This window comes from Nesterenkonia alkaliphila (assembly GCF_009758175.1).
In the GTDB taxonomy this organism is placed as follows: domain Bacteria; phylum Actinomycetota; class Actinomycetes; order Actinomycetales; family Micrococcaceae; genus Nesterenkonia; species Nesterenkonia alkaliphila.
The window spans coordinates 55,909-96,743 of the sequence record NZ_WRPM01000095.1 but is presented as its reverse complement, the minus strand read 5'-3'; the positions used below and the strand labels follow the sequence as shown (position 1 = coordinate 96,743).

At 65.3% G+C, this 40,835-nt stretch carries 38 protein-coding genes, 3 tRNA genes and 2 pseudogenes (1 of these 43 running past the window's edge); 34 read left to right on the top strand and 9 right to left on the bottom strand.

Annotated elements, in window-relative coordinates; translation table 11 throughout:
• From GNZ21_RS13145 to GNZ21_RS13135, 3 genes are all read left to right on the top strand, one after another.
• The coding region (locus GNZ21_RS13145; protein WP_157325062.1) for a Na/Pi cotransporter family protein at window positions 1-835 on the top strand (835 nt) is incomplete at its 5' end.
• 44 nt (window positions 836-879) lie between these two features.
• Window positions 880-1,290 (top strand): hypothetical protein, encoded by a 411-nt coding sequence (locus tag GNZ21_RS13140; RefSeq protein WP_157325060.1) that lies wholly within the window; start codon window positions 880-882, stop codon window positions 1,288-1,290.
• On the top strand, window positions 1,283-2,281 hold the full coding sequence (locus tag GNZ21_RS13135; protein ID WP_157325058.1) for a PstS family phosphate ABC transporter substrate-binding protein: 999 nt from the start codon (window positions 1,283-1,285) through the stop codon (window positions 2,279-2,281). Before GNZ21_RS13140 ends, GNZ21_RS13135 begins: the two co-directional genes overlap by 8 nt.
• 2 nt (window positions 2,282-2,283) lie before the next feature.
• Here the strand turns inward: GNZ21_RS13135 and GNZ21_RS13130 are convergent, their stop codons facing one another.
• A complete protein-coding gene (locus tag GNZ21_RS13130) occupies window positions 2,284-3,519 on the bottom strand; it encodes a cobalamin-independent methionine synthase II family protein (protein WP_157325056.1) in 1,236 nt (411 codons plus the stop codon).
• A gap of 288 nt (window positions 3,520-3,807) precedes the next feature.
• On the opposite strand from GNZ21_RS13130, the gene GNZ21_RS13125 reads away from it, so the two are divergent.
• Window positions 3,808-4,296 carry a YajQ family cyclic di-GMP-binding protein gene (locus GNZ21_RS13125; RefSeq protein ID WP_157325054.1) on the top strand — a complete coding sequence of 163 codons (489 nt, stop codon included), beginning with the start codon at window positions 3,808-3,810 and terminating at the stop codon, window positions 4,294-4,296.
• A gap of 277 nt (window positions 4,297-4,573) precedes the next feature.
• Window positions 4,574-5,254: a GNAT family N-acetyltransferase gene (locus GNZ21_RS13120; RefSeq protein WP_198346029.1), complete on the top strand. Its 681-nt coding sequence runs from the start codon at window positions 4,574-4,576 to the stop codon at window positions 5,252-5,254.
• 22 nt (window positions 5,255-5,276) lie between these two features.
• On the opposite strand, the gene GNZ21_RS13115 is transcribed toward GNZ21_RS13120, so the two are convergent.
• Window positions 5,277-6,497, bottom strand: coding sequence for an ROK family transcriptional regulator (locus tag GNZ21_RS13115; RefSeq protein WP_157325050.1), 1,221 nt, complete (start codon window positions 6,495-6,497; stop codon window positions 5,277-5,279).
• 107 nt (window positions 6,498-6,604) lie between these two features.
• Here GNZ21_RS13115 and GNZ21_RS13110 point away from each other — a divergent pair, with 107 nt between their 5' ends.
• The 5 genes from GNZ21_RS13110 to GNZ21_RS13090 are packed head-to-tail and all read left to right on the top strand — an operon-like array spanning window position 6,605 to window position 12,533.
• A complete protein-coding gene (locus GNZ21_RS13110; RefSeq protein ID WP_157325048.1) occupies window positions 6,605-8,125 on the top strand; it encodes a sugar ABC transporter ATP-binding protein in 1,521 nt (506 codons plus the stop codon).
• Window positions 8,122-9,186: an ABC transporter permease gene (locus GNZ21_RS13105; RefSeq protein ID WP_157325044.1), complete on the top strand. Its 1,065-nt coding sequence runs from the start codon at window positions 8,122-8,124 to the stop codon at window positions 9,184-9,186. The genes GNZ21_RS13110 and GNZ21_RS13105 overlap by 4 nt, the downstream gene beginning before the upstream one ends.
• Window positions 9,187-9,240: 54 nt before the next feature.
• Complete coding sequence (locus tag GNZ21_RS13100; RefSeq protein ID WP_157325042.1) at window positions 9,241-10,305, top strand: substrate-binding domain-containing protein; 1,065 nt, start codon at window positions 9,241-9,243, stop codon at window positions 10,303-10,305.
• A gap of 20 nt (window positions 10,306-10,325) precedes the next feature.
• A complete protein-coding gene (locus tag GNZ21_RS13095; protein WP_157325040.1) occupies window positions 10,326-11,522 on the top strand; it encodes a Gfo/Idh/MocA family protein in 1,197 nt (398 codons plus the stop codon).
• Between the two features lie 6 nt (window positions 11,523-11,528).
• A complete protein-coding gene (locus GNZ21_RS13090) occupies window positions 11,529-12,533 on the top strand; it encodes a sugar phosphate isomerase/epimerase family protein (protein WP_157325038.1) in 1,005 nt (334 codons plus the stop codon).
• Between the two features lie 61 nt (window positions 12,534-12,594).
• Here GNZ21_RS13090 and GNZ21_RS13085 read toward each other — a convergent pair whose 3' ends face one another.
• The 3 genes from GNZ21_RS13085 to GNZ21_RS13075 form a co-directional block, all read right to left on the bottom strand.
• Window positions 12,595-12,726, bottom strand: coding sequence for a putative transporter small subunit (locus tag GNZ21_RS13085; RefSeq protein ID WP_229659350.1), 132 nt, complete (start codon window positions 12,724-12,726; stop codon window positions 12,595-12,597).
• Window positions 12,727-12,728: 2 nt separating this feature from the next.
• On the bottom strand, window positions 12,729-14,438 hold the full coding sequence (locus tag GNZ21_RS13080; protein WP_157325035.1) for a sodium:solute symporter family protein: 1,710 nt from the start codon (window positions 14,436-14,438) through the stop codon (window positions 12,729-12,731).
• A 274-nt stretch (window positions 14,439-14,712) separates the two neighbouring features.
• A complete protein-coding gene (locus GNZ21_RS13075) occupies window positions 14,713-15,579 on the bottom strand; it encodes an LLM class flavin-dependent oxidoreductase (RefSeq protein ID WP_157325034.1) in 867 nt (288 codons plus the stop codon).
• Window positions 15,580-15,701: 122 nt separating this feature from the next.
• Between GNZ21_RS13075 and GNZ21_RS13070 the strand changes: the two genes are divergently transcribed.
• Window positions 15,702-15,783 (top strand) — tRNA-Tyr (locus GNZ21_RS13070).
• Window positions 15,784-15,914: 131 nt separating this feature from the next.
• Window positions 15,915-16,289: a thioredoxin family protein gene (locus GNZ21_RS13065; protein ID WP_157325033.1), complete on the top strand. Its 375-nt coding sequence runs from the start codon at window positions 15,915-15,917 to the stop codon at window positions 16,287-16,289.
• Between the two features lie 81 nt (window positions 16,290-16,370).
• On the opposite strand, the gene GNZ21_RS13060 is transcribed toward GNZ21_RS13065, so the two are convergent.
• Window positions 16,371-17,363: a DNA-3-methyladenine glycosylase family protein gene (locus GNZ21_RS13060; protein WP_188503404.1), complete on the bottom strand. Its 993-nt coding sequence runs from the start codon at window positions 17,361-17,363 to the stop codon at window positions 16,371-16,373.
• Between the two features lie 83 nt (window positions 17,364-17,446).
• On the opposite strand from GNZ21_RS13060, the gene GNZ21_RS13055 reads away from it, so the two are divergent.
• From GNZ21_RS13055 to GNZ21_RS12995, 13 genes are all read left to right on the top strand, one after another.
• Window positions 17,447-18,991 (top strand): cystathionine beta-synthase, encoded by a 1,545-nt coding sequence (locus tag GNZ21_RS13055; protein ID WP_157325032.1) that lies wholly within the window; start codon window positions 17,447-17,449, stop codon window positions 18,989-18,991.
• A complete protein-coding gene (locus GNZ21_RS13050) occupies window positions 18,984-20,177 on the top strand; it encodes a cystathionine gamma-synthase (protein ID WP_157325031.1) in 1,194 nt (397 codons plus the stop codon). Before GNZ21_RS13055 ends, GNZ21_RS13050 begins: the two co-directional genes overlap by 8 nt.
• Window positions 20,178-20,188: 11 nt before the next feature.
• A complete protein-coding gene (locus tag GNZ21_RS13045) occupies window positions 20,189-20,806 on the top strand; it encodes an NTP transferase domain-containing protein (protein ID WP_157325029.1) in 618 nt (205 codons plus the stop codon).
• Between the two features lie 21 nt (window positions 20,807-20,827).
• Window positions 20,828-21,178, top strand: a complete 351-nt coding sequence (locus GNZ21_RS13040; protein ID WP_188503405.1) for a DUF6457 domain-containing protein — start codon at window positions 20,828-20,830, stop codon at window positions 21,176-21,178.
• Window positions 21,171-22,427: a molybdopterin molybdotransferase MoeA gene (locus tag GNZ21_RS13035; protein WP_188503406.1), complete on the top strand. Its 1,257-nt coding sequence runs from the start codon at window positions 21,171-21,173 to the stop codon at window positions 22,425-22,427. The genes GNZ21_RS13040 and GNZ21_RS13035 overlap by 8 nt, the downstream gene beginning before the upstream one ends.
• Window positions 22,415-23,251, top strand: a complete 837-nt coding sequence (gene fdhD, locus GNZ21_RS13030; RefSeq protein ID WP_157325026.1) for a formate dehydrogenase accessory sulfurtransferase FdhD — start codon at window positions 22,415-22,417, stop codon at window positions 23,249-23,251. The genes GNZ21_RS13035 and fdhD overlap by 13 nt, the downstream gene beginning before the upstream one ends.
• Window positions 23,252-23,364: 113 nt before the next feature.
• Complete coding sequence (locus GNZ21_RS13025) at window positions 23,365-25,698, top strand: FdhF/YdeP family oxidoreductase (RefSeq protein ID WP_157325024.1); 2,334 nt, start codon at window positions 23,365-23,367, stop codon at window positions 25,696-25,698.
• Window positions 25,699-25,721: 23 nt separating this feature from the next.
• Entirely contained in the window at window positions 25,722-26,819 is a 1,098-nt protein-coding gene (locus GNZ21_RS13020; RefSeq protein WP_157325022.1) for an S-(hydroxymethyl)mycothiol dehydrogenase, read from the top strand.
• Between the two features lie 47 nt (window positions 26,820-26,866).
• Window positions 26,867-27,487: an MBL fold metallo-hydrolase gene (locus tag GNZ21_RS13015; protein ID WP_157325020.1), complete on the top strand. Its 621-nt coding sequence runs from the start codon at window positions 26,867-26,869 to the stop codon at window positions 27,485-27,487.
• A gap of 208 nt (window positions 27,488-27,695) precedes the next feature.
• Window positions 27,696-29,621 carry a hypothetical protein gene (locus GNZ21_RS13010; protein WP_157325016.1) on the top strand — a complete coding sequence of 642 codons (1,926 nt, stop codon included), beginning with the start codon at window positions 27,696-27,698 and terminating at the stop codon, window positions 29,619-29,621.
• A 419-nt stretch (window positions 29,622-30,040) separates the two neighbouring features.
• Window positions 30,041-31,897 (top strand): DEAD/DEAH box helicase, encoded by a 1,857-nt coding sequence (locus tag GNZ21_RS13005; protein ID WP_229659338.1) that lies wholly within the window; start codon window positions 30,041-30,043, stop codon window positions 31,895-31,897.
• 117 nt (window positions 31,898-32,014) lie between these two features.
• Window positions 32,015-32,086, top strand: a tRNA-Thr gene (locus GNZ21_RS13000).
• Between the two features lie 96 nt (window positions 32,087-32,182).
• A tRNA-Met gene (locus GNZ21_RS12995) sits at window positions 32,183-32,256 on the top strand.
• A 71-nt stretch (window positions 32,257-32,327) separates the two neighbouring features.
• On the opposite strand, the gene GNZ21_RS12990 is transcribed toward GNZ21_RS12995, so the two are convergent.
• Window positions 32,328-33,659 (bottom strand): RNA-guided endonuclease InsQ/TnpB family protein, encoded by a 1,332-nt coding sequence (locus GNZ21_RS12990; protein ID WP_157325015.1) that lies wholly within the window; start codon window positions 33,657-33,659, stop codon window positions 32,328-32,330.
• 444 nt (window positions 33,660-34,103) lie between these two features.
• On the opposite strand from GNZ21_RS12990, the pseudogene GNZ21_RS16380 reads away from it, so the two are divergent.
• The 4 genes and pseudogenes from GNZ21_RS16380 to GNZ21_RS12970 all read left to right on the top strand — a co-directional run.
• Window positions 34,104-34,403: pseudogene (locus GNZ21_RS16380) on the top strand (PIN domain-containing protein); the annotation flags it as partial.
• A gap of 91 nt (window positions 34,404-34,494) precedes the next feature.
• A complete protein-coding gene (locus GNZ21_RS12980) occupies window positions 34,495-34,776 on the top strand; it encodes a TetR-like C-terminal domain-containing protein (RefSeq protein ID WP_157325013.1) in 282 nt (93 codons plus the stop codon).
• 262 nt (window positions 34,777-35,038) lie between these two features.
• Window positions 35,039-36,295: an ATP-binding protein gene (locus tag GNZ21_RS12975; protein ID WP_229659352.1), complete on the top strand. Its 1,257-nt coding sequence runs from the start codon at window positions 35,039-35,041 to the stop codon at window positions 36,293-36,295.
• 137 nt (window positions 36,296-36,432) lie between these two features.
• A complete protein-coding gene (locus GNZ21_RS12970) occupies window positions 36,433-37,554 on the top strand; it encodes a GNAT family N-acetyltransferase (RefSeq protein ID WP_157325011.1) in 1,122 nt (373 codons plus the stop codon).
• Window positions 37,555-37,791: 237 nt separating this feature from the next.
• On the opposite strand, the gene GNZ21_RS16375 is transcribed toward GNZ21_RS12970, so the two are convergent.
• Complete coding sequence (locus GNZ21_RS16375; protein ID WP_373868358.1) at window positions 37,792-37,926, bottom strand: hypothetical protein; 135 nt, start codon at window positions 37,924-37,926, stop codon at window positions 37,792-37,794.
• A 120-nt stretch (window positions 37,927-38,046) separates the two neighbouring features.
• Between GNZ21_RS16375 and GNZ21_RS16370 the strand changes: the two are divergent.
• Window positions 38,047-38,409 (top strand): annotated as a pseudogene (locus tag GNZ21_RS16370) (diacylglycerol/lipid kinase family protein); the annotation flags it as partial.
• 48 nt (window positions 38,410-38,457) lie between these two features.
• On the top strand, window positions 38,458-39,066 hold the full coding sequence (locus GNZ21_RS16010; protein ID WP_229659340.1) for a diacylglycerol/lipid kinase family protein: 609 nt from the start codon (window positions 38,458-38,460) through the stop codon (window positions 39,064-39,066).
• 30 nt (window positions 39,067-39,096) lie between these two features.
• Here the strand turns inward: GNZ21_RS16010 and GNZ21_RS12960 are convergent, their stop codons facing one another.
• Window positions 39,097-39,888: a YwaF family protein gene (locus tag GNZ21_RS12960; protein ID WP_157325007.1), complete on the bottom strand. Its 792-nt coding sequence runs from the start codon at window positions 39,886-39,888 to the stop codon at window positions 39,097-39,099.
• A 66-nt stretch (window positions 39,889-39,954) separates the two neighbouring features.
• On the opposite strand from GNZ21_RS12960, the gene GNZ21_RS12955 reads away from it, so the two are divergent.
• The 3 genes in view from GNZ21_RS12955 to GNZ21_RS12945 are tightly spaced (at most 5 nt apart) and all read left to right on the top strand, a layout consistent with a single transcriptional unit that may run on beyond the window.
• Window positions 39,955-40,254 (top strand): hypothetical protein, encoded by a 300-nt coding sequence (locus GNZ21_RS12955; protein WP_157325005.1) that lies wholly within the window; start codon window positions 39,955-39,957, stop codon window positions 40,252-40,254.
• A 5-nt stretch (window positions 40,255-40,259) separates the two neighbouring features.
• Window positions 40,260-40,715: an FAS1-like dehydratase domain-containing protein gene (locus GNZ21_RS12950; RefSeq protein ID WP_188503407.1), complete on the top strand. Its 456-nt coding sequence runs from the start codon at window positions 40,260-40,262 to the stop codon at window positions 40,713-40,715.
• A protein-coding gene (locus GNZ21_RS12945; RefSeq protein WP_157325003.1) for a MaoC/PaaZ C-terminal domain-containing protein crosses the window boundary here: on the top strand, window positions 40,715-40,835 show its 5' end (the start). The gene runs 332 nt beyond the window's last position; the window shows 121 of its 453 coding nt (coding positions 1-121); the start codon lies at window positions 40,715-40,717; its stop codon lies beyond the right edge, outside the window. Before GNZ21_RS12950 ends, GNZ21_RS12945 begins: the two co-directional genes overlap by 1 nt.

Genomic DNA, 40,835 nt, shown 5'->3' with positions numbered 1-40,835 from the left:
CACCCTGGTCAGCCTGGGCATGGTGCGCGATAAGGAGCAGTTCCGCCGCGGCTTCGCCGCCGCTACGGTGCATGATTTCTTCAATCTGTTGGCAGTGTTGATCTTCCTGCCCCTGGAGATGATGTTCGGGCTCATCGGGCGTGCCGCCACCACAGTGGCAGACGCCACCGCAGGCGCAGAAGCCGGGCTGCTCAACGCGATATTCGGCGGTATCGGCACCGTGGTCAAAGGCGCCACCAGCCCGCTGTCCAATCTCATTCAGGACGCACTGAGCTTCCTGCCCGGGGTCTGGCACGGGATCATCATGATCGTGGTGGCCATCGCGCTGATCCTGTTGGTGATCAACTTCATCGGCAAGCAGCTGAAGATCCTCATGGTCGGCAAGGCCAAAGCCGTGCTGCATACCGCCATCGGCCGGGGCCCGCTCTCTGGAATCACCTCCGGGGCAGTGATCACTGTGATGGTCCAGTCCTCCTCGACCACCACCGCTCTGGTGGTCCCGCTGGCAGGCTCCGGAGCATTCGGGCTCAAGCAGATCTATCCCTTCACTCTGGGTGCGAACATCGGCACCACCATCACCGCTCTGGTTGCCGCCTTCGCCTTCGACGGGGTGGAGGCCACGGCCGCACTGACCGCAGCCCTGGCTCATATGTTCTTCAACGTCTTCGCCACCGTGGTGATCTTCGGCCTTCCGGTGATCCGCAATCTTCCGCCGCGCGGAGCTACCTGGCTGGCCAACCTGGCGGCCGAGCGCAAGATCTGGGCGGCGGTCTGGGCACTCGGTGTCTTCGTGGTGCTGCCGCTGATCCTTATCTTCGTCACCACCGCCTTCTGACCCGGACCCGCAGACACCGCACCTTCAGAGACAAAGGACACCTGATGAGCCCGAACACAGAGCCCACAGAGAACGACGACGCCCGAGGGAGCCGAGAGGGGACAGCAGCCGGCTCCGCCTCTGCCCAGGCGGGGGAGAGCGGTGAGCGCAGCGAGGCCCCACGCACCGAGTCTGAAAACCAGCCCAATGTGGCAGAGGAGCTGGAGCGGGTGCTTCGCGAGACTGAGGCATCCATCACCGAACTGCGCGAGGAGCTGGACCGGATCAATGAGGAGCGCCTCCAGCATGCCCAGGTGGACCGGCTCGAGGAGCATATGGCCAACTCCACAGTGCGCTGGAAGGTGATCAAGGAGTTCCTCAGGGTGATGCTCGGCGAACTGCGCGGAGGCCGGGAGGAAGAGCAGGATGTGGCTGCCGCAGTGACCCAGGACCAAGAGGAGTCGAACAATGACTGAACCGCGTGACCGTAACGCCCAGCTGCTCGGCCTGCTTGGCGCCGGGGCCCTGGCGCTGACCGCCTGCTCCGGTGCTGATGCCAGCGAAGGCGAGACCATCCAGATCTCTGGCTCCTCCACGGTGGCCCCGATCACCGAGCTGGTGGCAGCCGACGGCGGATTCGACGTCGAGGTCGCGGCAGAGGGCACTACCAGCGGCTTTGAGCGCTTCTGCGCTGGTCAGACCCAGATCAACAATGCCTCGGAGGCCATCCCAGGGGAGGGCCAGCCGGTGGACTTCGTGGCCATCTGCGAGGAGAACGGCGTGGAGTTCATCGAACTGCCCATCGGCCTGGACTCCCTGGCCCTGGTACGGCACCAGTCCAATGACTTCGCCACTGAGCTGACCCTGGAGGAGCTGCGCGCCATCTGGGAGCCGGAGTCCACGGTCACCAGCTGGTCCGATGTTCGGCCGGAGTGGCCAGATGAGCAGATTGAACTGGTGGGCCGCCCTGCAGGTTCTGGCACCTTTGATGTCTTCACCCATCAGGTGGTGGGTGAGACCGGCCAGATCCGGGAGGACTACCGGATGACCGATGATCTGGACCAGCTGGCCACCTGGATCTCCGAGGATGAGAACGCCCTGGGATTCATGGGCATCGGCAACTACTACACCGCTGCCGATGACGAGGTCCGCGAACAGATCTCCACTGTGGAGATCGACGGCGTGGCCCCCACCCTGGAGAACGCCCAGAACGGCAGCTATACCCCGCTGACCCGCCCGCTGTTCATCTATGTCTCAACCGATGCCCTGGAGACCAACGCCGCAGTGGAGGAGTTCGTCACCTACTACGTGGACAACGCCTACGAGATCATGCCGCGCACGTTCTTCTACCGGCTCGCCGAGGCTGACTACGGGGACGTCCGGGATCGCCTGAACTCGGGCACCACCGGCTCCTTGTACGAGGGTGACCCCTTCCGCGAGGAGTCGGTCACCGAGCTGCTGCAGTAGGCCTACCAGAGCTGTTCGGTGGCGAGCTTGGCGCCTTCGCCCAGAGCCTCCAGCTTGGCGTTGGCGATCTGGGGGTGGATGCGCCCGCCCAGACCGCAGTCGGTGGCTGCGATGACGTTCTCCCTACCGACTCGCTCAGCGAACCGCGTGATCCGCTGGGCTACCAGCTCGGGGTGCTCCACCACATTGGTGGCATGGGAGACGATCCCGGGGACGATCACTTTGCCCTCGGGCAGCTTCACGTCCTCCCAGACGGTGTACTCATGCTCGTGGCGCACATTAGCGGCCTCGAAGGAGTAGTACTTGGCGTTGACCTGCAGCATCAGATCCACAATGTGCTTGAACTCGATGTCCGTGGTGTGCGGGCCGTGCCAGGAGCCCCAGCAGAGGTGGAAGCGGATCTGCTCCTCGGGCAGGTCGCGCAGGGCGTAGTTGGCAGCCTCGATGCGCAGCTGGGTGAACTTCCGGTAGTCCGCCACAGACGGCTCGGGGCTGATCTGGTCCCAGTTCTCCGCAATGGAGGGATCATCTAGCTGGACGATGAGCCCGGCGTCGATGATCGCCTTGTACTCCTCACGAAGCACGTCTGCCCAGGCGTAGATCCGCTCCTCCTCGCTGGAGTAGTAGTCATCGGCGATACGTCCGGCGCAGCCCGGTGCCAGGGAGGTGATGAACCCGGTCTCATAACCGGCGGCATCCAGCGCCGCCCGGAAGTTCTGGACATCCTGCTGAATCTGTTCCTGACCCTTGTACTTCAGCGGGCCGGTGATCGCCGGGAAGTCCGTGGCGGTCTTTCCGGTGGCGATCCCGGAGGCGGGGTCGGCATAGGCGTCGGCGAACTTCACCCAGTCGCGGCGGTTGAGCATATTGGTCAGCTTGATATCGCCGGGGGAGGACTCATAGTGCGGCCAGGTGAAGAGGTCCTCACCGGTGAGCTCCAGGCCCTCAACCCGCTGGAAGATATAGGACCACCATGCGCCGTAGTCCACTGCTGAACTCATCGCCTTGCCGAACTCGCCGTCACCGGGAACGGTGATTCCCTGCTCCTTCTGGCGGGCCACCAATCCCTTGACCGCTTCAGCGAGCAGGCGCTCGAATTCGGGGGTGCGTTTGAGGGTGAAGCCATCCTCCTCGAATTCGCGGGCAGCGTTGGCCTCGATCAGCTCCGGGGTGCGGGGCAGGGACCCGGCGTGCGAGGTGAGGATCTGCTGGTTGGGGTCTTGGGAGACTGCAGGCATGCGGCTGCGTCCTTTCTTCAGGTATCGCCGTGCCGCCGAGCCTGCCTCCGCCGGAGGGGAGAGGCTGCGAACCCTTGGGCACAGCACACGGTGCGCGTTCTAGGTTCGCAGCGGTGCCGGCCGGGCCGGAGTCTCCGGGGGCCTGGCGCGAGGCTTCGCATACGCGCTGCTTCTGAAGATAATACACAACTATCGACGGTCTGCCACTTATGTTCAAAAAGTTTCTGGTGGGAGGGCGGCGTCGTAGTCTGTATTCCATACCTGATCCCCAACCGAAGGAGCTGCGCCATGGCCAAGGAGTCGACGTTCGACATTGTGTCCAAAGTGGACCCGCAGGAAGTGTCCAACGCACTGAACCAGGCATCCAAGGAGATCTCTCAGCGCTATGACTTCCGGGGCACCGAGGCCTCGGTGGAGCAGAACGGGGAGATCATCGTGATCTCTGCCAATGCTGAGGAACGGGCCAAGGCCGTCAATGATGTGGTGGAGTCCAAGCTGATCAAGCGCGGCATCTCCCTGAAGTCCTATGAGGCCTCCGAGCCCAAGCAGTTCGGCAAGACCTACCGGATTGAGGGGCGGATCAAGGAGGGGATCGACCAGGCCACTGCAAAGAAGATCTCCAAGCAGATCCGGGATGAGGGCCCCAAATCGGTCAAGGCGCAGATTCAAGGGGATGAGCTGCGTGTCTCCTCGAAATCCCGTGACGATCTGCAGGAGGTCATCGCCATGCTCAAGGACTTTGAGGATGCCGATCTGCAGTTCGTCAATATGCGCTGAGCAGCTGGCGGGAGCCGGCTACTTGGCGAGTCAGTCAGTCTGCTGTTAACTCGAGATCATGACGCTTCGGCTAACGACCCCCGGCCCTGAGAATCTTCCTCGTGTTGCCGAGGAGTTGAGCCGATGGCAATGCGACAGTGGTCCCCTGCACCTGCATCCGGGCGATCTGGGCTGGCACTCTTTGGTCGGGGCGGAGCGTACTGCTGCTGACCTGCGTGTGTGGTCGCGCGATGGCGTGGCCGTCGCTATGGGCCTGAGGGACGCAGATGTGCTCCGCATGGCGATGGATCCGACGGCACGTGACGACGAGGCAGTTGGCCGTGAGATTCTCCGTGACTTCAGCGACCCCGAAGCCGGGGTGTTCGGTCCGGGCGAAGCCACCGTTGAGGCCACCGGAGCCCAGGCTCTCCGGCACCTTCTGCTGCAGGAGGGATGGGTTGAGGATGAGGCATGGATTCCATACCGATACGGCCTGAGGGGCCGGAGTGAGGACCCGTGGTCGGCTGGCGCCCGGGTGCGCATCGAATCGGTGGGACCCGAGTCAGGGAAACAGTGGGTCAGGGTGCACTGGTCAGCGTTCAAAGGAGGGCGGCTCGATCCGGAGGTCGAGAAGCGCTTCACCGACCGGTGGGCGACTATGGCCCGTGGTCCCTTCGCGGGCCTGGCCCGGCACTTGATTGCTTTCGATGACCAGCAGAATCCGGTGGCGGTGACCACCGTATGGAGCGCCGGAGTAGGGCGCCCGGGACTCATCGAGCCCATGGGAGTCCATAGGGACCATCGTGGGCGCGGATTCGGCGCCGCCATCACCCGTGCGGGGGTGACTGCGTTGAAGAGAATGGGCGCATCGAGCGCGACCGTGAATACGGAAAGCTCCAACGCCGCAGCCAACTCCACATATGCTGCAGCAGGGTTTATAAGCGGGGCGGCCAACTATGATCTGAAGCGCCCAGCCTGAGGTCGCAACTCACCTGGGCCAGTTATGCAGCAAGCAGTGCGTTGATGCTCTCGGGGGAGAGGGTGTGGCTGGTGACCAGGGCGGATGCGCCAAGCACCCCGGCTCGGCCTGAGGTACGGGTGGCCACGATTCGCAGATGCTGAGTGGCCAGCGGTAGGGACCGCGAATAGACCGTCTCGCGGATCCCGGCCAGAAAGTGCTCCCCCGCGGTGACCACCAGTCCACCGATGACGATCAGTTCCGGATTCAACAAATTCACGCAGCTTGCCAGAACGGCACCCACCTTGCGGCCAGCCTCGCGGACGGCACGGATAGCCTCCAGGTCCCCGGCGCGCACCAGATCGATCAGGGTGGCATGGCTGGGCACCTCAAGTCCGCTCGCCCGCAGCCGGGCGGCGATCGCCGGACCGGAGGCCACGGCCTCCAGGCAGCCGAGGTTTCCGCAGGCGCAGGGGGTCTGCTCGTCATCAGGGGAGGCGATGTGCCCCAGGTCCCCGGCGGCCCCCTGTGCGCCGTGCTGCAGGCGCCCGTCGCTGATGATGCCGGAGCCGATGCCGGTGGCGATCTTTACGAACATCATGTGAGACACCTCGGGGTAGACCATGTCATGTTCTCCCAGGGCCATGATGTTGACGTCATTGTCCACCAGGATGGGTACATCGAAGGTGCCGCGTAGGTGACCTGGGACGTCATAGCCGTCCCAGCCGGGCATGATCGGTGGACTGGTGGGGCGCCCGGTGGCGAACTCCACCGGCCCGGGCAGGCCCACCCCGATCCCGATCAGCTCCTGGGCAGTTTTGCCCGCCTGGCTCAGCAAGCGGCTGCCGGTCTGCAGCACCGCGTCCAATACCGCAGCCGGGCCCAGCGAGATGGCCAGTTCCTGCTCCTCCTCGGCCAGGACGGTTGCGGCGAGATCCGTGACGGCGATGCGCGCATGGGTGCCACCGAGGTCCACTGCGAGCACGCAGCGGGCCGCCGGGTTGAAGGCGAAGGTGGTCGGCGGGCGGCCGCCGGTAGAGGTGTTCTCCCCGGCATAGCTGATCAGCCCTGAGCTCAGCAGTTCCTCCACGCGGGCTGAGACGGTGGAGCGTGCCAGCCCGGTCTGGGTGGCCAGATCAGCCCGAGTCCGGGGCGCGCCGTCGCGCAGCAGCTGGAACAGACTGCCTGCGCTGGAGGGCAGTGCAGTCTTCAATGCGCCGAGTTCGGTGCCGGCCTGGCTGTCAGGGATGACCACAGATGACATGCCACACAGTAAATCACCTGAACTTCTGAATGGCCTAGTACACAGACGAGATGATCAACTCGCGACTTTTGCTTGACTCACGTCATAAGTACCCCTAGTGTGTGAGTATGGTCACAGCGGATAAGGATGCCCAGCTACTGCAGATGAGCGGCATCGTCAAGCACTTTCCCGGCGCCAAGGCGCTGGACGGCGTGGACCTCGACATCCGCGCCGGAGAAGTGCACTGCCTGCTCGGTCAGAACGGCGCCGGAAAATCCACCCTCATCAAAGTGCTGGCCGGAGTGCACCAGCCCAATGAGGGTCAGATCTCCTGGCGCGGAGAACCGACCGCCATCAGCTCCACCATGGACGCGCTGCGGCTGGGGATCGCCACCATGTACCAGGAGCTCGATGTAGTCGACGGGCTCACCGTGGCGGAGAACATCTTCTTAGGCCACGAGCTGGCCACGGGCGGAGTGCTGCACCGCCGGGAGACACAGACCAAGGCACAGGAGCTGCTCAACAGACTCGGGCACCCCGAGATTCCGCCACACCGGCCGGTGGGCCAGCTGCCGGCTGCTGGCAAACAGGTGGTCTCCATGGCCCGGGCGCTCTCCTATGACGCCCAGCTGATCATCATGGACGAACCCTCCGCCGTACTGGACCCCGAGGAGGTGGACAACCTCTTCCGGGTGGTCGACTCGCTCACCGCCCAGGGCGTGGCCGTGGTCTACATCTCCCACCGGCTGGAGGAGATCCGCCGGATCGGGGACCGGATCACCGTGCTCAAGGACGGGCGCACCGTAGCCACCGGGCTCAGCGCAGCTGAGACCCCCACCAGCGAGCTGATCTCCCTGATGACCGGCCGCGAGGTGGTCACCGACTTTGGCGGCACCTCCAACGGCCCGGTCTCCGAGGAGCCGGTGCTCCAAGTGGAGGACCTCGCCGTGGCCGGGGTGTTCGAGCTGGTCAGCTTCAGCCTCCGCCCCGGGGAGATCCTGGGACTGGCCGGGCTGGTGGGCGCCGGCCGCTCAGAGATCCTCGAGGCCGTCTACGGAGCCCGCCGCCGCACCTCAGGCACGGTGCGGCTCAACGGCAGGGCACTGCGTGCCGGCTCAGTCACCCACGCGGTCAACAGCGGGATCGGCCTGGCCCCCGAGGAGCGCAAGAGCCAAGGCCTGCTGCTGGACCAGCCCATCTACCGGAACATCACCCTGTCTGCCTTCGCCCGGTTCGCCCGCGGCCTCCTGCTCAACGAGGGCGCGGAGCGCAGTGCTGCCCGGCAGAAGGCCCAGGCGCTGAACCTCTCCCCGCCCCATGTGGACCGGCAGATCCGCACCCTCTCTGGGGGCAACCAGCAGAAGGCCATGCTGGCCCGCTGGCTGGTGCACGGCTGCCAGGTGCTGCTGCTGGACGAACCCACCCGCGGCGTCGACGTTGGGGCGCGGGCAGACATCTATCGCCTGATCCGCGAACTGGCCCGGCAGGGCACCGCAGTCCTACTGGTCTCCAGCGAGATCGAGGAGGTCCTCGGCCTGGCCGACCGGGTGCTGGTGGTGGCAGACGGCGCAGTAGTCCACCAAGGCCCAGCCGCAGAGATCGACGAGCACCGAGTCCTTGACCTGGTCATGGAAGGAACCACTGCATGAGCACCGAAGAGACACAGCACCAGGACACCGCCCCGGGTCCGGCTGCCGAGGCGTCCGTGGACCGCGACCTCAGCCCGGAAAGCACCAGCACTGCGCCCACCGCTGCTAAGACACGGCTCAGCCTGGGCCACAGCCTCGGCCTGGTGCTGGCCCTGGTGGCGCTGATCGTGATCGGCATCATCACCGGCGGGGACCGGTTCATGAGCGTGGACAACCTCATGGTCATCCTCCGCCAGGCGGCCGTGGTCGGTGTGCTCAGCATCGGGGCGACCTTCGTGATCACCTCCGGAGGCATCGACCTCTCCGTGGGCTCAGTGATGGGCCTGGCCACCGTTTGGGCCTCCACCCTGGGCACCCAGGCCCTGGCCAATGACGTGCACTGGACGGTCATGGTGCTCACCGCACTGGCCGTGGGAGCAGGCTGCGGCATCATCAATGGGATCATCATCGCCTACGGCAGGGTCGCGGCCTTCATCGCCACCCTGGCCATGCTGGTGGCCGCCCGCGGATTTGCCGAGATCATCTCCGGCCGGCAGACCCAGATCGTCAACGTCCCCGACTTTCTCAGCACCTTCCGCGGCGAGGTACTGGGCATCCCGAACATCGTCTGGATCTTCATCTTCGTGGCCGCGGCCGGCTGGTTCCTGCTTAACCGCACCACCTTCGGCCGGCGCACCATCGCCATCGGCGGCAACCCCGAGGCGGCCCGGCTGGCCGGTATCAAGGTGCAGCGCTACCGGGTCAAAGTCTTCGCCCTGGCCGGACTCTGCGCCGGTATCGGAGCCGTCATGATGCTCTCGCGCACCACCGCCGGCTCATCCAACCACGGCTACCTCATCGAGCTGGACGTCATCGCTGCGGTAGTCATCGGCGGGACCCTGCTGGCCGGCGGGCGCGGCACCATCGTGGGCACCGTGATCGGGGTGCTGATCTTCGCGGTGCTGACCAATATCTTCGTCCAGAACAACCTCGACCAGTCCGTCCAGGCACTGGCCACCGGCGCAATCATCGTGGTCGCAGTGCTGCTGCAGCAGCGCTTCGCCCGGGACGGCCGCACCTAGCGCCCCCACCCACTCACACCCATTCACCCACCCTTTCCGACCCAAGGAGGAACCATGTCACACACTCGCACCCCCACATGGTGGTTGAGCGCCACTGCAGTGCTCTCCGCCGGACTGCTGATCACCGGCTGCCTGAGCAACGATCCCGAAGCCGTGGCCGATGACGATGACAACGGCAGCGGCGCTGCCGACACCGCCCCAGCCGGCGACAACGCCGAACCCGGTGAGGATGTGGTGATCGGGTTCTCCGGCCCCAACGCCGGCCACGGCTGGATGGGCGCCATCACGGCTGCCGCCCAGGAGCAGGGCGAACAGTTCGAGGATGTGGAGCTGCGCGTCTCCGAGGGCACAGATGACGTCAACCTCCAGATCAGCCAGATCGAACAGTTCATCAACGATGAGGTCGACGCCATCGTGGTGCTGCCCTTTGACGGTGCGGCACTGACCGAGGTGGCCATCGACGCCATGGACGCCGGGATCCCGGTGGTCAACGTGGACCGCGAGTTCGCCAGCCCCTTCGCCGCCCGCACTACCATCCTGGGCGACAACTACGGCATGGGCGTCTCCGCAGGCACCTACATCTGTGAACGTCTGGGCGACCAGGACGGTGCTGTGGTGGCCGAGATCGCCGGCATCGACTCCCTGCCGCTGACCCAGGACCGCAGCGCCGGCTTCGAGGACGCCCTGTCCGACTGCGGACTGGAGGTCAGCAACCGGGTGGCCGCTGACTTCAGCGTGGCAGGCGGCGAGGAGGCCGCCTCCAACCTGCTGCAGGCCGCCCCTGAGATCGACGCCATCTGGAACCACGACGACGACCAGGGGGTCGGGGTGCTCGCCGCCATCGAGAACGCCGGCCGCGAAGAGTTCTTCATGGTCGGCGGTGCAGGATCGGCCAATATGATGCGCGAGATCCAGGACGCCGATTCCGTAGTCGAGGCCACTGTCATCTACCCCTCCACCCAGGCCGCTGACGGCATCCGCCTGGCCCGGCTGCTGGCCCAGGGCCGCGCCATGGGTGATCTGGTCCAGGTCGAAGTCCCCCGGGAGATCCAGCTCTACGCCCCGGTGGTCACCGAGGAGAACGTTGAGGACTACCTGGACTACGCCTTCGAGTCCTGAGCCGCAAGGAGACCGAGATCATGAGTGAGCAGGCAGGAAAGCCACGGCTGGGCGTGGCGATGATCGGGTACGCCTTCATGGGGCGCGCCCACTCCCAGGCCTGGCGGACGGCGCCGAAGTTCTTCGACCTGCCGCTAGCCCCCGAGATGACCGTACTGGTCGGCCGCAACAAACAGGCAGCCCAGGCTGCGGCCGACCAGCTCGGCTGGTCCGATGTGGAGACAGACTGGCGCGCCGTCCTGGAGCGTGACGATGTAGACCTGGTGGACATCTGCACCCCCGGCAATACTCACGCTGAGATTGCCGAGGCGGCCCTGGCCGCCGGCAAACATGTGCTGGTGGAGAAACCCATGGCCAACACCGTCGCCGAGGCCGAGTCCATGGCAGCGGCAGCCCGGGCAGCTCGGGCTCAGGGGGTGCACTCCATGGTGGGGTTCACCTACCGCCGGGTGCCAGCTGTTCAACTGGCCCGCCAGTTGGTTGAGGCCGGCCGGATCGGGCAGGTCCGCCAGGTCCGCGCCCAGTACCTGCAGGACTGGTTGGCCGATGAGACTGCGCCGCTGTCCTGGCGGCTGGACAAGGAGTTGGCCGGCTCCGGGGCGCTGGGTGATATCGGCGCCCATGCGGTGGATCTCACCATGTTCATCACCGGGCAGCGCTTCGCCGGGGTGTCCGGGCTGCTGGAGACCTTTGTCCCGGAGCGGCCTGTGGCCGAGTCCTTTACCGGGCTGCACGGCACCGGGGGGTCTCAGCGCGGACCGGTCACTGTGGACGACGCCGCCCTGGGCATCGCCCGCCTGGAGTCCGGGGCTCCGGTCACCTTGGAAGCCACGCGGTTCGCCTGGGGGCGGAAGAACGCCCTGCGCATCGAGGTCACCGGGACCAAGGGAGCTTTGGCCTTCGACTTCGAGGAGATGAACGTCCTGAACCTTTATGAGGCAGCCGACGACGCCGCCACCTCCGGTTTCCGCCGGATCCTGGTCACCGAGCCGGAACACCCCTATGTGGAGGCATGGTGGCCGCCCGGCCACGGGTTGGGCTATGAGCATGGGTTTACTCATCAAGTGGTCGACCTGATCAACGCCCTGGCCGAAGGCAGAGAGCCCAGCCCCAGCTTTGAGGACGGCCTGCATGTGCAACGGGTTCTCGACGCACTGGAGCGCTCCGCGGGGCAGGAAAGCCGCTGGACCCAGATAGAAGACACCGAAAGGAGCTGATGAGTCATGGCACGACCAATCACCCTGTTCACCGGCCAGTGGGCCGATCTGCCGTTCGAGGAGGTGGCCCGGCTGGCCGGCGAGTGGGGGTACGACGGCCTGGAGATCGCCAGTTGGGGTGACCATCTGGACCCCTGGAGAGCCGCCGAGGACGACTCCTACGTCCGGAACCGGCTTGAGATCCTGGAGAGGAACGGCCTGCGGGTGCACGCTATCTCCAATCATCTCAAGGGCCAGGCGGTCTGCGATGACCCGATCGACGCCCGCCACCGCGATATTCTGCCGGACCGGATTTGGGGTGACGGGGAGCCGGAGGGTGTCCGCCAGCGCGCAGCCGAGGAGCTCAAGGCCACCGCACATGCGGCGGCCCGGCTCGGGGTAAAGACCGTCACCGGGTTCACCGGTTCGGCCAACTGGAAGTATGTGGCGATGTTCCCGCCGGTGGCTGAGGAGCTGGTAGAGGCCGGTTACCGGGACTTCGCCGACCGCTGGAATCCCATCCTGGATGTCTTCGACGAGGTCGGAGTGCGCTTCGCCCATGAGGTGCACCCCTCGGAGATCGCCTATGACTACTGGTCCACGGTCAAGACGCTGGAGGTGATCGGCCACCGGGAGGCTTTCGGATTGAACTGGGACCCCTCCCATATGGTCTGGCAGGACCTTGACCCGGTCGGGTTTCTCTGGGACTTCCAGGACCGGATCTACCACGTGCACTGCAAAGACACCAAGAAGCGGCTGGTCAACGGGCGCAACGGGCGCCTGTCCTCCCATCTGCCCTGGGGAGACCCGCGCCGCGGCTGGGACTTCATCTCAGTGGGCCGCGGCGATGTGCCCTGGGAGGATGCCTTCCGGATGCTCAACGCGATCGGCTATGACGGCCCGCTCTCCGTGGAGTGGGAGGATGCCGGGATGGACCGTCTCATCGGTGCCCCGCAGGCCTTGCAGTTCGTCCGCGCCAACGCCTTCGAACCTGCATCGGCCGCCTTCGACGCCGCGTTCAGCCAGCGTTAATCACAGTGGGGGGCCGTCTTCCGGAACTCCGGAAGGCGGCCCCCCACTGTGCAACGGCTGATCAGATGATGTCGTGGCCCTCTCGGCGGGCTTGGCGCCAATCATTGAGGAACCCGCGCAGCAGTACTGCGAAGACTCCCAGCACCACTACGGGCCACATCAGGACATAGATGGTCATCAGCAGGGTCTCCATCGTCACTTCTCCTTTCCTGCAGCGCCGGCGGGGGCACCTACTGGCTCAATTCCGGGTTTCTCATCCTGGGCGGCGTCGTCGTCATCAAAATTGCCCACGCGCTGCTGCACCGTGCTGAAGTCGAAGCTCCGGTTATTGCGCAGGCACATCGCCAATACGATCAGCGTGCTCACCGAGTACGCCACCAGTGATGCGCTGAGCACGGTGTATTCATGCAGGGAGCCCAGCGCGAAGGGGAGGGTGAGCAGCGTTGCCAGCACCCCGGTGATCTTGCCTGCGCGCAGGCCGAAGAAGCCGAAGGCCATCAGGCCCAGGACCACGCCGACCCCCACAGCTGCCAGCACATCGATGGTGAAGGCGAAGAGTGTGATCTCCAGCGGGACCCAGTCGAACCGGACCGGGATGAAGACGGCCAGGGCGCTCAGCACCGCCACCACAAAGCTGAGGTTGGTGATCTTCTCCCAGTAGAAGCTGGCGATCACCGGGAATACCAAGGCGCCCCAGAGTGCGCCGACGAATACCAGCATGTCCAGAATGTCCAGCTGCAGCCCGGCCAGCACCACGGCGGCGGTGGTGGCGACGATCATGGTCACCCGTCCCACAAAGAGCATCACCTTGGGCCGGGCCTTTCCGCGGGAGGCGATGTTCTGCCCATAGATATCCGCCATCACGATCGAGGACAGTGCCGAGAGGTCCGAGTCCGCGGTGGAGGAGAGCGCCCCGATGATCATGATCAGGAACAGCGCCACCAGCACTGTGGGCAGGTAATCAGCTGCCATCTGCGGAATGATGTTGTTGGAATCCCCGTCCAACGGCTCCATTCCCAGGTAGAGCGCCAGTACACCGATCATTCCCACGCCGATGACCATGCCCGCATAGCCGATGGTGGCGGTGATGAAGGTGGGCTTGATCAGGTCCTCACGCACTGCGAAGAGCCGCTGGGCAATGGTCTGGTTACCGATGGCGTAGGCCAGCACCGCAGCAATATAGGGCGCACCCTGGTGCATGAACGCCTCCGATGAGAAGAAATTGGACTGCTCCGCGGTGAGGTTGCCGGCACCAGTCTCAAAGGCGGAGGGGAACCCGGCGCTGAAGAAGATGATCGGAATGATGATGCCCACCAGCAGCATCATCACCATCACCTGCATGAAGTCGGTGAGTGCCGAGGCCCGGAACCCTGACCAGAAGGTGTAGAGCAGCACGCCGGTGGCCACGGCCAGCACACCTTGGACGAACGAGAGCGGGGAGAACAGGGCGATCAGCGCACCACCGGCCACCAGGTTGCTCATCAGGCTGATCAGGCTTCCCACTACGTTGGAGCCGGCCAGCAGCAGCTGACTGGAGCTGCCGTGCCGGGCGCGCATCACCTCGGCGAGCGTGTGAGCCTTGGGGGCCACCTGGCGGATCCTCCGCCCGAAGGGGTAGATGAAGAGGATCATGAAAGCACCCCACAGGCCATAGTGGATAGGCCCTGAGATGCCGTAGGTGTATCCCGAGGTGGCGGAGGCGTACATCGAGGAGGCCCAGATCCAGGTGGCCGTCATACTCGCGGCAGCGATGCCGAAGCCTACCCCGTTGCCCGCTGTCATATAAGCGTCGGCGTTCTCTTTTCTCCGGCGGATTCGCATGGCCATGTAGAGCGTGAATCCGTAGAACGCCACTAGGAGAAGAAGCACCGTGGAGGTGCTCAGAATGGGCGAACTGTTGTCCATATGTTCCTTTCGTGAAATACCCGTAAATGTCCAGGCGCCCCTTGTCAGCGAATATCCAGTTAAAGTTCACGCTTCGGCCAGGTGCGCCGGCGCTCAGCATAGATCGGCCCCCGGGAGCAGGGGATCCGGGGAGGAAATGGCAGGTGAGCGCTACTTCGCGCTTATCACTGGGAAGCTCAGCGTTTCTGCCGGCGGGGAAGTGTGACGTATACCACGCGAATTCAGGTGCAGAGGGCGCAATTATCCAGCTGGGCGCAGCTGCCCTTTGAATGCCTCAGGAAGGGTTGGGCCGGCCCAGTGCCGGAGCCAGGCGGGTGGCGATATCGGTGAGGATCTGCACGTAGTCCTCGTAGCTGAAGCCCGGTGGCAGGGCAAAAGCCGCCTCGTCCACCTCCAGGTAGCCGGCCTGCTGCAGCATGGCATCGGCGATCTCATCACTGGTGCCCAGCAGGGGGGCCGGATCGGGCTGTTGGTTCTGCACATAATCGCGGTACCGCGCCTCCTGCTCCCGGCTGGCGGTATCAGTAGGGACAGCCGTGGCGAGAAAGACGCGGCGCTCGTCGAACTCCACCAGCCGCCCGCCGCAGAGCCGCTCCAGCGTGAAGCGGTTGGCTGGGTGCTCCGCCGGATCGGCTCCGTAAGTGCCCAGCCGGATCCGCCGGGTCCGCTGCGAGGCTGCGGCTAGGATGCTCAGCGGCGAGTAGGTTTCGCCGCGCTGTTCTGGGGCAGCCAGCCAGGCGGCGTCGAAGCCGAGCTGCTCGCCCAGTTCAATGGACTGCATCGTCTGCTCATAGTTGGCGGAATCAGCGGAACCGGGCAGGGGGTGGGTCAGGAATCCCAGCATCTTCAGCGGGGCTCCGGGGCCGGCGAAGTCCTCGGCGCGGCGCCTGGCCCGGGGCAGCACTCGAGTGCCGCCGCGGCGTCGGGTCTCCACCAGGCCCTGTTCGCGCAGGTGGCTCCACGCCTGGGCGATAGTGCCGACGCTGACGCCGAGCTCCTGGGCCAGTTCGCGGACCGTGGGCAGGCGGGAGTCCACCGGCAGAATCTTGTGCTCGATCAGCCCGCCGATCTGAGCCGCGATCCCGGCGGGGGTCCGGTCGCTGAGCCGGGCGGCAAGCTCCTCGGCGTCAAGCTCAGACATAGGGCACAGCCTCCGGGTCAGGTAGTGAACTGCGCTCCATCCTACGCGCTGGGCGGATTCGAGTTTTGCCGCATAGGTGCGGTAAAGTTGTTCGGTGCGTTCTGCGCGGGCGCCTGAGACCAGGCGGATTACCCGAGCGGCCAAAGGGGGCTGACTGTAAATCAGCTGGCACTGCCTACGGGGGTTCGAATCCCTCATCCGCCACCGCCGGCGCAACGCCACCGATTGGGGTCCTGACTCAGGTCAGGGCCCCAATCCTGTATTCCGGGATTCGCCCCTCGCTTAATGGCTCTGGCGGCTCCACATGACCGAGCGACTCCCGTATTGTGGCGCCCATGGCTACTACAGAACTGACCACTGAAGCCTTCCAGCAGACACTGGAGGACTCCGAGATCCTCTTCATCGACTTCTGGGCCGAGTGGTGCGGCCCATGCAAGCAGTTCGGCCCGGTCTACGAGCAGGTTTCCGAGGAGCACCCGGAGATCACTTTCGCCAAGGTGGACACCGAGGCCGAGCGCGAGCTGGCCGCTGCGGCCAAGATCAGCTCCATCCCCACCCTGATGGCCTTCCGCGAGAAGGTCCTGGTGTTCTCCCAGCCCGGTGCGCTCAACGCCGAGCAGCTGACCCAGGTGGTCACTGCGGTCAAGGACCTCGACATGGCAGAGGTCCACAAACAGATCGCCGAGCAGGAGCAGAGCTCCGAGGCCTGAACACCGGCAAGATTGCGTAGCGAAACTGTGGGAACTCAGCCGGTTCTGGGCTGAGTTCCCACAGTTTCTTAACATAATCCGCTAGCGGCGCCGGTGGTCCTCCGGGGCCAGCCGGGGGCCGTAGCGGCTCATCCTGAACCCGGAGAGGCCCAGCAGCCGGATCACACGCTGCCGGTGCGGCCGGAACGGCTCCAGCAGGGCCAGCATCCCGGCGTCGTCGGTGCGGCGCCCCGTGAGTGCCTCGCCCACAAAATGCGCCAGATGATAGTCCCCCACTGCAGGCAGATCCGCCGCACCATGTGAGCGCTGCAGCGCCTCTGCGGCAGTCCAGTCCCCAACTCCGGGGATCGCCCTGAGCCGGACTGCGAGCTCGGCCACCTCATCGGTCTCCACCGGGGTTGCGGAGCTGAGTCGGTGAATGCTGCCGGCCCGTTCCGCAAGCCGCAGCACCGTTCTCGACAGCGGCGGCTGCACCCACAGCCGGTGCCATTCCCAGCTCGGCACGGCCTTGAGCTGCGCCGGGGAGAGCGGCAGGCGCATCCACGGCGGTGCCGGGACCTCCGGTGAGGATGGCGGGGCCTGGCCATGGCGGCGCAGCAGGTTCCGCCAGCTGTACCGAGCCTGGTCATGGGTGACCTTCTGCTCCAGAGTCACGGTGACCAGCTGATCGAACAGTGCCCCGGTGGCCGGCAGACGCACCCCGGGGCGGCGTCGTCGTACCTGGGCCAAAGTAGTGGAGATCCGGTCCCCCAGGGCATCAAGCAGCAGCTCCAGCTCCGTCCAGTCATCCTCGGCGCCCAGAATGGGGAGAGCGCGCTGAAGAGCCGCCTGGAGAGCCGGGGCAGAATCCGCTGCCACCAGCACCTCCACCTCAGAGCTGCTGAGCTGGCTGAACCGGTAGCTGGCGGACCCCAGCTCAGCACCGGCGGAGTCGTAGATCCGCTGGCACATCCAGGCCCCGCCCTCGTCCACCCGGAGGGAGGGGTCAGCGTGCCCGCGCTGCAGCACACCGAGAGTTCCGGGCAGGTCATAGACTTCGCCGAAGTCCACCACTCGCTGACCCACATATGTCACCGGCCCACTGTACGCCGGGTCAGTATTTCGCCAGAAGTCGCTGGGGCTGGGGTCTCAGCGGGAGCGCCGGTAGCCTTGGGGCCATGAAATACGCCCAGTCCGTCGTCGATCTGATCGGCGGCACACCTTTGGTACGGCTGAACAGTGTCACCGAAGGAATCGAGGCCACGGTGCTGGTCAAGCTCGAGTACCTCAACCCCGGCGGATCCATCAAGGACCGGATCGCCCGCAAAATGATTGAGGACGCCGAGGCCGCCGGCAAGCTTAAGCCCGGCGGAGTGGTGGTCGAGCCCACCTCCGGCAACACGGGGGTCGGCCTGGCCCTGGTCGCCCAGCAGAAGGGCTACCGGGCGGTATTCGTCACCGTGCCCAAGGTGGCCCAGGAGAAACGAGACGTCCTGCGAGCCTATGGCGCAGATGTGGTGGTCGGCCCCGCCGGGGTGGCCGCGGAATCCCCGCTGAGCTACTACGGGATCTCCGACCAGCTGGCCGCCGAGATCCCCGGCGGCTATAAGCCGGACCAGTTCTCCAATCCGGCCGCCCCCGAATCGCACTACGAGACCACCGGTCCCGAGATCTGGGAGGACACCGAGGGCCGGATCACCCACCTGGTGGTCGGCGCAGGTACCGGCGGCACCGTTACCGGCACCGGCCGCTACCTCAAAGAGGTCTCCGCGGACCGCGCTACCGGCCCAGTGAAAGTGGTGGTGGCCGATCCCGATGGTTCGGTCTACTCCGGCGGCGAGGGCCGCCCCTATTTTGTGGAGGGTGTGGGAGAGGACGTCTGGGTCCCCAACTATGACCCCGCCGTCCCTGACCAGAAGCACGCGGTCACCGACGCGGAGTCATTCGCCATGTGCCGGCGCTTAGCCACTGAGGAGGGCCTGCTGGTGGGCGGCTCCTCCGGGCTTGCCGTAACCGCGGCGCTGAAGGTGGCTCAGGAGCTGGGCCCCGACGACGTGGTGGTCGCCGTACTGCCCGACTCCGGCCGCGGGTACCTGGCAAAGATCTTCAACGACCAGTGGATGATCGACCACGGCTTCGGTGAGGTGGTCTCCACCTCCACCGGCACCGAGCTCAGCGTGAGGACCACAGAACAGATCAGCCAGGCGGTGGCCGAGGGAGCCCTCGGGGCAGGCCGTACACCACAGGCTCCCGGCACCGGCAGCACTGAACCGAGTACGACGACGGCGGCTCACCTGCTGGCCGCCAAACGCGATCTGTTCTCCGATGCGCTGCCGGAGGTCATCTCCATCACCCGCGACACCACCCTGCGCGAGGCGGTCAGTGTGATGAACCGCTACGGGGTGGACATCGTGCCGGTGATTGACCGCCCCGGCCGGGCAGCCCGGATCGGCGAGGTCTACGGCATCGTGGATGTGGAGCACCTCACCGAGGATGTGATCGAAGGCCAGGCCGCCCCCACTGATCCGGTGGCTGAACATCTGCGGGACGATCTCCCCCTGGTGGGCATCACCGAGACTGTGCCGCAGATCCTGGCCAAGCTGCGCGCCACCCCCACCCTGCTGGTAGCCGACCGCGGCGATATCGTCGGCGTACTCACCCGCAACGATCTGCTCGCCCACCTCTCGGGCGCCGAGACCTACGAAGGAACTATCGATGAGTGAATCCCCCAACACCGCAGCTTCAGGGACCAGCACCGGATTTTCCACCCAAGCCATCCACGCCGGCCAGGAGGTGGACCAGGTCTTCGGCGCCGTAGTCCCCCCGGTGCACTTCTCCACCACCTACGCCCCGGACGGCATCGGGAATCTGCGCAACGGCTATGACTACGGCCGCGCCGGCAACCCCACCCGCACCGCCCTGCAGACTCAGCTGGCAGCCTTGGAGGGCGGCGGCCACGCATTCAGCTTCGGCTCCGGGCTGGCCGCCGAGGATGCGGTGATCCGGGCTCTGCTGCGCCCGGGCCAGCGGATCGTGATGGGCAATGACGCCTATGGAGGGTCCTTCCGGCTCTTCGACAAGGTGCATTCAGCCTGGGGCGTGGCGAATACCCCGCTGGACCTCAGTGATCACACCCGGGTGGCCGCGGAGTTGGAGAACGACGACGCCGCCCTGCTGTGGGTGGAGACCCCCTCCAACCCGCTGATGGCCGTCACCGACATCACCGCGCTGGCAGATATCGCCCACGCCCACGGGGCGCTGCTGGTGGTGGACAACACCTTCGCCACACCCTATCTGCAGCAGCCGCTGTCCCTGGGTGCAGATGTGGTGGTGCACTCCACCACCAAATACATCGGCGGACACTCCGATGTGGTCGGCGGGGCAGTAGTGCTGGGCTCCGGCGATGCCGCCGATGATCTGGCCGGGAAGATCGCCTTCCAGCAGTTCGCCGTAGGTGCGGTCTCCGGGCCGCTGGACGCCTACCTGACCACCCGCGGGCTGAAGACCCTGGGCGTGCGGATGGACCGGCACTGCGCCAATGCCCAGACCATCGCCGAGCACTTCCAGGACCATCCGGCCATCGAGAAGGTGCTCTACCCGGGGCTGGCCTCTCATCCCCAGCATGAGTTGGCCAAATCCCAGATGCGCAGCTTCGGCGGGATGGTGTCCATCCAGCTGACCGGCGGTGAGCCTGCTGCCCGAAAGGTGGCCGAAGCCACCCGCTTCTTCATCCTGGCCGAATCCCTGGGCGGGGTGGAATCGCTGATGAACTATCCGCACGAGATGACCCATGCCTCAGTGCGCGGCACTGAGCTGGCGGTGCCGGAGAACCTCCTGAGGCTCTCAGTGGGGATCGAGGATGTGGCCGATCTCATTGACGATCTCGAGCGGGCGCTGGGCGGGCTGTAACGAGACTGCCGATGGTCGCCGGGCGTGACGTGCAAGCGGTGCTGCTGGCCGGCGGAGCCGGAACCCGGCTCGGCGGGGCGGATAAGGCTCTGCTGATCCACCGGGGCCGCACCCTGCTGGAGCACTGGGGCGCCGCCTTGGCAGAACGCGGGGTGGGCACCGCCGTGGTGGGGGGTGAGCATCTGCGCCCGCAGCTGCCTGCAGGGTTCCGCCTCACCCGTGAGGATCCCCCGCTGTCCGGGCCGGCTGCCGCGGTCTGCGCCGGAGTACGGGCGCTGCCGCCTGTGGAAGGAACCCCCGCCCATACTGTGCTGCTGCTCTCGGTGGACACCGTGGACCCCGGTCCGCTGCTGGACTGGCTGGCCGGTTGGCTGCCCCCGGTCAGTGCTGCCGGTGAGCAGGCCACGGTCCCCAGAGACCGGGAAGGCCGTTTTCAGATGCTCAGTGCGGCAGTCTCCGGGGCCTGGCTGCGCCGCAGAGTCGCCGCGCTGAGCCCGGGGCAGGAGACCGGCCAGTCACTGCGCTGGCTGCTCAAGGGTGCGCGTACTGTGCACCCGGTGCTTCCGGCCGGGCTCGGCCGGGATGTAGACGATCACCAGGACGCCCGTGCACTCGGTATAGACCTCTGAGACTGTGAGATTCTGGGCACTATGACTGATCAGGACCGTATGCAGGCCGTGCAGGATTGGGCAGCCGAACTCGCCCATCACTTGGAGATCGAGGACGCCCCGGTGGACACCGCCGCGATCCTCGGGATCGCCGGCGAGGCGGCACACACCGTGGTCCGGCCCGCCGCACCGGTGACCACCTTCCTCATCGGCTACGCCGCGGGCCTGGCCGAGGCCACCGGCCAGGCTGAGTTCAGCACCGCGCAGCAGGCCGCCACCGGCGTCGCCCGGAGACTGCTGGCCGCCCGGGCCGCGGCCCAAGACGAAGGAACACCGGGCGGCGGAACACAGGACGGCGCAGCCCAGGGCGAGGATGCTCAGGACAGTGCATGAGCAGGCCGCAGTGAGCCGTGCGGAGGCGCTCACCCTGGAGCAGGCTCGCAGTATCGCCGCTGCCCAGCCCGCCCGTCCGCCGCAGCAGCTGCCCCTGGAGCAGGCCATCGGCTGCCTATTGGCCCAGGCTGTCACTGCCCAGCAGCCCATACCGCATTCTGACACCTCAGCCATGGATGGTTGGGCGGTCTGCGGCGAACAGCCGGAGGAGGGTTGGCAGATGCTGCCCGGCGGAGCCACCAGCCCCGCCGACCTACTCCCGGCGCTGGGCCCCGGTCAGGCCATCGAGGTGGTGACCGGGACCCCAGTGCCGCAGGGTACAGACTCAGTGCTGCGCAGCGAGCATGCAGTAATTCATTACAAGGCCCAGCGCCTGCGCGCCGTCCCGGGCACCGGCGATCTGCAGCCCGGGCGCCATATCCGCCCGCGCGGGGCTGAGGCCGCACAGGGGGACCAGCTGCTGGCCAAAGGACAGCGGCTCACCCCGCTGCGGGGCGCCGCGGCGGCAGTGGCCGGCTGTGACACTCTGGCAGTGCACCCCACCCCCACGGTGAGAATCATCGCCACCGGCACGGAGGTGATCACCGCCGGACTGCCCGGCCCCGGCCAGGTCCGCGACAGCTTCAGCATGACCCTGCCCGCCCTGCTCACCGCGATGGGCGCAGCCCCGCAGACAGTCTCCAGGAACCAGGACGACCCCACAGCCCTGGCCGCTGCCTTCACGGCAGTGGATACGGATCTGCTCGTCACCGTGGGCGGTACCGCCCATTCGGCTGCAGACCCGGTCCGCCCCGCACTGGCTGAGGCCGGAGCTGAAACGCTGATCAGCTCTGTGGATATGCGGCCCGGCCACCCGGTGACGCTGGCCCGGCTGCCCCCGCGGGCGCTGCCGCACAACACCCTGGTGCTGGCCCTGCCGGGCAACCCGCTGGCCGGCTACGCGGCGCTCATCGCGGTGGGCCAGGTGCTCATCGACGCCCTGGCCGGGGCGGTAGACCCTCTCGGCATGCGGCAGCAGTATCTGAGGGCCGCCCAGGATCTGGAGCCGGCGCGGCGCGGCACCCGGCTGCTGCCGGTCACCGTGGACCCCGGCGGGGTGCGCCCCAGCGCCCACCACAGCCCGCATATGATGCGAGGGCTGGCACAGGCTGCCGCGCTCGCCGTCGTACCCTCTGGCGGTGTTCCGGCAGGTGCCCAGGTCAGGTGCCTGCCGCTCCCCACTCAGGAGCTGCCATTATGGGCCGGCTGACCACCAGGCGCCGAATCACCCGGCTGCAGCGCACCGACACCGGGGTCAGCAGCAGGCCCCGTAATGACGTCCTGGCTGCAGAGGAGCCGCTGGAGCTGCGCGTGGGCGGGCAGACCCTGACGGTGACCATGCGCACCCCGGGCCATGACTTCGAACTGGCCGCCGGACTGCTGGTCTCCGAAGGTCTGGTCAGCACAGCAGAGCAGCTGCGCAGTATGCGCTACTGCTCCGGCACCGATGAGCTGGGCCAGCAGACCTATAACGTGATCGATCTGGACCTGGACCCCGCCCTGGTGCAGGCCGCGCTCAGCACCCGCCGGCATCTGATGACCTCCTCCGCCTGCGGGATCTGCGGCACCACCAGCATCCACGCCGTGCACAAGGCTCTGCCCGAACACCCGCCCAAGCCGCAGCTGAGCATCAGCGCTGAGACGCTGCTCCAGCTGCCGGATACCCTGCGGGCCAACCAGGATCTCTTCGCCAGCACCGGCGGGGTGCATGCTGCCGGACTGTTCAGCGGCACCGGCGAGCTGCTTCAGCTGCGCGAGGATGTCGGGCGGCATAATGCGGTGGACAAAGTGGTGGGGGCGTGTCTGCTCAACGGCCGGCTCCCCCTGACCGGCACTGCAGTTCAGGTCTCAGGCCGAGCCTCCTTCGAACTGGTGCAGAAGGCCGCGCTGGCTGGAGTCGAACTGCTCAGCGCAGTGGGCGCCCCCTCCTCCTTGGCCGCCGAGCTGGCGGAGACTGCAGGCATCACCCTGGCCGGATTCTCCCGTGGTAACTCCCTGAACATTTACACCCACCCGCATCGGGTGAGGCTCTAGCGATGAACAGAGCTGACCTATGGTGCGATGTCCGGCCCACGCCGGAGTGGAGCTGCGCCTGCCAGGTTGCCTCGAGCGTCGTGCTCGGCCCTGAAAAATGAGACGATGAACACATGCCTGATGTGCGCGGCAGAGAAGCCCGGTTCAGCGATATAGACGAGGAGTCGTTGGAGGTCAGCGGCCCCAAGGCTCATGCCGCCGGGCTGAAGGCGGTGCAGGTCTCCTTCGACCGCGGAGTGCGCCAGGCCGGAGTCTCCCGGACCCTGCGCTCCATGTCACTGGTCAACCAGTCCGGCGGGGTGGACTGCCCCGGCTGCGCCTGGCCTGAGTCAACAACCGGGGACCGCAAACGGGTGGAGTTCTGCGAAAACGGGGTCAAGGCCCTGGCCGAGGAGGCCACTCAGCGCATCGTCACCCCCGAGTGGTGGGCGCGGCACCCGATCAGCGAACTCGAGCAGAAGACCGAGTACTGGCTGGGCCAGTCCGGGCGCATCACCCACCCAATGGTGATCCGGGCGGGGGAGGAGCATTACCGCCCGATCAGTTGGACAGAGGCCTTCGATCTGATCGGTGAGCATGTCCGGGGCACCGACCCTGATCGCTGCGTCTTCTACACCTCCGGGCGCACCGCCAATGAGACCGCATTCATGTACCAGCTGCTGGCCCGCAGCCTGGGCACCAATAACCTGCCCGACTGCTCCAATATGTGCCACGAGTCCTCCGGCACAGCCCTGACCCCCACTATCGGGATCGGCAAGGGCACCGTCTCGCTGGAAGATCTCGAACAGGCTGAATTGATCTTTGTGGTCGGTCAGAACCCAGGCACCAACCACCCCCGGATGCTGGGCTCCCTGGCGGCATGCCGCAGAAACGGCGGAAAAGTCATAGCGGTCAACCCGCTGCCGGAGGCCGGGCTGCTGAAGTTCAAGGATCCGCAGACTCCCCGGGGGCTGCTCGGCGGCGGCGAACAGATCAGTGATGAGTATCTGCAGATCAAAGTGGGCGGTGATCAGGCGCTCTTCCAGGCGCTGGGCCACCTGCTGCTGCAGAAGGAGAGGCAGAACCCCGGCAGTGTGGTCGACCGGGAGTTTGTGAAGTCCTCCACTAAGGGCTTTGAAGAGTACGACGCCGCCCGCGCCACCATCGACTGGCAGGTCACCGAGGAGGCCACCGGACTCAGCAGGGCAGAGATTGAGCGCACCGCCGAGATGCTGGCCGCCTCCAAGGCCACCATCTTCTGCTGGGCCCTGGGAATCACCCAGCAGCCGCATTCGGTGGACACCATCAAAGAGATCGTCAATCTGCTGCTGCTGCAGGGCAACTTCGGCAAACCTGGGGCCGGTGCCTGCCCGGTGCGCGGGCACTCCAATGTGCAGGGCGACCGCACCTTCGGCATCTGGGAGAAGCCCAAGGAGGACTTCCTGGCCAGGCTGGATGCGGAGTTCGGCATTCAGGCCCCGCGCGAGCACGGCTACGACTCCACCACTGCGATGTATGCCATGGCCGAGGGCAAGGTGGACGTCTTTGTCTCCCTGGGCGGAAATCTGGCCATGGCCAACTCGGACACTGCTCTGATGGAGCAGGGTCTGAAGCGGACCGGGCTGACCGTGCATATCTCCACAAAGCCCAACCGCTCCCATGTGGTGCACGGGAAGACCTCGCTGATCCTGCCCACCCTGGGCCGCTCCGATAAGGACGATAAACACCCCGGCGGGGCCCAGTTCCTCTCCGTGGAGAACTCCATGTCCGTGGTCAGCCGCACCCAGGGCCGGCTGGAGCCGGTCTCCGACCACCTATTGGCAGAACCGGTGCTCATCGCCCGAATGGCGCAGGCGATCTTCGGCTCCGGCCATCCGGTGGACTGGCGGGCCATGGCCGAGGACTATGACGTGATCCGCGACCACGCCTCCCGGGTGATCCCGGGCACCGAGAATTTCAATCAGCGAGTCCGGGACAAATACGGATTCGTGCTGCCCAACCCGCCCCGGGACCACCGCGCCTTCGCCACCGGGGACGGCCGCGCCGCCTTCACCGTGCGGCAGTTGGAGTACCTGAAGCCCCCGGAGGGTCACCTGGTGCTGCAGACCATGCGCTCTCACGACCAGTACAACACCACCTTCTACGGGCTCGATGACCGCTACCGCGGGATCTCCGGCGGGCGCCGCGTGATCCTGATTCACCAGGAGGACCTGACCCTGGCGGGCTTCGCCGACCGGGACCTGGTCGACGTCGTCTCCGTCTTCCGGGGCCAGGAGCGCAGGGCCGAACGCTTCCGGCTGGTGGCCTACCCCACGGCCCGCGGCTGCGTGGCCGCCTACTACCCGGAGGCCAATGCCCTGGTTCATCGGGATCTGGTGGCCAGAGAGTCCAACACCCCCGGGTTCAAAGCAGTGTTCGTCCGCTTCGAACCTCATCAGTCCTCAGCGCGCACCGATTCCCCTGCATAAGCACTACCGAAGGAGCACCAACTATGCCGCATACCGTCAACGCCGTGGTGGTCACCGAGAAGAACGCCCCGGCCACCGTCACCGAGATCATCGTGCCTGACCCGGGTCCGGGCGAAGTGGTGGTCGAGGTGCTCACCTGCGGGGTGTGCCAGACCGATCAGCACTTCCAGCAGGGCGAGGTCGGGGACAACTTCCCCTATCTGCTCGGCCATGAGGCCACCGCCCGGGTTTCCCAGCTCGGTGAGGGAGTAACCAACGTGAAGGTCGGTGACAAGGTCATCCTCAACTGGCGGGCCGTCTGCGGTGAATGCCGGGCCTGCGCCAAGGGCGAGCTGAAGTACTGCTTCAACACCCATAACGCCGCCCAGAAGATGACCCTGACCGACGGCACCGAGCTGGAGGCGGCCCTGGGCATCGGCGCCTTCGCTGAGAAGACCCTGGTCCACTCCGGCCAGTGCACGGTGATCGACGAGGTGCCCGATACCTCCAATGCCGCAGTAGGCCTGCTGGGCTGCGGCATCATGGCCGGTATCGGTGCGGCGATCAACACCGGTGAGGTCAAGCGCGGGGAGTCCGTGGCGGTCATCGGCTGCGGCGGGGTGGGCACTGCCGCTGTGGCTGGGGCCAAACTGGCCGGGGCCACCACCATCATCGCAGTGGATATCGATCCGCGGAAGCTGGAGAAGGCCGTAGAGCTGGGCGCCACGCATACCGTCAACGCCAAGGACGCCGATCCTGTGGAGACCATCCGGGAGCTCACCGGCGGGTTCGGAGCAGATGTGGTGATCGACGCCGTGGCACGTCCAGAAACCTATAAGCAGGCCTTCTACGCCCGCGACCTGGCTGGCCGCGTGGTGCTGGTGGGCGTGCCCGACCCCAAGTTCACCCTGGAGCTGCCGATGATCGACGTGTTTGGGCGCGGCGGAGCGCTGAAATCCTCCTGGTACGGTGACTGCCTGCCCTCCCGTGACTTCCCGATGCTGGTGGACCTCTACCAGCAGGGCAGGCTGGATCTGGACGCCTTCGTCACCGAGCGCACCACATTGGACAAGGTCCAAGAGGCCTTTGACACCATGAACCGTGGCGATGTGCTGCGCTCAGTGGTGGAACTGGGCGCCTGAACCCATTGACCGAGCCCACCGGCTACACCTACTGAAGGAGCAAAGTGATGAGCGCACGCATCGAGCACCTGGAGACCTCCGGAACCTTCTCCCTGGACGGGGAGACCCATCAGGTGGACAACAACGTCTGGATCATCGGCGATGACACCGAAGTGATCGTCATCGACCCCGCGCACAGCGCCGAGGCGGTGGCCGAGAAGGTGGCAGGCCGGAAGGTCCTGGCGATTCTGCTCACCCACGGCCATGACGATCACATCCGGCAGGTGCTGCAGGTCAAGGAGCGCATCGGCGGTCAGGTCCATCTCAACCCGGAGGACCGCATGCTCTGGGACCAGGTCCATGACGACGCCGCCCCTGACGCAGAGATTGCCCACGGCGATACTTTCGAAGTGGCCGGGGTCACGCTGCGGGCCTTGCACACCCCGGGGCACTCGCCCGGTTCCACCTGCTTCTACTCCGAGGACCTCGGCGAGGCACCGGTGCTGTTCTCCGGGGACACCCTGTTCCAGGGCGGGCCCGGGGCCACCGGCCGCTCCTACAGCAGCTACGAGACCATTGTGGAGTCGATCCGCAGCACGCTCTTCGCGCTGCCGGCTCAGACCATGGTCAACACCGGGCATGGACCCTCCACCAGCATCGGTGCCGAGCAGCAAGCCCTTAACGGCTGAGGTGCAAGCGAAGCGAGCATCGACTTCATGGTGTAAAGCCCGGCAAGGCTTTGCCGGCCGGGAGGCGAGCGGGGCGTGTACCCGCCGCCGGGACATCTTCTGCAACGGTTCGTTGGGGATGCGGGCCATTGCGTAGGGTAGGGCGTGACTGTCAGGCGTCCCAGCGCGCCTGACACGTACAGCGTGACAACGAACGGGAGGACCGGCCGTGAGCGAGAACACGGGGAACAACGAACAGCCGCAGCAGCCGGGGGAGGGACAGTCCGCCCCGCCCCCACCACCGCCGGGAGGAGCTCAGCAGCCGCCGGTGCCGCCTGCACCGCGGCAGCAGCCCCCCGCACCACCCTCCCCGGCTGAGCCGGCAGCGCCGCGGCAGGCCCCCGCGCCGGAAGCGCCCGCTCAACCGCCGCAGCCTTCGGTTCCGCAGCAACCGGCTCCGCAGCAGCCTGCTCCGCAATACCAGGGGCAGTACCAGCAGCCTGCGGGCTATCCGCAGCAGGGCCTGCCCGGGCAGCAGTATCCGCAACAGGGTCATCCCCAGCAGGGATACCAGCAGCAGCCTCAGGGCCAGTCCTCAGATGTGGCAGTTCCTGAGTTCCTCAAGGCTGTGCGGCTTCCGCATATCCTCACTGTGCTCATCGCTCAGGGCGTCACTTACGGAGTGCTCTTCGTCCTGGCCCTGGTGATGGTGATCCTGACCCTGATTGCCGGTGCCGTCGGCGACGGCGGAGACATCGGGGACCTCACAGGCGCCGGTGACGCCAGCACCGTCTGGGCGTTCATCGCCCTGCCCTTCCAGTTCACCGCCATGTGGCTCTTCGGTACCCTGCGCGCCTCAGAGGGTGGGGACGCGTTCTTCGCGCTCTGGGCCCCCAACCTCTTTGTCGTAGCTGTGGCCATCGGTGTGGCCGTGTGGATCGCACGCCGCTGGGCCTCGGTGAAGCAGAAGAAGGACCCGGCCAACCACCCGGTCTCCCTGGCATGGGGAGCCAAGCTTCTGGTGGTCGGTGCGCTCTCTCTGGGCCTGTCCTTGATCACCCTGCTGCTCACCTTCGCCCTGAGCTTCCGGCAGGACGGCGTGACCCTCGGGGCTACCGGTGTGGCACTGTTCTTCGGCTCTCTGCTGGTCTACTTGGTGGTGGCCCTGCTGGTTGTCTCGCCAGCCGATGCCTCCGGCAAGGTCACCGCTGCGGTGACCAAGGTGCTGCCCTCGGCACCTCAGGCCCCGCGCGCCGTCGTGATCCACTTCCTGACCATCGCGGTGCCGGTCCTGATCGCCACCATCATTTGGGCCGGAGTTGAGGAGGGCATGTTCCTCGTCGTGGTCCTGCTGTGGCTGGGTGTTCCGCTGACTGCCTTCGGCAGCGTGGCGCTCTCCCACATCGGCGGAGTGACCGTGGCCGGCGCGGACGGCTACACCACTATGCGCGAGACCCTGAACCTGTGGACTGAGAACGTCTTCGCCTGGTGGGTCATCCTGCTGCTGGTGCTGCTGACGGTGATCGCCCTGCTGCTGGCTTCCTTCAGCTGGGCCTTGGCTCGTGACAATCGTCAGCTGGGCAACCCGCTGTCCTGGTTCACCCTGCCGCTGGCTTTCGCAGCGGCCGGCATCATCGCCTCGATCTTCGGGCGGGTCAGCCTGGAGATCAACTCTGCCGGTTTTGTCCCACTTGTACCTTCCGGCGATGTCTCCATGGGCCCCTCCTGGTGGACCTTCGCGGTATTCCTGCTGGCCGGTGTGATCGTGGAGGTGCTCAGCCGGTTCGTGGCCCCCTTCGTGGTCAACGCGTTCCCGCCTGCTCTGAAGGGTCTGCTCAGCGGAACCAAGAACGCCTCCGCCAAGCAGTTCCAGTCATCGGGTACCCAGCAGCCGCAGCACGGTTACCCGCAGCAGGCCTACCCCCAGCAGCCGCAGCACGGCTACTCCCAGCAGGGTGGGTACCAGCCGCAGCCCGGCCAGTACCAGCAGCCGGGATACCCGCAGCAGGGCCAGCAGCCCGGCTATCAGCAGCCCGGTGCCCCGCAGCAGCCCTCTGATCCCCAGCAGCCGCAGTACCCCCATCACGGCCAGCAGGGCGGCACCCCACCCCAGCCACCTCAGCCGGGGCAGCCACCACAGCCCCCGCAGAGCTGAGCGCCGCTGAGTGATTAACAGCTGTGGGCCGGTACCTCCAGAGGCACCGGCCCACAGTCTTTTAACCCCGATGCGGGAAAATCCTCGGTGATGCCGTAGACTGGTTCAGCACTCTCCGGATAATCCCGTTCATCTGTGCAGACTCCTGGCACGTCAGGCCCCTTCACCGGGGATATGGCGGTAGGTCCAGTCGAGCGTTGAAGAGGTTCCCTGCGAACCTCGTGGTCACGGGTCGATTCCGGAACCGTATATGCGGTGAAATCCCCGTGAACTGTCCAGCGTGATACCACCTGAGGAATCCTGCTGTGCCCATGCGCCCCGGCTCAACTGAGCCGGCGGTTCGAGCACAGTGGTCTGACGAATCATGCGCGCTGATCATCTCACGGGGGTCATACCGCCCCAAGTGAGAAGGAATCACTGTGACCGAAACACCCACCCCTGACGCTCCTGAGACCACGGGCCCAGCCTTCGCTGATCTCAGCCTCGACACCCGAGTGCTGAGCACGATCGAGAAGATGGGCTACGAGACCCCCTCTCCCATCCAGGCAGAGACAATCCCGCACCTGGTGGAGGGCCGCGACGTCGTCGGACTAGCGCAGACCGGCACCGGCAAGACTGCTGCCTTCGCGCTGCCCGCCCTGACCCATATGGCGGCAGACTACGACGCCGGCAACCTCGGCTCGGTGCCCAATACCCTGGTGCTGGCCCCCACCCGTGAGCTGGCCATCCAGGTGGCGGAGGCGTTCTCCACCTATGCGGCCCAGCTGGAGGGCATCTCCGTGCTGCCGATCTACGGCGGGGCTCCCTACGGGCCTCAGCTGCAGGGACTGCGCCGAGGTGCCAATGTGGTGGTGGGCACACCCGGGCGGGTGATTGACCATATGACCAAGGGTTCCCTGGATCTCAGCGAGGTCAAGCACCTGATTCTCGATGAGGCTGATGAGATGCTGCGCATGGGCTTCGCCGAGGAGGTCGATAAGATCCTGGCTCAGACCCCTGACGATAAACAGGTGGCACTGTTCTCTGCCACGATGCCCCGCGCCATCCGGCGGATCAGCGAGGACTATCTCAATGATCCGGTGGAGGTCTCGGTGAAGGCCAAGACCACCACCAGCGCCAACATCCGGCAGCGGTTCGTGTTCATCAAGCACCACGCCAAGCCTGAGGCGTTGGTGCGGATCCTGGAGACTGAGCCACATGACGCGGTGATCGTCTTTGTGCGTACTCGCTCGGCCACTGAGGAGGTCGCCAATAAGCTCAGTGCCCGGGGCTTCCGGGCCCAGGCCATCAACGGGGACATTCCGCAGAATCTGCGGGAGAAGACCGTGGAGTCGCTCAAAGCAGGCCGGATCGATGTGCTGGTGGCCACTGATGTGGCCGCTCGCGGTCTGGATGTGGAACGGATCAGCCATGTGTTCAACTACGACATCCCGCTGGACACTGAGTCCTATGTGCACCGGATCGGCCGCACCGGCCGTGCCGGGCGCTCCGGTGAGGCGATCCTGTTCGTGACGCCTCGGGAGAAGCGGATGCTGCGCTCCATTGAGAAGGCCACCCGGCAGCCGGTGGAGCAAATGAACCTGCCCACTGTGGCAGACGTCAACGCCTCCCGTCTGGAGCGGTTCTCGGAGCGGATCACCCAGACGCTCAACAGTGAGGATCTGGAGGAGTACCGGGACCTGGTGACCAGCTATGTGGGAGAGCACAATACTCCCGCCGAGGATGTGGCTGCTGCATTGGTGGCGATGGTCCATGACGGCCGTCCGCTGCTGCTGGACGAGCAGAGTGATGACGACTTGGCCCGGGCTGCGGCACAGAGCTTTGACCGGGAGGACCGGGGCGGACGCGATGATCGTGGTGGCCGTGGGGACCGTGGTCCGCGCGGCGGCAAGTCAGGTCCGCCTTCGGCTGATCCAGGCAATGCGATCTACAAGATTGCTGTGGGCAAGAAGGACGGGGTGAACCCCGGACATATTGTTGGAGCGATCACCGGTGAGGCCAACTTGCGGGGTAACCAGGTGGGAAGTATCAATATCTACCCGAGCTTCTCTCTGGTGGAGCTGCCGGAATCGCTCTCCCCGCAGCAGTGGGAGGCCCTCGGCTCTGCACGTGTGGGAGGGCGTCCGCTGCGCATTGAGCGTGACTCGGGTCCCCATGGCGACGGCGGCCGGGGCAGGCGCGAGGGCGGGAACTTCCGTGACAAGAAGCGCGGCAGCTTCAACTCGGATAAGCCTTTCAAGAAGAAGGACAAGAAGCCGCGTTGGAAGGACCGCTGAGGCAGTGCACTCGAGTTGCCCAGCACGGTGTGTCTGATCCTCTGGTGCGGCCCAGAAGGCTTGGCCTGATCCCGAGTTGAGTGGGGCTGAACTCCGGTGTTAGGATTACATGCCGTTGCCCCAATAGCTCAGAGGTAGAGCGCAGTCTTGGTAAGACTGAGGTCCCGGGATCGATTCCCGGTTGGGGCTCCGAATGAGGGCCCGCGGCGCAGCATCTCCCACTGATTATCCAGTGGATGGATTCTGTGCCCGGGCGCTTCTCATTCCGGACGAGCAATCGTCCGTGGCTGTGTAGCTCAGTTGGTCAGAGCGCGCCACTCATAATGGCGAGGTCGGCGGTTCAAGCCCGCCCACAGCTACTGCTTTCTCAACTGCGCATCTCGTACGTTTCGGTAAGAGCGCACGACTCTTGAATCCTCCCCCGTTTGGTTCAGGAGATCTCTGGCTCGGACTGCCGAGTCGGCACAGCGGCCACCCCCGGTCTGACATCCTCAGCGCCACCAGGGATGAAACCAGCCCTGACGACCATAACGGCCGCGGAATTCTTATCTCTGGGTCTACTTACTCCGCAGGATTCGCAGGTGTAAGTGCGCTGTCCCAGGGGGAGGTGATGCTTGGTTCTCGCATCACAGTTCGCGCAATCGGTCGTCGTGTACCTAGGGTCCACGAGTTGGAGATCCACTCCGGCGACGCTGGCGTGCCATATGAGGATGCCCTTGAGCAGGGCGATCCCGGCATCGCTAGACTTTCTCGCCATGCTCGTCTTTGCCAGAAACCTTGGCCGGAAGTCCTCTACAGCTATTTTGGAGTGAGCGGCCACTACTCGTCTTGCCCACTTATGGCCTGTGTCTCTGCGTCGGTTCGCCACGCGCTTGTAAACTCTCGCTGCTTCGCGCCGGGCGCGAACGTATCCTTTAGATTTCGGCTGCCCCTTAGAGCCTCGGCGTCGTGCCATCCGCTTCTGGGCACGAGCCAGTTCAGCAGCTGCAGCCTTGCCGAATTGGGGGTGGGCCAGGTCGTAGCTGTCGCTGAAGTCCTTCTGCCCAGTGCTGGTGTCGACGTGGACTGTGGTGGCCGTTGTGGCCACGCCCCAGTCGATGCCAAGAGCAGCACTGGGTGGTCCGGGCTCAGCGTCCAGTTCTAGGAGAACAACGAAGCAGGCATACCAGTGGCCGAGGGAGTCTTGGTAGACCCTGACACTCCGGGGCAGGCTGGGCAGCTGGCGGGACCAGACCACGGAGAGAACGATGCCGCCAGCCAGTCGTAATCGGGTACGTCCATCACTTTCGGCTAGCCTGAACCCATCCTTGGAGTAGTTCAGACTGGGAAATGAAGTACGCCGGGACTTGAATCGAGGAAGGCCCCGGCGTCGGGACACCGGGACCCGCTTCTTTATGTCCATCAGGGCTTTCCGCCTTGCGGAGGCGAAGGCCCGAACCATCTGTTGCTGGGCCACCGCCGATCCTTCGGCCAGCCATTGCCGGCCAGCCTCATCTACTAAGGCATGCCGCAACATAGTTAGCCAGCGTGAAGCTTCGTTGTAGCCAAACTCGAAGCAATCGCGGAGCATTCCCCGCTGGTCCACGTAGCGTGTGCTCAATCCGGATTGTTTGAAAGCCCTGCGATGCTGGTGCCTGTTCCGGGATTCAGCGACCATGTGATTCCACACCGCACGGCAGAGACTATATTCGCGCATCAAAGCGGCCTCGGCCCGGGCTGAGGCTCGGAGCCGAAACGTATACCGCACAGTCTTAGTGGCCATACTTTGAATATAGGCCGACCCCCGGAGATGCTCTCGGTCCCTTTACCCGGATGCTTCGGTCGCTTAGAAGGCGTTCATGAGGAGTCGGCAATGGGCCACACTGAAAGGCTATTTGGTACGAGGAGCTTTCCTCACTGGGCGTTGAGGTGGGGTCGAATTGGCAACATGCCTTCACGGTCTCTAGGCCCATGGAACGCGCCAGGGTGGCGATCTCACTCGGCTCGTACAGTCGCCAATCGACCGGGCAGCCTCAACGTGGGCTGATCAATCTCGGGCAGAACTTCTGGTCCGGCCGCTTCACAGGGCGCTACGATTCGGATCATGTATCGCAGCTTCGCGAAGAGTGGCCCAATTGATTGTCCTCGATGCCGCTGTACTCATCGCAACCCTTGATGAGACCCACCCCCATCACAACCTGGCGGTAGAGATCATGACGATGAACTCGTCATCCATACTCTGACTCTTGCTGAAGTCTTCGTTGGCGCGATCCGGGACGACGAAGTGGATGAGGTGCGTCAGCTGCTGCAGGACGCCGACATTCGGGAGTTGCGGAAAGAAGATGGTGAGGCAGTGGCCTTAGCCAGAGTGCGGGAGTCCTCTGGTCGGAAGATGCCTGACAGCTGTGTCCTCTTCGCCGCCGATTCGCAGAACGCAGTGTTAGCGAGGTTCGACCGGAGGCTGCAACAACGTGCGAAAAAGCGAGGCGTCGCTGTGCTGAATCTCGGCAGTTCCGACCACTCATAATCGTGGGGTCGCGGGATCGAGACCCACCACCAGAAGCCCTCTACTTCCCCGGAATCACGCGGAGGTAGGGGGCTTCATTCATGCCGTCGCTGTGCTGGCCTCACTCGGCGGTGAAGCAGCTCACGATGCCGAACTGGCCGAGGTGCTACGGGCAAGCATCCTCGATGGCACTGCCCGGCAACTGGCCGAGATCTACCGCCGTGCCATGAACCGCGGCGAGCTGGCAGATTCCCCTAACGCCGAGGCGGCTGCCCAGTTGCTCATCGGCGTGATCCTCTCCGGGGCGGCGTTCCGAGCCCCGGGTGCTCCGCTGCTCGGTTCCAGGGAGCAGGCTCTGGTGCTGGAGGCTCTTGGCGCCTCCCTCAGAGACTGATGCGTCAACAGAGGAGAGTCGAGGGACCACGCGGTGTTTGGATGCCCCAGCGTTGATAGCCGTCGCCTCGATAGCCCGCCCGTTGGCGGGAATGGCATGTGCCAGTCTCCGTGGTGGATGACTGCCGCTTCCTCGGGGGTGGTCTTGGATGAGGGTGCCGCATCCGGGATCGCTTGAACTGTGTTCCAGAAGTAGCGTATGTGGTGTTCTAGAGGTATCGTAAGTGGTGTTCCAAAGGTAGCGTAGAAAGCAGGGACGGTTGGTGCAAGAGTATCTTCGACGCACGGTAGACACCCAGCTGGACGAGCTGATGCAGTTCCAGCCGGCGATTGCGCTTGATGGTCCCAAGGGGGTGGGCAAGACTGAGACCGCGCGCCGTCGAGCTGTGAAGACATGGCGGCTCGATGACGAGGCGGAACGCGCCCTGCTTTTGGCCGACCCTCAGTTCGAGGATGCTCCTGACGGAACGCTGCTCATTGACGAGTGGCAGCACTATCAGCCGATCTGGGATTCCGTGCGCCGCCGCGTGGATGAAGGAGCATTACCTGGCCGCTTCCTCCTCACCGGGAGCGCAACTCCTCACACTGGGCGGGGGACACACTCGGGTGCTGGCCGTATTGACTCAGTGCGGATGCGTCCTATGGCCTTGTATGAGAGAGGTGCCGTTGCTCCAGTGGTGAGCTTGAGAGCTTTACTTGAGGGGAAAGCCGGGAAGATCTCTGGGGCTTCCTCCGTGACGGCGGCCGATTACTATCGTGCCATCGTGCAGAGCGGTTTCCCGGATCTGCAGAGACTCTCGGAGCGCCAGGCATCGCGAGCTGTGGGGACATATATTCAGCGGATCATTGACCAAGACCTGCCCGAGCAGGGATTCTCAGTTCGGCGGCCGGAGACTCTTCGGCGATGGATGGCAGCCTACGCAGCTGCATCCTCCACAACTGCCACATACTCCACCATCTTGGACGCCACCACTAGCGGTGATGGGCATCAACCGGCGAAAACCACCACTATCGCCTACCGCGACCATCTGAGGCAGCTGTGGCTCCTTGACCCTGTTCCAGCTTGGGCGCCTGCTCTCAACAACCCTTTTAAATGGTTGCAGTTCTCTGAGAAGCATCAACTGGCTGATCCGGGGATTGCCGCTCATCTCTTGGGTCTGTCAGCCTCGAGTCTGAGCGACTCTCGGGGGGCATCTATGGCAGGGCCACTGTTTGAGAGCCTGGCGACGCTATCGGTGCGCGTCGCTGCAGGCGCTGCCTGGGCGAAAGTTGGTCACCTGAGAACCAAGGGTGGGCGGCAGGAGGTCGATCTCATCGTCGAGAGTTTTGACGGTGCAGTCTTGGGCATTGAGGTAAAGCTTTCCGCCCACGTCGATGAGAAGCACCTGAAGCATCTGAAGTGGTTGCGTGAGCAGATGCCGGATCGAGTGGTGGACCTGGTGGTGCTGTATTCTGGCAAGGAAGCGTATCGCACCCGAGACGGTATCGCTGTGATTCCCCTGGCGCTCCTGGGTGAGTAGATCCTTGTCCCACTCATAATCGTGAGGTCGCGGGATCGAGCCCCGCCACCGCTGCCCGGTAACCCCTACGAGGTCGGCGAAGATGGGCCCCATCGGCTGGATCTGCGGTTCCTGCCCCTGATATAGGGTCATGAGCTATGAGCGCCTACCGTGTTGTCCGCATCGAACTCCCCCCGGATTCGACCGGACCGATTCCAGCGTGGCATCGGGCATGGACCGACTTGAATCGGGAATGGCACCTCGAGGCGTTCGACCATGACGATATGGTCTCCCCAGCTGTGAACACCTGGCCAAACCTGACAGACCAACGGCTGTGGGGCAAATCCTATGTGGCAGCAGTTCCGGCTGATCTGCCCGCGGAGAAGTGCGACGAGACTGGACTTCCCATCGATCCGAATGACTACCTGGGCCTTGCTTTTCTAGGTATGCCGCTAAAAGACAACCAGCATCTCGTGGAGTTTGACCCCGTGGTGCGGGCCGCGCATCGTGGCAAGGGGATCGGTTCCGCACTGTGGTTCGAGACGGAGCAGGTCACCCGCGAGGCGGGACGGGCCACGGTTATCGCCTATGCCATCCACCGCGAACCTGCCGAAGGTGAGGATCGCATGATCCCAGCCACGGAGTCCGGCGCTGTGGCTGCCGATCACATCACCCGCTTCGCCAGTAGACACGGCTTCACCGTGGAGCAGGTGGAGCAGCAGTCCACCCTGTTCCTCCCAGTCTCGGCCGGCGCAACGGCATCTTGGATCGCGGAGGCTGAGATGAAGGCAGGCTCGGACTATCGCCTGCTGCAGTGGGCGAACCGCACGCCAGAGGGCCGGTTGGATGCCATGGCTGCCCTGTACCAGCGAATGAGCGTGGATACGCCAAGCGGGGAGGTGGAGTTCGAGGAGGAAGTTTGGGACGCTGACCGAGTGCGCCAGAATGACGAACGGGTCGCCAAGTCTGGGCGCAGCTACCTGCTCAGTGCCGTAGAGCATGTGCCGAGTGGTGCGCTGGTGGCCTTTACTGAGCTCAATGTGCCCCAGGGTCGAATCGCTGCCTACCAGCATGAGACCTTAGTCCATGGTGAGCATCGCGGTAAGCGCCTGGGCCTGTGGGTGAAGGCTGCGAACTTGGACTTCCTGGTCCGCGAGCATCCTCAGGTGCAGCGGATTCACACGTGGAATGCAGATGAGAATCACCACATGCTCGCCATCAATAAGCGCATCGGGTTCCAGGTCGCCAGCGTCGAAGGTGTCTGGCAGCGCAAGTTGTAGTGCTTCCCATCGGCGGGTTCCTGTCTCACCAGCTGGGCCTGGCGATCACATCGGAACACCTACCCCTGGTGCTCCTCGGGGAGTCGAAAATGCCAGGGGATCAGTGAGGGTCGGCCGCTGGCGGCGTGAGTCGCTCCCGGCATATAAGCCATCAGCGACCATGGCCAGTTCTGCCAGTCCCCAATATCCGCAGTCGGTTCGGGCTCCGGTCCGGTCGCATGGCTGACGCGAGGCTCCTCACACCGCCTGACCTGGAAGCCCAGGTTCAAGGCCGGGCGCAGGTACTCGCCGAGCTGGTGGCGCTGCCCACCCGTCGAGCAGCGCCACACCTTCGAGGCCGACCAGATAAGCCAGCGGGTCCTGATAAATCATAGGGTCAACTGTATGCAGGGTCACGGATAGGATCGACTCCGAGATGCCTGGTGCAGGCAAGAGTGGTCCGAGCAGTGAGGAAACGGCATAGATGGAATCCGCTGAACAGCCCAAGATGGTGTGGGTCCTCACCGCAGCAAGAACCATCAGCTCGGTGGAGCGGTGAACGTAGCCGAGACCTTGGGCGGCCGCTTCACCGGCCAGCACCGCACGGTTCTGGTGCTTCTGAATCCTGCGGCGGGCCAGGGCCGACACGCTGCGCGGATCCAGCGCCACCTCGCTGAGTACGCCAGTCCCGACCTCAAACTGATCGTGCCCGACCCCACTGACCACCAGGAACAGCTGCGGCAGGCGCACGAAATCATCGGAGCAGGTGCGGATGCGGTCGTCATCTTCGGCGGCGACGGCATGGTGCACGCCGCCGTGCAGCTTCTGGCCGGAACGCAGGTTCCTCTGGGTGTGGTGCCCACCGGCACGGGCAACGACTTCGCGCGAGGGGCCGGGATTGCTCGGCGCGCCACCATCAAGACCTTGAGAAACCTGCTTCACCATCTCGGGCAGCCGGAGCTGGCCACTGCGGAAGTCGATGCACTGCGAGTCCGGATCACAGCGGCAGGCCAGCCGCCGCAGGAATGCTGGGCGGCCAATTCCGTGAACATCGGCTTCGACGCCCGGGTCAACCAGCGCGCCAACCAGCTCAGAGCTGTCCCAGGGCCCCTGCGCTATCTCACCGCCCTGGCTCAGACAGTCCCAAGCTTCCGACCCATCCCCTTCAGCATCACAGTGGACGGGGAGAACGCCGAACGCAGAGACTCTGCTCTAGTGTGCCTCCAGAACGGCCCGTTCATCGGCGGCGGCATCCCGTTGGCCCCTGGTGCGCGCGCCGATGATGGCCTCCTGGATCTCTCAGTGGTGCAGCCCCTATCCCGCCCCGGTCTGGTGGCACTGTTCCCCCTGCTGATGCTGCGGGGCCATTCAATGCTCAGGCCCCTGAAAACAGACCAGCATCAGCGGGTCCTCGTCGATGTCCCGCCACAGGTGCCGATCTATGCCGACGGTGATGAGCTGGTCGCCGGAGCGGACCGTCAATGCCAAGTAGAAGTTCTTCTCCAGCCGCGAGCCCTCCGGCTCCTGGGCTGAACCCCCGCTCCAGGCCCCAGTTGAGGGCTCTCAGCGGGAAGTGAGGGCAGATGATGCCTGGTGTGGGGCGGCGTCGTCCTTATCCGTTTCCCGCGCTGGGCGAGTCCGAGGGCGAGGCCGGGTGCGAGTCCGGGTCCAGGGCCAGGTCATTGCAGCCCACACTGCGGCCATCATCAGCCCGATCCACCCCAGGTACACCGGCCACGGTCCCAGGAAGTCCACCAGGGAGGCGCCGTCCGGTGGGCGGTTCACAAAGGCGTAGTTGGTGCCCAGCTGCGCATTGATGGGCATCACCAGCATCGCCCAGGCGAAAGCGGCAGAATAGGCCAGGCCGAAGCCCCTCCAGTCCGGCCGGTGCCCCGCACCCCATACCAGGGCCAGCGGGGCCAGCCACACCGCAATGTGCAGCCCCCAGTAGAAGGTGAACTGCACAGGATCAGTGCTCAGCATGGTCTGATGAGGGGTGATCACCGCCTGTGGATTCAACGTCAGTCCCCAAAAGTAGGAGACCATCACCGCCCATTTGACCCGCCAGATCAGCGCCACCGCCGTGACGAACCGCAGCGCATCCGAATAGTGCAGCGGCAGCGAATCCGCCACATGCCAGTTCCCTGGCAACAGCAGCCAAACACTGTAGAGCACTGAACAGCCCAGCAGCACCCACCCCGAAGCCCTCAGCACCCGGTCCAGGGCATCACTGCCCCGCGCCCGCCGGGCGGCCCAGAGCACCAGGATGCTCAGCATCGCGGTGAGCCCCAGTAGGCCCAGGTGTAGCCCGCCGAACACCTCTGGGGGCTGGGTTGAGAGCGTCACAGGTGTCACGTGCTCAGTCTAAGTAGCTCCTCCCCTCGGGCTGCGGAGCATCGCGGCCGGTAGGATGAACGGGCTATGAGCCAGCAGCCCGCCTTTGACCCGTGGACCTCCGGAACCCGTGCCTACAGGGTGGCGCTGATCGTCGGTATGGCCGCCACCTTCCTGGGGATCATCGCGGTCATCGCCGCTGCCCCAGCGGAATCCACTGCCCTGAGGAACGCCGGGATGGGCCTGATCGGGGCCGGAATACTGAGTCACCTCACCGGGATCGGACTGCGCCGGCGACAAGCCGCCCAGATCCTCCGGGACAGAAAGAACCAAGAGAACCAGCCGGGGACCCGGCGCAGCCGCCAGGGTGCGGCAGGAAGCGAGTGAAGACCGTGAGCATCAGCACCGCGAGGGAGGGCCACAGCTACCCGCCCGTGCAGTACCAGGTGGGACGTGAGGCGATCCGCGAGTTCGCCACTGCCGTGCAGGCCGACCACCCCGCGCACCACAGTGTCGACGCGGCTGTCCAGCTGGGCCACCGGGACCTGATCGCCCCGCCCACATTCGCCGTGGTCATCGCCCAGCGTGCCGAGGCTGCCGCCGTCACCGATCCCGAGGCCGGCATCGACTTCTCCCGGGTGGTCCACGCCGAGGAGCGCTTCAGCCACCACGCCCCGATCACCGCAGGGGAGACCCTCACCGCCGCCACCACGTTGGAGCGGATCCGGGTGATGGGTACCGGTGCCATGGTCACCACCGTCACTGAGATCACAACCTACGACGACGCCCCACGCGCCACAGTCACCTCGACCCTCCTGGTCCGTGGTGAGGAAGAAGGAGAGGCCTGATGCCGAAGCTCGCAGACCTGGAGAAGGGCCAGATCATCGGGACCCGCACAGTGCAGCTCTCCCGTGCCGATCTGATCCGCTACGCCGCCGCCAGCGGAGACCACAACCCGATCCACTGGA

Excerpts from the sequence above, each read along its gene's own strand:
- GNZ21_RS13140 (WP_157325060.1), top strand. The coding sequence starts at position 880 with ATGAGCCCGAACACAGAGCCCACAGAGAACGACGACGCCCGAGGGAGC.
- GNZ21_RS13135 (WP_157325058.1), top strand. The coding sequence starts at position 1,283 with ATGACTGAACCGCGTGACCGTAACGCCCAGCTGCTCGGCCTGCTTGGC.
- GNZ21_RS13130 (WP_157325056.1), bottom strand. The coding sequence starts at position 3,519 with ATGCCTGCAGTCTCCCAAGACCCCAACCAGCAGATCCTCACCTCGCAC.
- GNZ21_RS13125 (WP_157325054.1), top strand. The coding sequence starts at position 3,808 with ATGGCCAAGGAGTCGACGTTCGACATTGTGTCCAAAGTGGACCCGCAG.
- GNZ21_RS13120 (WP_198346029.1), top strand. The coding sequence starts at position 4,574 with ATGGCGATGGATCCGACGGCACGTGACGACGAGGCAGTTGGCCGTGAG.
- GNZ21_RS13115 (WP_157325050.1), bottom strand. The coding sequence starts at position 6,497 with ATGTCATCTGTGGTCATCCCTGACAGCCAGGCCGGCACCGAACTCGGC.
- GNZ21_RS13110 (WP_157325048.1), top strand. The coding sequence starts at position 6,605 with ATGGTCACAGCGGATAAGGATGCCCAGCTACTGCAGATGAGCGGCATC.
- GNZ21_RS13105 (WP_157325044.1), top strand. The coding sequence starts at position 8,122 with ATGAGCACCGAAGAGACACAGCACCAGGACACCGCCCCGGGTCCGGCT.
- GNZ21_RS13100 (WP_157325042.1), top strand. The coding sequence starts at position 9,241 with ATGTCACACACTCGCACCCCCACATGGTGGTTGAGCGCCACTGCAGTG.
- GNZ21_RS13095 (WP_157325040.1), top strand. The coding sequence starts at position 10,326 with ATGAGTGAGCAGGCAGGAAAGCCACGGCTGGGCGTGGCGATGATCGGG.
- GNZ21_RS13090 (WP_157325038.1), top strand. The coding sequence starts at position 11,529 with ATGGCACGACCAATCACCCTGTTCACCGGCCAGTGGGCCGATCTGCCG.
- GNZ21_RS13085 (WP_229659350.1), bottom strand. The coding sequence starts at position 12,726 with ATGGAGACCCTGCTGATGACCATCTATGTCCTGATGTGGCCCGTAGTG.
- GNZ21_RS13080 (WP_157325035.1), bottom strand. The coding sequence starts at position 14,438 with ATGGACAACAGTTCGCCCATTCTGAGCACCTCCACGGTGCTTCTTCTC.
- GNZ21_RS13075 (WP_157325034.1), bottom strand. The coding sequence starts at position 15,579 with ATGTCTGAGCTTGACGCCGAGGAGCTTGCCGCCCGGCTCAGCGACCGG.
- GNZ21_RS13065 (WP_157325033.1), top strand. The coding sequence starts at position 15,915 with ATGGCTACTACAGAACTGACCACTGAAGCCTTCCAGCAGACACTGGAG.
- GNZ21_RS13055 (WP_157325032.1), top strand. The coding sequence starts at position 17,447 with ATGAAATACGCCCAGTCCGTCGTCGATCTGATCGGCGGCACACCTTTG.
- GNZ21_RS13050 (WP_157325031.1), top strand. The coding sequence starts at position 18,984 with ATGAGTGAATCCCCCAACACCGCAGCTTCAGGGACCAGCACCGGATTT.
- GNZ21_RS13045 (WP_157325029.1), top strand. The coding sequence starts at position 20,189 with ATGGTCGCCGGGCGTGACGTGCAAGCGGTGCTGCTGGCCGGCGGAGCC.
- GNZ21_RS13040 (WP_188503405.1), top strand. The coding sequence starts at position 20,828 with ATGACTGATCAGGACCGTATGCAGGCCGTGCAGGATTGGGCAGCCGAA.
- fdhD (WP_157325026.1), top strand. The coding sequence starts at position 22,415 with ATGGGCCGGCTGACCACCAGGCGCCGAATCACCCGGCTGCAGCGCACC.
- GNZ21_RS13025 (WP_157325024.1), top strand. The coding sequence starts at position 23,365 with ATGCCTGATGTGCGCGGCAGAGAAGCCCGGTTCAGCGATATAGACGAG.
- GNZ21_RS13020 (WP_157325022.1), top strand. The coding sequence starts at position 25,722 with ATGCCGCATACCGTCAACGCCGTGGTGGTCACCGAGAAGAACGCCCCG.
- GNZ21_RS13015 (WP_157325020.1), top strand. The coding sequence starts at position 26,867 with ATGAGCGCACGCATCGAGCACCTGGAGACCTCCGGAACCTTCTCCCTG.
- GNZ21_RS12990 (WP_157325015.1), bottom strand. The coding sequence starts at position 33,659 with ATGGCCACTAAGACTGTGCGGTATACGTTTCGGCTCCGAGCCTCAGCC.
- GNZ21_RS12970 (WP_157325011.1), top strand. The coding sequence starts at position 36,433 with ATGAGCGCCTACCGTGTTGTCCGCATCGAACTCCCCCCGGATTCGACC.
- GNZ21_RS16375 (WP_373868358.1), bottom strand. The coding sequence starts at position 37,926 with ATGATTTATCAGGACCCGCTGGCTTATCTGGTCGGCCTCGAAGGTGTG.
- GNZ21_RS12955 (WP_157325005.1), top strand. The coding sequence starts at position 39,955 with ATGAGCCAGCAGCCCGCCTTTGACCCGTGGACCTCCGGAACCCGTGCC.